Source organism: Pseudoalteromonas sp. NEC-BIFX-2020_002, assembly GCF_013002825.1.
Classification (GTDB): Bacteria; Pseudomonadota; Gammaproteobacteria; order Enterobacterales; family Alteromonadaceae; genus Pseudoalteromonas; species Pseudoalteromonas neustonica.
The window spans coordinates 1-57,671 of the sequence record NZ_JABEPJ010000009.1 but is presented as its reverse complement, the minus strand read 5'-3'; the positions used below and the strand labels follow the sequence as shown (position 1 = coordinate 57,671).

Below are 57,671 nucleotides of genomic sequence, written 5' to 3'. Positions count from 1 at the left end.
ATGGGGGGTGGTTACGTAGTTGTAATTTAACACGAACTCGGCTGGGTATAGTGGTTGATGAAGATAGAGATGGCGATAGGGAGCGTAATCACCCAAATGAAGAGGCATCTATTTTAGCCATGACGAGTACGTTTGTATCCAACGGGGACATTTTGAGTTGTGATACGCTCTTTCCAGGGGCTATTGCTACATACAATAATGGACAGATTCAACTTGTTCAAGGCGTTACGGTTACAGACAACAATGCGAATGTTTTAACAACAATGAATTACATTTCAACTGCGATTACTAATATTCCTTTATGCAATGGTCAGCCTTGTGCTGCAAAGGGAGAAAATTCGCTGACCGCAGGGCAAGCTTCACGGGTGCCTACAATAGCAAATGATGGCTCATCTGGAAGTGCCATACCAACGAGCTTAGCGGGTGATTACTTTTTTGATGAATTGCAAATAACGATGGTCGAACCTGAATACAGAGTAACAAAGCCCACCCGAATATTTGTGCAAAATTCAGACTCAATATTATCAACCGCTTTTTTAACGGTCGCTAATACGAATATAGTTATTGAAGATGGTGCGTATTTGGCTATCTACATTGATGGTGCTGTATCGATTGGAGCGAGTGTCGACTTTAACGCATTTTTAGTCGCAACGGGAGAGGTGCGTATTGCGCAAGAAGTGCAGTATACGGGTATGATTACCTCTGGCACTGAGATTATAGCAGAGCAAAGCTCTTCATTTACGGGAACACCAGTACCGAATAATATCCCCGGTTTTTGTGGAATTACACCACCAGTATTATTAGATCATTACCGCATATCCATGAGTGATAACAAGGGTTTAACGTGTCAGGCTAAAGAAATGACGCTTACAGCATGTGCGAATGATGCATGTGATGTACTTTATGCTGAAGAGTCTACACTCGATCTTTCGCCAAGTACTAGCGGGTCACAAAGCTGGGTTACAGGGGAGAACATAACATTTACAAGCATGACAGATATACGCTTTGCTAAGCGTACGGCTGGTCAAGTGCAATTTGGTTATAACTTAGCTGATCCATCAGCGCCGTTACGTTGTTATATTGGGGGGATTAATGTTGGCCTTGGTGGATGTAAAGTCACGTTCTCTGATGCAGGGTTTATTTTTAGAAATGACAGTGACAATAACACCTTAATACCTACTCAGTTATCAGGAAAACCTTCTGATACAGGCTTTAATGCTAAACAGTTAGCGATACAGGCTGTTAAAACCAACACAACAACAGGAGTCTGCGAAGCTGCTTTTCCTACCGATGGAGAAGTTGCAATTGATTTGGCTTATAGCTGTAGTTCGGGGTCTGTTTGTAGTGATGAGTTGGCGCTTGTGAATAACGGTAATACGCATGCAATTGGGCAAAGCTATCAAGCGGTACCACTAAAGTTTAGTAGTGAATCCAAAGCTGAGATTACCATTAATTACCCTGATGCAGGACAGGTAAGCTTAAATACTAGGTTAAACTTGATACTGGATCCTGCAACCAATCTATCAGTAAGCTTAGCGGGGAGTTCAAATGAATTTGTTGTTAAGCCATTTGGCCTTGCTATAAGCTTTCCTAATGACGGCAATAATGCATTTGCAAGTGATGCAAACGGCAGTTTATTAAAGCTCACTGGTGAGCCATTTTCATTGAAAATGAATGCGGTACAATGGCTTGTTGGACAAGATAACAACAATGATGGTTACCCAGATGATTATTCAGTAATAAACAGCAATGCAATCGCTAAACACTTTATTGGTGAGTCACCCAATGTGACACCTTCCACCTTATTACCTTCGGGCGGAGTATTAGGTAATCTAGACGTAGATACACTATCCGCGTTTACTGATTCGGGTAGCTTAAGTGAGTCCCTATCACAATATAATTATGATCAAGTCGGGATTATTGATTTAGCTGTGGGCTTGCAAGATGGCGATTACTTAGGTGCTGGAGATGTGCGAGGTGAGATCACCAATGTTGGCCGTTTTGCTCCATCTCAATATGTATTACAAGGTATTCAAGCCGCTGCTCAATGTACACGTTATGGCAGTAATCAAACCTACTTAAGTGAGCCATTTTCACTTGGGTTTACAGTACTCGCTCAAAATCATAAAAATCAAACAATGAAAAATTATGTGGGTGGGTTTATTAACTCAAATATCGTAGTTAATGCTGAAAACAGTGAGGCCGGTAATTATGTATCCGCACTTGATTTAACACCAAGGCTGCAGAACATAGACTCACCAGCATGGGGGAGTACACCTGCAGACGCTGGACAATGGCAATTAAATGACCTCGACACCATTTTGGCACGCCAAGGATTTAATGACCCAGATGGGCCTTTCGAAAGTGTAAACCTTATGGCAACACTAACAGGGCTTGAGGGGGCTGCTTTAATGGGCGCTAACGATAACCCAATAATTGCGGGGAGCTGTGTGGCAAATTGCGATAGCGTTAGACTTAATAGTGCACCAATTAGTTTTCGGTTTGGGCGTCTGGATTTGGGGAATAATGCAGGTTCTGACTTAGATGATTTACTCGTACCAATGGAGATGCAATATTATAATGGTACTGAGTTTGTTCGTAATTCCAATGATAACTGCAGTGTATTTACGCACCCTGAAATAAGTCAAATTTCACCGGCATTACCTGTTCTTAATTATGTTTACAGTACAGGCAATAGTGGTGTCTTTGAAAATGGTAGTTACCCAAATACTAACGGAATTTATGCGCAACCTCAGGGTATTGGTATTTTTATAATTGAATACGATACTGAAAATTGGCTTGAGTGGGATTGGCAAGCTGATGCTAGCCAATTAAATCCTAGAGGAATACTTCAATTTGGCAGTTTTAGAGGAAATGACAGAGTTATTTACTGGCGTGAAGTCCGATAATAGTAGTATGTCCAGTCAATCTCAAGATACAGAATTCAGTGTTTTACAGGGGATGGCTATCAAGGCGTGATTTGACAAAAATGGCAACGCCTGTGAAGCATCCTATAGAGAAGCTTAAAAGCAGATTTATACTGCGTTACTGTTATGAGAGACTAATTTTAATAAGGGAATAGCCATTATTTGCAATCAATGCCTTGTTTAAATCACTTTTAATTCCAACTGAAGCTCGCATCTTGAGGCTAATTAGGTATAAACTCAGATAATTTTTGAACAAAGCTTGTGTTTTGCCTTGCAAGTACATAGCATAAGAGTTTAATTATAAAAAATAAATAATGACCAAATAATTGCCGCTTTTTGGGAATGGAATATATGCGAATTGCTCCTTTATCTCTGTTAATTTCAGCAAGTTTGCTTGCATCAAGTGCGTTTGCACAAGATACAGCGACGGTAACTGGGATTGAATCTGAGATCAGTATTAAACAAGCTGAATACGATAACTCTACACAGATACTTGAAAAACATTTAAAAGAAGAAAGTCAGTTACAAAGCCAACTTGATTTATTGCGTACTCGTTCAACTGCACTCGATAAAGAAAAGAACCAAGCACTTGATGCAATGAACGAGATGTACCGTCGTTTAATTGATGATCCAACGCTTGATATCAGTACCGCACAAGCACGTTATCAACAAGCCGTGGTTGATCATAAACAAAATAAAGATGATATAGCGATGCAGTTGGCGGCAATTGCATCCCACCGCAAAGATATTGAACAAATTCGCGTAGCTAAACATACCCAGCTAAACACGCTTGAAAGCTTAAAAGAACAATTAACAACAGCACGAGTAGAGCGCTTGCGTAACGAGTTTACCCGCGAGGGAACGTTAGAAGTTAATCACACCATCAACTGTAAGCGTACAGAAACGCTAGCAGCGTGTGAGCAACGCGGTCAGCAAATGGGTTTACAAAAAGCAACAAAACGCTTCGTAGATCAAATATTTGCAAACCTAACTGAAGAGCGATTGGTTGAACCAAAACGCAATATGGCTGGTGCGCAAGTACAAATATTAAGTAGCCATGTAGTAAATAGTGCATTCAGTGGTCAAGGTAATTACAACGTAAATTTAAGTGTTACCATGCGCGGAGATGTTAATAGCAGCCGTTTATGTAACTTATTAAGTGTTGATAATCGCTATTGTTCTGAGTACGGCACACCACTGAGCACACCTTATCAAGCAAGTTACGGTACTAGCTACTCAGATAGTCAGTTAACATTCAGTGATAGTAAGGATAATGACGTAGTTTCAGTGTCGCGTTTAAATACGCAGTCGGTTCGAGACTACTCAGTAAAGCCAATGTTGATGCCAAAAGTTGATCCATTGGTTGTTGATAACAACAAAAATAGAATGGTTGAACTAACACTGCGATCAAATGTATTTGATGATGAAGTGTTTATTGATGGTGTGAGTTTTGGCTCAACACGCTTAGCGACGACTTTGCCAAGTGGCGTACATGATGTTGAAGTACGAAAACAAGGTTACCAATCATATCGTGTGCGTGTTGATTTGCGTAAACCGCAAACCATTCATGCCAAGTTGGTAAAAAAGCCTGAGTCGATTGCTGCACCGACATACACTCGAGAGCAACGAAATACAGCATCTACGACTACAGCGGTTGGCAATGCAGCCGGTGCGGCTGTGGTTGTTATTCCAGCAGGCACGTTTGAAATGGGTGATATCAATGGCAACGGACTTGCTAATGAGCGTCCTGTTGTTGAGAAAACCATAGCCAACTCATTTGCAATGCAAAGCAAAGAAGTATCAGTCGGTGCGTATAAGCAGTTTGTTACCAATAGCGGTTATAAAACAGAAGCTGAACGCAATCGTGGCTGTGCGTATTATTTAAATGGTGAGCCAGTTTGGGAAGCTAATTTAAATTGGCGTAACCCTGGCTTTGAGCAAGGCAATGATTATCCAGCTGTATGCTTAACCTATAATGATGCTAAAGCATATGCTGATTGGTTATCAGGTCAAACAGGCCAACAATATCGCTTACCGAATGAGGTTGAGTGGGAATATGCAGCTCGAGCGGGTACTAAAACCGAATACCCATGGGGTAATGAAATCGGTAAAAATTTAGCCAATTGTGGCTGGTGTGGTAGTGAATGGTCAAACAAAAGTGCATCACCGACAGGTGCTTTTGCGCCAAACGCATTTGGTCTCTACGACACCGTAGGAAATGTATGGGAATGGACTCATAAGTCAGCTCAGCAATCGGATGTAACAGTTCGAGGTGGTGCATGGAATTTTGCACCGAGTTTAGCTCGCGCTTCAACTCGTTTGATTTTAGCGCCGGACTTTCGTGCAAATTATATCGGTTTTCGCTTAGTACGCGAGCGATAAAAATAATTTAAAAAGGAAGCAATGCTTCCTTTTTACCCAATTAACAAAGGTAGCTGCGCTTTGTATTACTGAAATAATTCAGTATGTTAAAGTAGAGTCAGCTAACATAAGAACGTTTTCAAAGGTCATCCAGCCTCATGTTTAAAAAGCTCCGTGGTATTTTTTCAAACGATCTATCGATCGACTTGGGTACAGCCAATACCCTTATTTATGTTAAAGACGAAGGCATTGTCCTTAATGAACCATCTGTTGTTGCGATCCGTCAAGAACGCGCTGGTGGCCCTAAAAGTGTTGCCTCAGTAGGCACCGAAGCAAAGCAAATGCTTGGTCGTACTCCAGGTAATATTAAAGCGATCCGCCCGATGAAGGATGGCGTAATTGCTGACTTTTATGTAACTGAAAAAATGTTACAGCATTTTATTAAGCAAGTTCATAACAACAATTTTATGCGTCCTAGCCCACGTGTACTTATATGTGTGCCATGTGGTGCAACTCAGGTAGAAAAGCGTGCAATACGTGAATCTGCAATGGGGGCGGGTGCGCGTGAAGTATATTTAATTGAAGAGCCTATGGCGGCTGCAATTGGTGCGGGTTTGCCTGTGTCAGAAGCAACGGGTTCAATGGTTGTTGATATCGGTGGCGGTACAACTGAAGTCGCAATTATCTCACTTAACGGCGTAGTGTATTCATCATCAGTGCGTATTGGTGGCGATAAGTTTGATGAAGCAATCATTAATTATGTACGTCGTAATTTTGGTAGCTTGATTGGTGAAGCGACAGCTGAAAACATTAAGCATCAAATAGGGTCAGCTTTTAAAACTGATGAACCGATTGAAATTGAAGTGCGTGGTCGTAACCTTGCTGAAGGTGTACCGCGCTCATTTACGCTTAACTCGCACGAAATTTTAGAAGCACTGCAAGAGCCATTAATGGGTATTGTAAGCGCTGTGATGGTGGCTCTTGAGCAGTCACCACCAGAGCTTGCGTCAGATATCTCAGCTAAAGGTATGGTACTAACAGGCGGTGGTGCACTGCTTAAAGACTTAGATCGTTTATTAATGGAAGAAACAGGTATTCCGGTAGTGGTTGCTGATGATCCATTAACGTGTGTAGCACGTGGTGGCGGTAAGGCACTTGAGATGATAGATATGCATGGTGGTGACGTATTTAGCTACGACTAATGAAGTTAATGTTTGGGCGTGCCATCTCTTTGCAACTGCGACTTTTTGTCGCAGTGCTGTTGAGTATCATGCTGATCGTAGGCGATCGTTATACACAAGGCGGCACCACGGTTCGCACCAGTTTAAATACACTAGTCAGCCCATTATTGTATTTAGCTAATTTACCCTATGAAGTTTTTAGCCTTGGTGCTAAAAGCTTGCATACGCGTGATCAACTACTAACCGAAAACGAAGCATTAAAACAAAAGCAATTACTGCAAAGTGAACAACTTCAGCAATATCAATTTTTAGCCAAAGAAAATCAAAAACTGCGGGCATTACTTGGCTCTTCAGCTAAACAAGCTAACCGTAAAATCATTGCACAAGTACTGTCAGTTCATTCAAACCCATATAGTCACCAAGTGGTGATCAATCGGGGTGCGATTGATGGTGTTAGTGAAGGGCAAGCTGTGATTGACGAAATGGGCGTGGTAGGTCAACTTACAAAAGTGGGATCAACAACCTCTCGTGTACTTTTAATGACAGATACGACCCATGCAACACCGGTGCGCATTTTACGCAATGATGTGCGCACTGTCGTGGAAGGTGTAGGGAAAATAAACTCAGTAAAACTCTCCCATGTACCGCATAGCCTAGATGTACGTTATGGTGATGTATTGGTAACATCAGGTCTTGGTGGCACGTTTCCTGAAGGATATCCTGTTGCAGTTGTGACAGAGATAAACCGCGATGAAGGGCGTCCGTTTGCGCAAGTATACGCGGAGCCAATTGCTCAGCTAGACCGAATTCGCTTATTAGTGATCTTATGGCGTAGTCAACAGGAAATTATCAGCGATGAATAGCCGACACACATTACTTATCGGCTTTAGCATCTTTTTTGCATTGATTATGGCACTGATGCCGTTGCCGTTTTCATTTGAACCATTTCGTCCAGACTGGGTTCTACTCGTTTTAATGTACTGGTCATTGGCGGTTCCGCATCGTTTAAACATTGGTACTGCTTGGGTGGTGGGACTCTTAATTGATTTAGCATCAGGCTCGCCATTAGGTGTAAACTCACTCACTTACTCAATTTGTATTTTTGTTACTGCGAGTAATTTTCAAAAAATCCGTAACTTCTCGATTTGGCAGCAAGCAATATTGGTTGGGCTATTTTTAACGCTTTATCATTTAATGCAATTTTGGCTGAATCACTTTTTAATGGATGTGTATTTTAATCCGCAATACTTATGGCCAGTGGTTACTGGCATGCTAAGTTGGCCATGGATTTTCTTGCTGCTGCGTAAATACCGTCGTCATTTCAGGATCCGATAATGCAAACCGCCATTTATTTAGCGTCAGCTTCTCCAAGGCGCAAAGAATTGCTAACTCAGCTAGGCATTGAATTTTCGCAATTTAGTGTGGATGCCGACGAAAGCCAATTAAGCAACGAATCTCCACGTGAGCTGGTTGAACGTTTAGCGCGCTTAAAAGCTCAAACGGGCGTGACCATGGGTTACACCGATCGCCCTGTATTGGGCAGCGACACTGTCGTGGTTATCGACAATCAATCGCTAGGTAAACCACTGGATAAAGCGGACTTTATGGCAACGTTAAAGCGTTTGTCAGGGCGAGAGCATCAGGTGCTAACCGCAATAGCGTTTGCTACGCCAGAGCGAGTAATGAGTTGTGTGGTAACAACACAGGTCAACTTTAAAACATTATCAGATCAAGAGTTAGAGGATTACTGGCAAAGTGGCGAACCACAAGATAAAGCCGGTGGTTATGGTATTCAAGGGTTAGGTGGTCGATTTGTAACGCATATTTCAGGTAGCTATTTTGCAGTTGTAGGCTTACCTTTATATGAATGCGAAAAATTATTAAGCGAATTCTTAAGTAGGTAACATGAGTATAGAATTACTGATCAACGTCACTCCGAGTGAAAGTCGTGTTGCTTTGATAGAAAATGGCGTATTACAAGAGATCCAACTAGAGCGAATTGGTAACTTAGGGATTGTTGGTAATATTTACTTAGGTAAAATTAGTCGCGTATTGCCGGGTATGCAAGCCGCATTTGTTGATATTGGTTTAGACAAGGCTGCATTTCTACATGCATCAGATATCGTTAATAGTGCTTCAATTGTAGAAGGCGTTGACGATCAACCAATAAAAAAAGTGCAAGACATCCGTGAGCTAGTTCGTCAAGGACAGTACATTATGGTGCAAGTGGTAAAAGATCCACTGGGTACTAAAGGTGCGCGTTTAACCACAGACATTACAATTCCTTCGCGTTATTTAGTTTTTATGCCGGATGCAACTCACGTGGGTGTGAGTCAGCGCATAGAAACAGAAGAGGAACGCGCGCGATTAAAAAATATTGTTGCTGATTATTCCGATGAAAATGGCAGCTTTATTGTTCGCACAGCAGCGGAGGGTGCAAACGAAGCTGAACTGCGCCACGACGCACAGTTTTTAAAAAAATTGTGGGAAAAAGTAGTCGCAAAACGCAAAAAAACCAGCAAAGAAAGCATCCTTCATGAAGACTTAACTCTCGCATTTAGAACCTTACGTGATTATGTAGGTGAGGACATGGAGCGCATTAGAGTTGATTCAAAGTTAACATATGAAGAACTAAAAGCCTTCACTGCTGAATTTGTACCGATACTCTCAGAGGTGCTTGAATACTACCCAGGCGAGCGCCCGATTTTTGATTTATTCGATGTTGAAAACGAAATTCAAAAAGCACTACATCGTAAAGTGGAACTTAAATCAGGTGGGTATTTAATTATCGACCAAACTGAAGCAATGACCACGGTTGATGTAAATACAGGTGCCTTTGTTGGTCACAGGAATTTAGAAGAAACCATTTTTAATACTAATGTTGAAGCTACTTCGGCAATAGCTCGTCAGCTTAGGTTACGAAATTTAGGTGGCATAATCATCATCGATTTTATTGATATGATTAGTGAAGATCACAAACGCCGCGTATTACATTCACTGGAGTCGGCACTGGGTAAAGATCGTGCTAAATCAAACATTAATGGCTTATCTGCGCTTGGTTTAGTTGAAATGACACGAAAACGAACGCGAGAAAGCTTAGAGCATATTTTATGTGATGTGTGTCCCGCGTGTTCAGGACGAGGTTCGCAAAAAACAGTAGAAACCGTTTGCTATGAAATACTGCGTGAAATTGTACGTGTGAACAGAGCATATGCAGCAGACAAATTTATGGTTTATGCAGCACCAGCTGTGAGTGAGGCCTTGATTAATGATGAATATCATAACCTTGCAGAGCTTGAATTATTTATTGGCAAGCAAGTAAGCATTCAAACCGAAAGCCTCTATAGTCAAGAGCAGTTTGATGTGGTCATGATGTAATGAAAGCAAAGACGGCCTGTTTTTTTTGTATCCGTAAGTTATGGCAAGCCTGTGCTATAACATTGGTGCTGCTGGCCGTTATTGTGTCCGTATTAAAATATACACTCCCGTACGCTAATGATTATAAAGGTGACTTAGAAAATTACCTTTATGAAAAGTTTGCCGTTAATCTGTCAATTGGCGCTATCTCAGCGAGTTGGCATGGCAAAGGACCCTCTATTGTATTGGAAGAAATTTCCTTTGAAGATAATCAAACATCACCTATAGCATTGACGATTGCCAAAGCAAGCTTTGAGTTAAATGTATGGGAAACCATCAAAACGCAGCAATTAAAATCCAGCTACTTTGTAATTAACGGCTTTCATGCCAATGTTAATATACCGAGCATGTTGGATTCAAAAAGTACGGATGTATCTTTTGAGCAAAAAGAACTAATTGAAGGTTTATTCCTAGGTGAAACCGGGCATTTTGCTGTAGAGAATAGCAGTCTTAATTTTATGCTGGGAGATGGTAAAGACCGCCGTTTAATTCTTGAAAATATTGTTTGGCAGAACGAACCTGAACAGCATCTAGGAAGTGGTACTTTGGCGTTGCCGGGGATTTCGGTTGGCACGTTTGATGCGCGTTTATCGCTCGTTGGCACTACTTTAGAAAGCATGGCTGGTGATGTTTATATACAAGCTGGTAATGTTGATGTTTCTAAGTGGCTTGCGCAATATATTAATGCTAGTAAAGAGCAGCTCAATTCAGATATTAATTTAGAGTCTTGGGTGAGTATTGAAAAAGGCTTAATTAAAGATGTCACCGTTAAATGGCTACCCAGCTATATTAATTGGCAGCAAGATACAAAAAATCACCAATTTAGCTTAAGTGAAGGGGGGTTTCACCTTTATCCATTTCAGCAAGGTTGGCGTTTAAAAAGTACGGGTTTAGGCATTAAAAATGATCAGCAATATTGGCCTGATTTTCAATTTGAAGCGCAGCTAGATAAAAAACAAAAGCAGTTTTGGATACAGCAACTTGATTTTGACTTGGTTTCAAAACTGGCTCAATTAAGCAACTTTGCAGTCCTTGATCAACTTATCAACCTTCAACCAAGTGGGCAGGTTGATTACGCTTACTTTCAATATTCGTCTCCTGAGCAATGGCAATTATGGTTTGAGGCGCAGCGGCTAGGCTGGCTTGCTAAGCAAGGTATTCCAGGCGCGCAAGATTTACGTATTGATGGATTGTTAAATCAAGACTATGGGCGCATTAACTTATTTGGCGAGCATAACCAATTACTCACCGGCGATACGTTTAGTCATCCAATAAAATATAATCAGCTCAATATGCAAATTGATTTGGCTAGCAGTGAGCAAGGCTGGCAGATAAGCAGTGATAATATTTGGCTTGATAATGATGAGGCAACAATTGCCGCTGAAATGAAGCTTAGCTTAGGGGGGCAACCTAGGCTTGATTTATACGCCGAAGCATTCGTTCCTAACGCGAGTATTGTAAGTCATTACTTCCCACTCCCAGTTATGACCAATAGTTTAGTTGATTATTTAACTGGTGCGATTAAAGGGGGCGAAATACCACAAGCGCAAGTGTTGTTTTCAGGGCCATTAACAGGTTTCCCGTTTGCTGATAATTCAGGGCAGTTTGAAGTGTTAGCCCAAGTTGAACAAGCACATTATCAATTTGCGCCTAATTGGCCTGCAGTGACAAAAGGTAGCGCAAAGCTGCATTTTGAAAATGAACGTATGGATATTTACTCTCAACAAGGTGAACTTGTTAATTTGGCCGTGGGTGATGCAGTGCATGTGAGTATTGCAGATCTAATGGATGCAGACATTCTTAATGTTAAAATTAACAAGCAAGCAGATGTAAAAAAACTATTACCTTTTTTTAAAGCCACCCCCATTGCAGATCCTCTGGCAAATGTATTTGAAGTGATCCAAGGCCAAGGTGAAGCGAGTGCGGATATAGAGTTGTTGGTTGATTTAAATGACCTGAATGTAAATGCCAAAGGGGTTGTTAACTTAAGCAAACTCCCCGTTTATTTAGCGCAACCAGGCGTACAATTAGAGCAAGTAACAGGCAAACTGTATTTTAATGATGACCATATAAGCTTAAAAAATGCCGAAGCAACGTGGTTAGGTATGCCGCTTAAGGTTAACTTTGATGGTAAAAGTATCAAAGATAGCTACCGTGGTGATGTGGACATTAAAGCACAATTAAACGCACACACCTTGATTAAGCACGGGCAAGGTCTTTTAAAAGACTATTTAAGTGGCGAAAGTGAAGTTGCTATAAATATAGGGCTTAATTTTTTAGCTGATGGTTTTAATTATCATGCCAACGTGAGCTCTCAACTGAAAGGGCTCAAAAGTGAATTACCTGCGCCTTATACCAAAAATGCAGAGCAAGTTTGGCCACTTAGCGCCGTTATTCAAGGCGATAATATTTCAAACTTGATCACTGCTAATATCAATAAAAACGTGTACTTTAATGGGATTTTAGCCAACGACACTGGCCAATTCAGCAATGCTCATTTAATTTTAGGGGCACAAGATTTAGGTTTGAACCGTGAAAACTTAACGGTAGCGATCAATTTAGATCAAACCGATCTGCTGCCATGGCTTGGTTTAATTAAACAAATAGTGAGCATTAACCAAACAGCATCTGATGCTCAAGGAGTACTTCCTCCCCTCAGCGAAGTGGTTGGCAAGGTGCAGCAATTAACGATCGCGGATATTGCATTTAATGATTTCGAAATGCGTTTAGCGCCTGTTGATAACGACTTAAGTTTAAAGCTGAACGCCAAAGAATTACGCTCGCAGGTGTTTATTCCTTTAGGGCAATTAAGTCGTCCTATCCATATTGCTACTGATTATTTAAGAGTTAACTTTACGCCTTCAAATGACAACTCCAATATACCAACAATTCCTGAAAACTATACATGGTTGAACGATTTACCCGCAATAGAATTTGAGTGCGCAGACTGTAAAGTGGCAAGCTATCAACTAGATAAAGTGAGCGCATCGTTTTATGGTGATGGGCAAAAACTAACGGTATCAGAATTAGTTGTTGATAAAAGTAAGCATATTTTACGCGCAAAAGGCGAATGGAAAAATGGCCTCACACAGTTTAATGGCAATATGCAAAGTACTGACATAGGTGAATTATTTGATGAATTTGATATAACCACCACAGTTAAAGACTCAACCGCAGATATTAAATTTGATTTAGCGTGGCAAGATGCGCCTTATCAATTTGATATACCCAGTTTATCAGGGAATTTAGATTGGCAATTAGGCGAAGGCCATTTAGCTGAAGTAAGTGATGGTGGAGCGCGGGTGTTTTCATTACTGAGCCTAGATTCATTGGTGCGTAAGCTTAAGCTCGACTTTAGAGATGTTTTTTCAAAGGGATTTTTCTATAACAGCATGCAAGGCACTATGCAGTTGGACAAAGGCATTGCTTATACACAAGACACTAAAATGGATGGTGTACCCGCAGATTTAACCATTAAGGGCCACACTAACCTTAATACCATGGAAATTGATTACGACCTAGCGGTTGCCCCGCAAGTAACCTCAAGTATTCCCGTGATAGTTGCGTGGATGGTAAACCCTGTTACCGGTTTAGCTGCGTTGGCGATTGACAAAGTACTTCATTCTGCGCGGGTTATCTCGGAAATAAATTTTAAAGTTAGCGGCAGTATGAGCGATCCTGTTGTACAGGAAGTTGATCGTAAAAGTCGCGAAGTAACTATTCCGCAAGCTGCACAAAATCAGCCACAAGCAGCGCAAAAGTCTCATGAGTTAACACTCAAAGACGCCGCAGTGACAGCCACTCAATGAGAGTTTTATTATGCAACCAATGATAGTTGCTATGCAGATGTGCTCAGGCGTGTGTGCAGATGAGAATATCAATCAACTTAAACAACTACTTTTAAAGCTCCCTAAAACACGGCCATTACTGGTGTGTTTACCTGAGAGCTTTTTAGTGTTTGGCAAAAGTGGCCAAGATGCATTAGCCGTAGCAAAGCAAAGTGATTATTATCAACAGCAATTAAGTGCTTTGTGTCGTTTACATGATATTTGGTTAGCAGCAGGCACATTACCGATCAGTGCTAAAAATGATCGCTATTTTGCAGCATCGCTACTATTTAATAGCAGTGGCGAGGTGTTAGCGCAGTACAACAAAATTCATTTATTTGATGTTGATGTGGCCGATGGCACGGGTTCATACCGAGAATCAAACTTCACACAAGCAGGTGAAAACGTGGTCGTGGTTGATTCTCCATTTGGTAAAATCGGCCTCACAGTATGTTATGATCTTAGATTCAGTGGTTTATTTAGTGCATTGCAACGTCAAGGGGCTGAAGTTATTTTAGTGCCTAGTGCATTTACTACGGTCACTGGCGAAGCGCATTGGCAACCTTTATTAAAGGCCAGAGCGATTGAAACACAAAGTTATGTAATTGCCGCTGCACAAGCAGGGCAACATGAAAATGGCCGCGCAACATACGGCCACAGCATTATTATTTCTCCTTGGGGCGACGTCCTCAGTGAGCTTGCAAATGGCATAGGGTTTATTGGCTGCCAGCCAGATTTAAACCAATTACATGCCATTCGTCGAGATATGCCCGTGCAATCTCACCAACGATTTAGAGAGCATTTATTATGAATACGGTTGAACAGCATTTATTACACGACAGCCAGCTAAATCGAGAAGAACTCGAAAAAACGCTTGGTTTTATTCATCAGCATAATGTTGATTACGCTGATCTTTATTTTCAATCTAGTCACCATGAATCATGGGTACTGGAAGATGGCTTAGTTAAAGAAGGCTCATACAATGTTGAGCGCGGTGTCGGTGTGCGCGCTGTAAGTGGTGAAAAAACAGGCTTTTCGTACTCAGATGCAATCAATCTTGAGGCGCTTAACAAAGCCGCTACAGCTGCGCGTAGTATCGCCGAGGCGGGTGAGAGTAAAGCAATTCAAGTCTTTAGTGATGTAAAAGCCAAGCAGCAGTTTGCACCATTACAGCCAATTCAAAGTATGAGCGATAACGACAAAGTAAGTTTGTTACGTGAGCTTGAAAATTATATTCGCGAACTAGCCCCAGATGCAGAGCAAGTGATTAGCTCAATGTCAGCCGTCTATGAAGAGATATTGATTGCCGCAAGCGATGGTACATTTGCTACTGATATTCGCCCATTGATCCGCTTAAACTGCTCAGTACTACTTGAAAAAGAGGGTCGACGTGAACGCGGTGGCGCAGGTGGCGGCGCACGTTTAGATTATGGTTATTTTAAAGAGTTAGTTGATGGCAAACCACGTTGGATGGAATACGCAGAAGAAGCTGTTCGCCAAGCAAAAGTAAACCTAGAAGCCATTGATGCACCCGCTGGTAGTATGGAAGTGGTACTTGGTGCAGGCTGGCCTGGCGTATTACTACACGAAGCTGTTGGCCATGGTTTAGAAGGTGATTTTAACCGTAAAGGTGCATCAGCATTTAGCGGTAAAGTAGGTGAGAAAGTCGCATCTGAGTTATGTACTGTGGTAGATGATGGCACTATAGCCGATCGCCGTGGTTCACTTAACGTAGATGATGAAGGCACACCAGCGGCTTACAATGTGCTGATTGAAAACGGTATTTTAAAAGGGTATATGCAAGACAAGCTAAATGCACGTTTGATGGGAGTAAACCCAACAGGCAATGCGCGCCGTGAATCATACGCCCATTTACCTATGCCACGTATGACCAACACCTACATGTTAGGCGGCGAGCACAGCCAAGCAGATATAATTAGTACTGTTAAAAAGGGTATCTTTGCACCAAACTTCGGTGGCGGCCAAGTAGATATTACTTCAGGTAAGTTTGTATTTAGTGCCTCAGAAGCGTACTTGATCGAAAATGGCAAAATCACACAACCAATTAAAGGCGCAACTTTAATTGGTAACGGCCCAGAGGTAATGCAACAAATCTCGATGGTAGGTAACGATTTAGCGCTAGATAAAGGCGTAGGCGTATGTGGTAAAGACGGTCAAAGTGTTCCTGTTGGCGTGGGTCAGCCAAGCCTTAAAATTGATAACCTAACGGTTGGTGGTACAGCATAATAAGAAATATCAGGCTAGGCTGGTTTATTGATTATCCAGCTTAGTCAAACCACGGTTTAATATTTCGAGATACTTCAAGCTGCTAGGGTGAACTTTAGAAAAAGCCACAAAAATTTCTATTGAATCGCCAGGAGGCCCCTTGATGAGCTTATTTTCTAAGTTGTTTGTAGTGACGAGCTCTCCTGCAATGTCGTCAAAAAGGATGAGTGCATCTAGTCGGTGAGAGGAAAGCTTTTTAAGGTTTTGCTCATGGTTTTTAACTCGTTCAATTTTAAGCCCAACTTCATTCTTATCAATAAAGTCACCGTAGTCATAACCAATAATAGCTCCAATGCGAGTGTTTTTATTTAACTCTTCTTTAGTACCTACAATAAGCGGTTTATTATGCCAATAGTAAAAGTGCGATTTAACGGTATATAAAGGTGATTTGTGAAATAAAAATTGCTCTTTGGTCTCATCAGTCTTAGCTACGTTTACGCCTAAAATAGCATTGCCAGTTTTTAATAAATTAAGAATTCTAGCGAAAGGCAGCACTTTAATGTTTACCTTTACGCCTTCAAGCGCAAAAGCTTCTATAACTTTTTGATTGCTTATCCCTGATCCGTCAGCGTATGAGTATGGAGGCCAGCCATCTTCTGCGTATAACGTGATGCCTGCATCATTCGCTAGTAAGTTCATACTACACACTATAGTAAATAAAGCTGAGATTTTAAAAAATAATGCTTTCATATTTTTTGTAATCCGAAAAATAAACTAAAGTTGTATAAAAGAGTAGCAGAGAGAATGTGTATATGCCGCAATTTGCAGCATTAAAGTCTGATTTAATTTTTCAATTTAAGCACAGTAATTTATCCAAAAAATTACTGTCCTATATATTACTTTTTAGCTCATTGTTTGCTGCTTTGGCAACGGTTTTACAAATTACGTGGGATTTTAATAATCGAGTTGAACAAATAAATAGCTCGCTTAGTTATATTGATATCAGCTTCACTAAGCCGCTTGCACAAAGTTTATGGAATTTTGACGAAGAGCAATTAACTATTTTGATCCACGGCGTTGAAGATATCCCCGATATTGATTCATTAAAAATAGAGCAGATCATTCAAGGTGAGCGGATGACTTTTTATGATTCTGGAATTGATGATTCAGGTTCAGTTCTCGCTGCAAGTTTCACTTTATATTATGAAGAGACACTCGTTGGTGAGCTGCATGTTTCGGCATCATTAACGAAGGTTTATGGTGAGTTATTAAGAAAGTCGGTATTAATTTTATTTATTCAGTTTATTAAAACGATTATTGTTTCTGCTTGTGTGTTACTTGTTATGTACTATCTGCTTATCAGACACTTAAACTTTATTGTTAATTTTTTAAGAAGTACACCATTTGTCCCAGGTTCCGTACCGGAGTTACGTTTACCTGGGCGCGAAAAATGCCAGCACGATAAAGCCGATGAGCTAGATGAGCTAGATGAGTTAGCTAGTGCTTTTAATCGTTTACATCAAGAAATAAGCTCAACAATGAATGAACGACAAAAAATTATTGAACTACTTCAAGATGAGCAAGATTTTTCTGAAACAGTAATTGAAACAATGTCTTCATTATTGGTGTGTACCGATGAGAATTTTGTAATCCAACGTTTTAACAAAGCTGTTGAGCAAGTGCTCGCGATGGAAAATACTCAAATTAAAGGGCAGCTGTGGCAACAGCTTTTTACACAAAATAGAGATTTTAAAAATGTTAGTGATAAATTTTTATCATCAAGAAAACAGCATGTAATACGGCTTAAAATAAGCACCGCCAATAACAATGAAGAGATCATAGAGTGGCAATGCGCACCCATATACCATAAAGGTAAACTAGCAGCCTATATTTTTAATGGTCACGTAATTACTCCTCTTATTCAAGCTGAGATAGCTTTAACCGATCTAAATCAGCAGCTTGAAGAGAAGGTGATACAAAGGACAGAGAAATTAAACGAAAGTAATCAAATGCTTAAAAATACGCTGGATGAACTTAAATTTACACAGTCGCACTTGCTTGAATCAGAAAAAATGGCCTCATTAGGTGGTTTAGTAGCAGGTGTTGCCCATGAAATAAATACTCCTTTAGGCGTGAGTATTACTACTGCAAGCTATGCTAAAGAACAAGTTAAAAATATGACAGATAAGTATACTCAGGGGAAAGTGTCTAAAAGTGATTTTGGTTGTTTTTTAGATAACATGGCCCAGTCAACCCAATTAATTGAACATAATCTTCATCGTGCAGCGGAATTAGTTTCAAGCTTTAAACAAGTTGCTGTCGATCAGGTTTCAGAGCAAAGTTACCGCTTTAATATACGCACAAATTTAGAGCAGATCATTCAATCACTTTCACATGAAATAAAGCAATCTAATTGTACCGTGAAGATTAACTGCCCAGAAAGCATAGAGATTGATAGTTATCCAAGTCATTTTATTCAAATTTACACCAATTTAATCTGCAACTCTATTATTCATGGATTCAAAGATTGGGGCGCAGAAAAGGTAATATCTATTAATGTCAGTCAAGAGCAGCAAAAAATAAAAATCATATACCAAGATACTGGCTGTGGCTTAACGCCAGAGATGAAAAATAAGATATTTGATCCTTTTGTAACCTCAAAAAGAGGATCGGGTTGTTGCGGCTTAGGCACACATATTGTTTATAACTTAGTAACTCAGCTGTTTGCAGGGACAATTACATGCCATTCAGAACTGAATAAAGGGATAGATTTTATTATTGAGTTACCTATTAGAGAGCAAAATGTAGAAGTACAGCCTTGTTAGGTAGGGCTTGTTTATTTACAGGGAACTTCTGAGTTTATTGATATGGCCCTAAAGAAGGAATAGTATGCTTGCATATTCAAATGAAAACAGATGTTATTTTTTATGATTAAAAAATGTGTTTTTAGCCTAGCCCTTATTACTCTTAGCGGCTGTACGAGCCTATCGCAAGAAGAGTGCGCATACGCGAATTGGCAGCAGCTTGGCTATGATCATGGCCAATCAGGAAAAACTTACAGCCAAGGTGTTGATACCGTAACAGCCTGTCAGGAGTTTGGTATTTCACCTGACGTTGCACAGTATAAAGAAGGTTATGACAATGGCTTGCGATATTATTGTAAACCTGAAAACGGCTTTGCAGTGGGTATTCGTGGTGAGTCATTTAATGGTGTATGCAACAGCAAACAATTTCGAAAGGCGTGGGAAGAGGGCAATGATCGTTACCAAGTCGAAGTAAGAAAAACCGAAATAAAAAATCGGCTAGACACAATAAACAGACGACTTGAAGTAATCAGAAGCGAATTAAGCGCTGCAAATATATCGAGTAACGAACGTGCAGTACTAATTAACGAGCGAAGAGATCTTGATGATGAGCGCAATGATTTAAGAAGGGAGCGTGCGCTTATTCCACTGTTAAATAAGCTACCGTCAGTTCATATTGACTATGAACTATAAAAACCTTGGTACACACCAAGTTTAAAAGCGATGTGTACCAAGTGTATTATTTTAAGGCCTAAATTCAAGAGAATATTAAGCTCTACTTTGGCTGAAAAATAAACATGCCGCTGCAAATATTACTTCGCAAAGATTTACAGAGGCTAGCCTCGAGTCTCTTGTTTTTTTGCCTCGTTATACCACAGCGTCATAAAGCACTCTGTTAGTTTATGCTCTATTTGAAGCGCCTTGTCTGTTGGGCAAAATAGCGTAAAGCTTGCTTTAAACTCACCTATTTCAGTGGTGCCAAAATGAATTTCAGGCGCGGGGCCTGAAATTTTAGCATCCAGCTTTCTCTCAATAATTGAATTATAACGGCTTGCTACTTCTTCAAATTCTTCACAATGGCGTTTGGCTTCATCCATTAAATTTTCATAAATTGGATAAGGGTTAAAGCTTTCTTTACGGATAATAGTAAAGTGGTGTGTTGCAAAGCGTTTTACAAAGTTTAAATTTTTAATTGGGCTGGTGATCAGTTTATTATTTGGTATATATATGGTTTTTCTGGAAAATTGATAGGTGTGCATATCAATTTCATGCATAGTAGTTTTGATCCAATCAGTTTCAGCCACTTCACCATAATACTCACCAACTTGGATCCAATCGCCTATTCTAAATGGCCGTGTTGTTACCAAGTAGAAAAAGCCAATCACACATTGAATAAACTCTCGCGTAGCAAGTACAATCGCAACAGCAAATGCAGCAATAGACAGCGCAAAGTTTTGTATTTCAGTTGACCAAACAAACAGTAGTGATAACACCATCACAAAATTAATAAAATGCTTAATGTTGTGTGCAATGTAGCGAATGTCTTTTTCTTTTTTCTCAGCACGATTTCGCGCTAACTTATCAACAAGCATTTTTAGGATGAATGCAATTGTTAGCATTATCAATGAAATAAGAAATGGATGTAGTAGTATATCTTTGATCATAACTTCCTAATAGGCTGAATAAATTTAGCATTATCATAGTGGGCGCTTTATGAAACACAATGAAAGCATCGCACTTTTTACAATGGCTGTAATTTAACATTAATAACAACAAAAAACCCCTTAGAAAATTAATCCTAAGGGGTTTTTTGTTGTTAATAAGCGCAGGGCTTATCTCATCGTCACAAATTCCTCTGAGCCCGTTGGATGTAGTGCTACAACGGCGTCAAAATCAGCTTTGGTAGCGCCCATTTTCATAGCAACCGCAAAGCCTTGAATCATTTCATCAACAGCAAAACCTAAGCCGTGTAAGCCAACCACTTTCTCGTCAGGGCCTGCACACACTAGCATCATGTTACATGCTTGGCGGTGCTGGGTAACTGCAGTGTACATAGCTGCAAAGCTTGATTTGTACACTTTTACGTTTTCTTCACCGTACTGTGAGACTGCCTCTTGCTCAGTTAAACCTATCGTTCCAATCGGCGGGTGACTAAATACCACGGTAGGCACTAAGCTGTAATCCATTTTCAGATCATCTGGCATGTCTTTATTAAACAACCGCTCTGACAGTGTACGCCCTGCTTTTACTGCAACGGGTGTCAGCTCAATGCCGCCTTCGATGATATCGCCTACAGCATAAACATTTTTTGCTGTGGTATTTTGGTATTCATCAACTTTAACAAAACCGCTTTCGTTTACTTCAACACCAGCAGCTGCAAGGTTAATTTTATCGGTTGTTGGCTGGCGGCCAATTGCCCAAATTACTTGGTCAACGTTTTGGCTATAACCGTTTTCAAAGTGAATGGTTAAGCTACCATCGCTTTCTTTAACCACTTCTTTTGGTGAACATTCGGTATGCAGCGTAGGGCCTTCTTTAGCCATAATATCAACCAGTGTGTCGATGATGTATGGGTCAAAGGTGCGCAGTGGTTTACTTTTACGAACAAATAAATGAGTTTCAGTGCCTAGGCTATGTAGTACGCCTGCGATCTCAACGGCAATATAACCAGCGCCCACAACAGCAACGCGTTTTGGTTGCTCGTTCAGCTCAAAAAAGCCATTTGAATCAATGCCGTGTTCAGCACCTGGAATATTTGGAATGCTAGGGCGACCGCCTACGGCAATTAAAATATGATCAGCTGTGTATAGTTCGCCATCTACTTCAACGGTTTTACTATCAATAAATTTAGCAAAACCTTTTATTACAGTAACCCCGTTTTTCGCTAGGCCATTATCATACCCTTTGTGAATACGACCAATATAAGCTTCGCGACTTTCAACTAATTTACTCCAGTTAAAATCTTTTACTTCAACATTAAAACCGTAATCAGGAGCATATAAATTAATTGCTTCAGCAATTTGAGCGCCATGCCACATTACTTTTTTTGGTACACAGCCTACGTTTACGCAGGTGCCACCCATATGTTTTGCTTCAATTAATGCAACGTTTGCGCCGCGCATTGCCGCACGGTTAGCTGAACCGATCCCGCCGCTTCCGCCGCCAATTGCAATGTAGTCAAAATGCTGAGCCATAGTTAGTCCTCAAAGATGAAATGATCATATTAACGTGATGATAGCACAAGGAAGACCTGTTAAAAGCCCCTTGTATTTCATCAGTTCGCCCCAACTTCAAAATGATATTCGCAATGATTTGAGAGCTAACATGACCGATTTAACAAATAACCCACTCGTAGGCCTTGAAGGCTTACCGCCATTTTCAAAAATTAAACCTGAGCATGTTGTCCCAGCGCTAAAACACGCAATAGAACAATGCCGTACAAAAATAGACGACGTGTTAGCTAATAAATCATTTACATGGAATGACTTGGTACTGCCACTAGAAGAAGTTGATGACAAACTGTCACGTGTTTTTTCACCGGTATCACACCTAAATTCAGTATTAAACAGCGATGCACTTCGCGAAGCGTATGAGCAATGTTTACCGATTATTTCAGAGTATTCAACCTTTGTGGGCCAGCATCAAGGCCTCTATGAGGCATATAATGCATTGCACAATAGCGATGAATTTAAAAGCTTAACGACAGCTCAACAAAAATCGATCACTAATGCACTGCGCGACTTTGAGTTATCAGGTATTGCATTAGCGCCAGAGCAGCAAAAGCGTTACGGCGAAATCAGTGCGCGTTTATCTGAATTAGCAGCAAAATTTGGCAATAACGTTATGGACGCCACACTTGCTTGGCAAAAGCACATAACAGATGAAAGCGAATTAGCTGGTTTACCAGAGTCAGCATTAGCGTTGGCAGCAGAAACTGCAAAAAATAAAGAATTAGACGGTTGGGTGTTTACTTTAGATTTCCCATCTTACCTACCTATTATGATGTACGCCGATAATCGTGAGCTTCGTGAAGAAGCGTATACGGCATTTGTAACGCGCGCATCTGACCAAGGTCCGAATGCTGAGGAGTTTGATAACTCAGCGATTATGAGTGAAGAGCTAGCGCTACGTCATGAAATATCGCAGTTGTTAGGTTTTGCAAGTTATGCTGAAAAATCACTGGCAACAAAAATGGCTGAAACACCAGAGCAAGTATTCTCATTTTTAGAAGACTTAGCGGTTAAATCTAAGCCACAAGCAAAACAAGAGTTGGCTGAGCTACAAACATTCGCAAAAGAAAAACACGCTATAGAGCAGTTATCGGCATGGGATTACGCTTATTATGGTGAAAAACTAAAACAAGAAAAATACGCAATTTCAGACGAAGTACTGCGCCCTTATTTCCCAGCAGATAAAGTGCTAGGTGGCTTATTTGAAACAGTAAACCGTTTATTTGGTATTACTGTAAAAGAGCTGAATGACATTGATACTTATCACAAAGATGTACGCTTTTTTGAAGTTTACGACAGTAGCAATACGTTACGTGGCCGTTTTTACTTAGATTTATACGCGCGTGATCATAAACGTGGTGGCGCTTGGATGGACGATTGCATGGGCCGTAAAATCCGTGCCAATGGCGAGCTACAAACACCGGTTGCCTACTTAGTGTGTAACTTTAATAAAGCAGTGGGTGATAAGCCTGCACTGTTTACGCATGACGAAGTAACAACCTTGTTCCATGAATTTGGTCACGGTATTCACCACATGCTAACCCAAATTGATGCCGCGCCTGTGGCAGGAATTAATGGTGTTGCATGGGATGCCGTTGAGCTACCAAGTCAGTTTTTAGAAAATTGGTGTTTTGAAGAACAAGCACTTAATTTTATTTCAGGCCATTTTGAAACAGGTGAGCCATTACCAAAAGAGTTACTTGATAAGCTGCTTGCGGCTAAAAACTATAACTCAGGCATGCAAATGCTGCGTCAGATAGAGCTTTCACTGTTTGATTTTAGAATCCACAATGATTATCAAGCAGGAGGTGAATGCCAAATTCAAGCATCTTTAGATAAAGTGCGAGATCATACTGCAGTTGTTAAACCACCCGCGTTTAATCGTTTTCAGCATGGCTTTAGTCACATATTTGCAGGTGGTTATAGCGCAGGTTATTACTCATATAAATGGGCCGAAGTATTGTCAGCTGATGCTTTTTCTAAGTTTGAAGAAGAGGGAATTTTTAACGCTGAAACAGGTAAAGCCTTTATGCAGCATATTTTAGAAAAAGGCGGCAGCGAAGAACCAATGGAATTATTTAAAAACTTCCGAGGCCGTGAGCCAAATATAGACGCATTATTGCGCCATAGCGGCATTACTGCATAGTCAGTTTTTAAGTAAAAAAGCGCCTTATGGCGCTTTTTTACTATTTAGAGTAATAAATTGTCGCAAAATAATCCCTCCGTACTATGCTTTTTTAAGTAACTCATTAAAAGGGAATGGAGCATGACAAAACTGGTATTAGCGATTGACGATGATAAATACGTTCACCATGTCATTGAAGAATCATTAGCAGGGTTTTGTAAATTAATTCATGCAAAAAATGGCGAGGAAGGATTAAGGTTAGCATTAAAATACAACCCAGATATTATTTTACTCGATGTTGAAATGCCTGGTAAATCAGGTTATCAAGTCTGTACTGAATTAAAAAATAGTGACCAAACCAAAGACACGCCCGTGATGTTTTTATCAGGAAAAAGTGAATTGCCCGAGCGTGTTAAAGGGTATAACGCCGGCGCTGCAGATTACATCGTCAAGCCTTTTAACGCACAAGAATTAATGGCCCGAATACAAGTGCTTTATGAGTATCGTCAGCATTCAAATAAGCTAAAAGATGATATTAAAAAAGCGGAGATCACTGCTGAAATAGCGATGACAGATTCAGGCGATATGGGGCGAATAATGCGCTATGTTGGGCAAAGTTATCATGCCCATGATATACAAACTTTATCTGAGTATTTTTTCGAATTTTTTAAACCCCTAGATCTTGAGGTTATTGTTGCTTTTTGGTATCAGGAAATAGGCGTTTTTTGTACTACAGATGGCTGTGTTTGCCCATTAGAGCAAGAGCTGCTAGAAAAGCATCGTTATGCTAACCGATTTGTTGATTTTAGCAGTTGTACAATTATTAATTTCCCTAAAGTATCTATTTTAATTAAAAATATGCCTTTGAGTGATGTTGCACTTTATGGCCGCTATAAGGATTTATTCCCGCACCTTTTAGAGGTTACTAACGCTAAAATTCAAGATATGGAAGTAAACGAAAAAGCACTTTCGCAAGCGCATAACGTAGGCAATGCCTTTTCAGAGCTATCAGAGTTAATGTTTGCAAACAGTGATACCCGAGAGCAGGCTGTGGATCAAATGACAGAGCAATTGTCAGAAATTCGTAAAACCATGCAGCAATATCCGGAGCTAGCCAATAATCAAGCGTTAGCCCTTAATGTTGAACAGTTAGAAAAAACACAGTTATTGTTTGCATCACTCAATGATGATTTAGGATTTGTAAAATATCAGCTTAATCACATTATTGACTCACGTACTGAATTAATTGATAGCTTAAGTAAAATAGCCACACCAGAGTTTACAGATAATATTACGTCACAAACTGATATTGAGCTATTTTAGTGCTATAGCGCTTTGCAGTTGATATACTTCGCGAGCTATTTACGGTCGGAGTTTATTTTGGTTATACAGTGTCCTTTTAAAGAATTACGTCATTATCTTACAGGTATTGAGCAGCGCTTTGGGCTTGAAAAATGGGCTGCAGAAACGTCTGGTTTTTCACTTCATTATGGTGAAGATGGTTTAACACTTCGTAAAACAGATGAGCCAAAGCTTGGCGCGATAAGCGTTGACTTTGTGACCGGAGCGGTTGCCCATAGGCGCAAGTTTGGGGGTGGTAAAGGTCAATCAATTGCTAAAGCGGTAGGGTTAAATAAAGGCGCCACACCAGTTGTACTTGATGCAACTGCAGGGCTTGGCCGCGATGGTTTTGTTTTAGCATCTTTAGGCTGTAAAGTGATTTTACATGAACGCCATCCAGTTGTTGCCGCATTACTTTATGATGGCTTAGAGCGTGCTTATAACGACATTGAAATAGGCCCATGGATGAAAGAAAACATGAGCTTAGTGTTTGGTTCAAGTCATACATTATTGGCCCAATGTGAAAGTATGCCCGACGTGGTTTACCTTGACCCTATGTTTCCGCATCGTGAAAAGTCTGCATTAGTAAAAAAAGAAATGCGGGTATTTCAAGACTTAGTAGGAGCAGACAACGATGCTGATGACTTACTTGAATTTGCATATCCTCTTGCCAGTAAGCGCGTTGTAGTTAAGCGTCCCGATTACGCGCCATTTTTGAACAACAAAACCCCCAGCATGCAAATTAAAACGAAAAAAAACCGCTTTGATGTTTATGTAAAAGCGGCAATGGTGTAAGCCTTTTTTCTTATTAAATGTTTTTGTCCCCATTAATTTATGTGTTTTAGTGGTTTTTCATTAAACTGTCATAAATAGTTAATAGTGTAAGCGCGCAGTCATTCAGAGGAATCAACTCATGCGCGTGTCATCATTTACTCGTTTATTAGCTATTTTGTTGGCGCTCGCCAGTTTACTTTTAGGCGGTACTTTGTATTGGGCAAGTCAAACCTTAGTTAAATTAGAGCACCAAGATCAATCATATAACCAGCTAAAAAATAGTATATTAATTGATCTTGAAAGCTCGTTAGAAGATTATTTAGACCAAGGTGATAGCCAATATTTGGGGCAAGCATCTGATTTAATTACAGAGTTAAAAAACACTCAACTCACCATTTTACCCACGATTTTAAAGCAGCAGTTAAACTCACAACTGAGCCAACTTGATACAGATATAAAAGGCAAATACCGCGCTCTTGGTAAACTTTCAGGTAATGAAACCGCATTGCTGGATAATGCCTTGAGGCAAATGGCTGGATCAGCATCTTCACTAATTAGTTATGCTAACAAGTCTGCACAGCAAAATACGAATACACACACTTATTACCAACTCGCCAGTGATTATTACAGCGAAGTCACAACCTTGTCGCTTTTTACTTATCAATTGATCCTTAATTTTGATCAAGACACCCAAAAAAACTTACAGCAAAGCGTAAACAACTTAAACCACTTAGCACAGCAAATTGAAAGCCTTGAAAATTTAGGTGTGATGAGTGACGTTGATGAAGACAGTTTATTTATAGATGAAGAAGCTGAAGATTTAGCTGATGAGATAAAAGCAGAGTTAAGTAGTTGGCCTAATCGTTATCCGCGTGATTTAGCTAATACCATAGAGCAGGCTCAGCAGCGTCAAGTTGGTATACATGCTTTACGTAAGCAAATCAGTACATTGTCTGGCACAGTCATAAATGCAGAGCAACAACTTAAAGCCGAGCAAGGTATTTTAAAGCAACAAGTATTAGTGGTGTTTTGTGTTGCGATAGGCATGTTAGTGATACTTGCAGTGGGTGTATACGTTGTGCAGCGTAACCAAGTATTAACGCCGTTACGCCAATTACGAGATGGGTTTGCATTTTTGATTGAAAGCAATGAATTAAAAAATATTGAAAGTAAAAATCCAAAAACCGAAGTCGGTGAAATCGCTAATTATTTTAACCAACTAATTGAACAGCAACGTATTGAAGCGCAAGAGCGGGCACAAATGCTCAAGGTTGTTAACGATTTTATGCAAGAAATGAGTGTGCATTTACACACGATTAGTCAGCAAACAGATGCTAGTCATCATCAAGTGGAGCAAAATCAAAGTTTACTGGCTGATATTCAACAAATAGGTGAGCAGGTAAATGCAATTAATGGTCAAGTTGCAGATAACGCCAAGCATACTTTCTCAGCAATGGATAAAAGCTTAGGGTTTGCAGAAAATATGCTAAGTGCAAGCTCGCATACACAAGAACGTGTAGGGCAAGGTTTACATAGCCTACAAGAGCTATTAAGTGGCGTACAAGATGTAGGCCAAATTATAGAGGTTATTCGGAACATTGCTGATCAAACTAATTTACTTGCACTTAATGCTGCCATTGAATCTGCACGAGCAGGGGAACATGGCCGGGGATTTGCGGTTGTGGCTGACGAAGTGCGTAAGTTAGCACGGCAAACACAAGGCTCATTGAGTGATATAAATAATCAGTTGAACCTATTAAGTGAAAATTCCACCATGGTCTCAACTCAAATTTCGGCGCTGGCAGATGATGCCCAATTGCAAACAAGTAATGCTCAAGATCTTAAACGCAACTCAGAAGGAGTGGCAAGCAGCGCACAAGATGCAAATAAAGTGGCATTTGATGCAATGGAATTAGCAAAGCAGCAAAACTCACTATTAGATAATTTTAGTCAATCAATGCAAAGCATGAAAGGGCAAGTGAGTGAATCAAGCAACTTAGTGAGCGACATTCACCAACGCTTGCAACAACAGATGCAAACAATCCGTGGTAGCTTGGGGTTATGATGGTAGGGTTGATTTTGCTTTTGTGATACTTTTAGTCGCAATGAATCCAGAGTCAATTTAAAAGGAAATACCATGATTTCTCAAAACCAAACATTACCAGCGGTTAGCCTTACACAATTAACCGAAGACGGCATGCAAACGCTGACCAACGAAACGTTGTTTGCGGGTAAAAAAGTAGTGTTATTTGCAGTGCCTGGCGCGTTTACACCCACGTGTTCAAATTCACATTTACCAGAGTTTATTACGCTTGCTGATAAAATCAAAGCCAACGGCGTGGATGCTATTTACTGCGTATCAGTGAACGATGCATTTGTAATGAAAGCATGGGGCGAAGCGCATAACGCACAAGAAATTGAAATGCTAGCTGATGGCGATGCCAGCTTTACAAAAGCACTTGGTTTAGATAAAGATACAGCCGGTTTTGGTGGTGTTAGATCAACGCGTTACGCAATGATTGTTGATGACCAAAAAGTGACAGGTCTATTTGTTGAGCAAGGTAAAGAGTTTGTAGTAAGTAGAGCTGAAGCGGTACTTGCTGAACTTTAAACTTGAAGAATAAAGCTAAACTAAAAAAGCCGAACTCTCGTTCGGCTAAAAATTACCAGGGGAACTGGCTAAGTTAGTAAGCGTGATTTTTACTCACGCTATACTTCATGGCTTGTACTGAGCGTCGATAGTAACACCTGAAAATGTACTATACGCATTAGCACTTAAATGCCATGTTCCAGCTTGTGGATTAGTAAAGGTACATGTTTCAGCGTTACCATTTTTGTACGGACGACAATCATAGCTAGACGTTGTTGGTCGGCTACCAGCTTTAACAAATAAATCCGCATCACCAGAACCACCAGACATAGTCACTGTAAAGCTTGCCATACCTGCTGGTACATCTAGCGTATAATGTTTCCATTGACCTGCACTTGCTGAAATGTCAGCAACAGTGCCGCCGCCAGCTTGTGGTGCACCCGTGCCACCGCCTGAAGTGGTTAGATTACCCACTAAACTAACAGCAGAGTAAGCAGAGTAACCGCGTAGCATTACATGATAAGTCCCAGCGGTAGGGTTATCGATAGAGCACTCTTCACTGTTGCCCCCTTTGTATGGGCGACAATCGTAAGTTGATGACGTTGGTTTGCTGCCTGCACGCACATACATATCAGCATCACCTGAACCACCGCTCATTGTAAAGGTCACGTTTGTAGCACCACTTGGTACAGTCATTGTGTAAAAAGTTTCGCTATTTGCAGCGCCGCTTAACCCCGTTTTTGCTTGGCCATCAGCAAGTTCATTACCACCTGGTGGTGGTGTAGTACCACCTGACGCAGCAGCAACGGCCGCAGCGGCATCAACAATACCTGTACCACAGTTATTACATGTTGCAGCAAATGAACGTGTTGTTGATTTTAAGATGCTTTCAATTTCATCAGGCGTTGCATTTGGTTTAGCTTGTTTGATAAGTGCAGCAACACCGGCAACGTGAGGTGCCGCCATTGATGTACCTTGTGAGTAATGATAGCTGTCACCCGTTGGGCTAGATGCACCTGAGTTATGCGTTGAAAGCACACCTTCAGAATCATTAGCAAAGCTTTGCGCGCCACCCGGTGCTGCAACATCAATGTTAGCACCATAGTTTGAATAGTAAGCACGGCCACCATTACGGCCAACCGATGCCACATTAACAACACCACTACAGTTACCAGGGTTATAGTTTGCAGAGTTATCGTTATCATTACCTGCTGCAATAACAATTACAGTACCATTGCCACGAGCTTGATTGATTGCAGACTGAGTTGTTGAACTACAAGAACCCTCGCCGCCTAAACTCATATTAATTACATCAGCTGGGTTTGCGTTACTCGGTACGCCGGATACAGAACCACCTGATGCCCAAATAATACCGTCGGCGATATCAGACGTTAAACCACCACACTTACCAAGTACACGTACAGGCACAACTTTAGAATCATACGCAACACCAGCAACACCTTCGCCATTATTAGTTACAGCGGCAACAGTACCCGCAACATGAGTTCCATGCCAGCTAGAGTTTTGGTTAGATGCTGGAACTGGTTGGCCCAATTGATTTGTGCCACATTCACCAGTATTAGTTGCATCACCCGGATCGCGTGCATCGCTATCACGTGCGCCACCATCGTTAGCTACAAACGTATCTGAGATCATGTCATAGCCAGGTAAAATATTGGCATTTAAATCAACATGTGGACGATAACCAGTATCAAGTACAGCAACGACTACACCGCTACCTGTTGCAGTATCCCATGCTGTTGGTAAGTTAAGACCACCCGCTTGCTCATAATAATGCCATTGATCGTTGTAACGCGGATCGTTAGGCGTAGCAAACGGCTGTAACATTTGGTCAATTTCGATGTATTCAACATTGCCAGATGCAATCATCTCTTGCATGAATTCTTGTGTTTCATCAGCGTTAAGGTTTTTGTCTACACGCATAACGTGATGATTACTTAATGCCATTGGGCGAACATATTGCGCCTTAACTTTAGCTTTCTTGCTTGTAAATGCACTCACAAAACCTTGCGCTTTTTGGTTCATCATTTGTGGGCTTGCGTCAGCAACCGAGAAAGTAGCCATATCATTACTGTTATTTTTATATTTAATGATAAAGCGAGTACCAAGTGCACTTTGCCCTTGAAGCTTAGCTGCTGTGTCAGCCATTGATGGCATGATTACCTGACTTGGATTAGCCATGCTTGATGATGCAGCGAAAAGTGTACCCAAAGTGAGGGCTACAGCGCATTTTTTAAATGTTGTACTTGTTGTCATAATTATCCCTAGATTGTTATTGGTTTCTTCGCAATGAGATGTCGCGAAGTGGTACAAAGGTAAATTATATGTTAAAAAGGTTAAAATAACGTTTTGTTATGTATGTCTCTACTTTGGTTATATGGAGATGTTTAAATGGCCAAGTTTACTTATCTAATTGATTTTTGGCCTAGTATTTAATTATAAAGTGCTGGTTTTTTATTTTTATAATATTGTATCAGTTACATTTGTTGCTGTTATAAAAACAATCAAAGTTCTCCGCTGAGGTGTGAAACTTGTTATAATTAGCCAAATTTTTTAATGAGATTAACAAATGACCCAAGTAGATGTAATTGTAATAGGCGCCGGTGCCGCAGGATTGATGTGTGCAGCACAAGCAGGTTACCGTGGCCGCAGTGTTACAGTACTTGATATGGGTAAAAAGCCCGGTCGTAAAATTCTCATTAGTGGTGGCGGGCGTTGTAACTTTACTAACGAAAACGCCAGCCCAGAAAACTACCTATGTGGTAACCCGCATTTTGTAAAATCGTGTTTAAGTCGTTATACCCAGAATGACTTTATTGAGCTGGTAGACCGTCACGGTTTAGCGTATCACCATAAAACCCTAGGCCAGTTATTTTGTGATAACAGCGCCCAAGACATTGTTAATATTTTATTGACCGAGTGCGAGTGGGCGGGTGTTAATGTTGCGTTGCGTAACGAAGTGCTGAACGTAGAAAAAACGGATAGCGGCTATCTCGTGATCACCGAGCAACAATCATATACGTGTGAATCGCTAGTGGTCGCCGCTGGTGGCTTAACCATGCCAAAGCTAGGTGCAACGCCAGTAGGGTATAAAATTGCTGAGCAATTTGGCTTAAATATTTTACCAACCATGGCAGCGTTAGTGCCATTTACGTTGCATCAACATGACAAAGATCGCTTTGAAGGGCTCTCAGGTATCAGTATTCCTTGTGTTGTGAGTAGTGAAGACGGCACTCGCTTTAAAGAAAATATCCTGTTTACTCACCGTGGTTTATCAGGCCCTGCTATTTTACAAATTAGCTCGTTTTGGCGTGCAGGGCAGGCGGTCACAATTAACTTATTACCAGAGCTTGATTTAAAAGAGCAATTAGCAACATGGCGAGAAACCCAAGCACAAAAATCATTAAAAAACAGCCTCGCGACTATTTTACCAAAGCGCTTTATTGAAATATTACATGAGAGTAAAGCGATCCCAGATTGTAACGTAAACCAGCTCACCCACAGCCAAATTGACGAGCTAGCTAATTACATTCATAACTGGCAAATTAAACCCAACGGCACCGAAGGCTACCGCACCGCCGAAGTGACCCTAGGCGGCGTAGACACCGACGAACTCAGCTCAAAAACCTTCGAAGCTAAAAAAGCCCAAGGCCTGTATTTTATAGGCGAAGTCACCGACGTAACAGGTTGGCTAGGCGGTTATAACTTCCAATACGCATGGAGCTGCGGCTTCGCAGCAGGGCAGTATTGTTAGGTGAATTAATTCAATTTAAATAGAGGGTTACATAGGTGGTGCTCTTTTTTAATTAAAAAAGAGCACCTTCGTTTATGGGGCTTTGTTACTTAGGTTGCTCCTCACCCGGTAATGCAGGTAACTTTAGCTCTTGTAAAAAAAGGTTATGTTTTTTGAGTGCAGCTTGAATATCTGATTCAAAGCCAATTAAATCCTTGTGTATTTTTTGCAAATCGATTTTAGCTTCTGCTTTGGCGGTGCTCACGTAACGAGAAATATTTAGGTTAAAGTCGTTTTTCTCAATCTCAGCCATCGACACGCGTCGTGAATAACGCTCTTCTTCACTGCGGTATTGATAGGTTTCAACGATTTTTTTAATGTCGTTAGGCTCATCGCCTTTGCCTTCACGTAAAGTGTTCTGGCGCTTGCCCTTTTCATAATGCTCACTGGCATTAATAAACAATACATCATCGTACTTTTTGCATTTTTTCAGCACAATAATACACACCGGAATACCCGTTGAAAAAAACAAGTTCGCAGGTAAGCCAATTACCGTATCTATGTGGCCATCGTTGAGCAGTTTAGTGCGAATACGCTGCTCTGCGCCGCCTCTAAACAGCACACCGTGGGGCAGAATAATTGCCATGGTGCCTTCATCGCTTAAAAAGTGAAAGCCGTGCAGTAAAAAGGCAAAGTCAGCAGCGGATTTTGGCGCAAGGCCGTGGCTTTTAAAGCGAAAATCTTCGCCCTGCGCTTCACTCGGATCCCAGCGGTAACTAAAGGGCGGGTTGGCTACTACGGCATCGCATTTGAGTTTTTTCGCCGGGTTCATCTCACTGAGCATGTCCCAGTCGTTTAATAAGGTATCGCCGTGGTGAATGTCAAACTCGGTGTCTTTTACCCCGTGCAGTAACATGTTCATTCGGGCAAGGTTAAAGGTAGTGATGTTTTTTTCTTGGCCGTAAATTTTACCGACGCTGCCGCCTGCATCAACAATATGCTTACGTACATTGAGCAATAACGAGCCAGAGCCACAGGCAAAGTCTAATACCTTGTTGAGCTTTTTCTTTTTGCCAGTTTTTGGTTCTTGGCTGTCGAGGGTGACAATTTCTGACAAAATCGTTGAAATAGGCTGTGGGGTATAAAACTCACCGGCTTTTTTCCCTGAGCCTGCGGCAAATTCACCAATTAAATATTCGTACGCATCGCCCAAAATATCGCTGTCGGTAGAAAACCCAGCAATGCCTTCAGATATTTTTTGAATAATACTACAGAGCTTTTTATTACGCTCGGCAGGGGTTTTGCCTAATTTTTCAGAGTTTAAGTTAATCTCAGAGAACAAGCCTTTAAAGTTACTGTCAAAGCTTTGCTCTTCAATATATTTAAAGCCCGCCTCTAAGGTTTGCAATAATTCGCTGTTTTGAGTACGTGCCAGTTCGGCAATGCTGGTCCACAAATGGCGCGGTTCAATCACATAATGCAGTTTACGGCGCATTTGTTTTTCAAATTCGCAGATATCTTCACTATTGTCTGTATACCACAGGCTCAGTGGGGCGGTTTTATCGTCCGCTGTCAGGCTCGGGTAATCACGGCCAAGCTCTTTTTGTGCCGCTGTTTCGTAGTTATCTGATAAATAGCGTAAAAATAAAAACGACAACATATAGTCACGAAAGTCATCGGCGTTCATCGCACCGCGTAAGCTGTCGGCTATATCCCACAGGGTTTTGCCTAAATCTTTAAGTTGTTCTTGGGTCATAATATCTAAATTCTTATAAGTTATGGAAGTTCGATTTCAAATCGTTCTAAATAATTCTTTAATATTGTTTCAAAGAGCCGCTTATTATCATCGAGCATGGGGCTTGGTTGCCAAATAGAATAGGCGTCTCTATGACTGAAAATATTGAGGGCGCGCGCATGCAGCGCTTCGTCCTCAGTATCTAAACAATATGAGATGTCGCCATTTCCAAAAAAATTCGATGTTTTTTCAAATATGGTTCTTAAAGCATTAAAGTGATAGGTAAATAAATCGCCTGTTTCAGCAGCTTTATTTAACTCGCTTAAAGTCGCAATGTGATGATAAAAAGGAGTATCATCAGTAGCTTGCAGGGTATAGCTATTGTCAGCCTTGTTAAGAAGATAGGTTTTGTGTTTGGTCTTTTTTAATTCATTGCACATAATATTAAAAAAGAGACCGTGATGTGAAGAAATAACCGTTTTGATTGTATATTTCTCATCTTCACCTTTTGCTCTTCTTAACAATTTAGCCAAATCGGTTGCGACTTTTATGGTGTTATTGTCATCTAATGATGAAACAGGGTCATCAATGTAGAAAAATTTAACCCAATTATAAGTTTCTGCCCCATCCAGTGTTACTTCGCAAATAGAAAGAAAAAAGCACCAAATAAATATATTTTCTTCGCCACGAGAAATTTTAATATTATCTTGAACTATCTTTTCAGGTTCATCCGAACCGACTCTAAATTTAGGGTTTGCAACTTCTTTTTTGAATGTGATTTTCCATTTTTGATAGTTAATATCAAAAGAGAATGTCGTATAACGTGAAAGGTATTTCTCAATTCTTACCTCTAATGCTAGGTTGTCTAATCCTTTAAAAAATTCTGAATTTTCATTAAACATTAATGCTCTATCTGAGTCACCTATTAAGTCATTATCCCAAATGAACAAATCTTCAGTAAAAGCATTAAAGTAAAGAGTGTCTCTAGCTATGCCTTTTTTACGTTTGCCAACGTCTTTAAATTCCATAGAAAGGCGGGTTTTACCTGTGCCGTTGTAGGCATAAAGTAAAACAAAATCACTCCCGCCATTATCAGAATCACGAAGATCATCGCGAAGACGAGTAACAGCATTACGCAGTGATTTATATTTATTGATTTTGGGTTTATTGCTCATACACTGACCTCATTAACCACAGGAAACAGTTGCTGCATTAAGCCTTGTTTGTGTGTTTTAAGTGCGTCGATTTTTTGGCTTTGCGCAGTGATTAATTCATCAATAGATGATAAGCCGTCGGCAATTTTTTTCTGCTCTTCAACGTTTGGCGGGATCGGGATTGAAAACGAGCGAATCTGAGCAAAATTAAGCCCTTCCCTATTCCCTCCTGCCTGAAAGCTATCAATTTGTAACTGTCCATTTGGAGATAGAATAAATTGGCTGAGATAAACTGGGTGAAGTTCTTTGAGTTTTGTTCTGATAATACAGACATGCTGATTTACGTTACCACCGGTGACGCGCTGATCCGCAATAGCAGTTCGGCCTATTGATGCACCTGTAATATTCAGAAGTACGTCACTTTCTTTAATTTCTGTACCTGAAAAAGATTGATGCACCTCTTCCTCAATGTAAGCAATATTGTCAAGGAGCAAACTGCCCCATCCAATATTTTGACTCCGGACAAATGGCACTCCGGCTGATTTATAGTTCTTATCCCCACCTCTGGGTGTGATACCACTTCCCACTTTTTTAGCTTTACTACCTAGGTCATCAAAACACCAATCACCATCACCTCTAAACTCAGGAAATCTGAGTTTCGGAACTGTTTCACCTTCGGCGGGGAAGAGTTGTTGCATTAGGCCTTTTTTATGGGCTTTTAAAGCGTCCAGTTTTTGGTTGTGCGCGATCAGCAGCTCATCGAGGGATGAAAGGCAATCGGCAATTTTTTGTTGTTCAGGCTGTTTTGGTACGTAAAATTCATACTTAATAAAGTGGCGACCATTAATTGAATTAATTGTTGCTCCTAAGTCAGCATCCACTTGTTTTTGATAGGCATTAGTTTGAAACAGTTGAAATACAAATTTAGCGAAAGGAGATCTAAATACTGTCATGAATGCACCATGGGTACATACAGGCATTCCTTCTGGAATTAATGCGTTTTTACCTATTAGTGCCTTTGAGCCATTCCTCACACATATTAAAATATCATTAGCTTTGGATAAGTTAGATCCCTTTACATTCGGAGTAACGTACACGTTATCTTCAAGGGTAATTACTCCATTTTGAACATTTGAAGACCTTAAAACTAAAAGACCTGAGTCTCTAACATCACTAGGACTATAAGTTAAACCAGATACAAGCTCTCCAAGTTTATTCAGTTGAGTTTTTCTCCACCTCCCCTTAAAGTCAGGAAATCTCAACTCAGGCACTAGGTCTTTTTCAGCTGATTTATTCATTGTCTTCTCCTTGCCTTGGCACGGGTTCAGCCATGTGCTGACTCGCTAATTCGTCTTGCGCTGGCAGGTCTTGTAATAGCTGATGCAGCTTGGCTTGCAGCAGCTGTTTGTCGGGCAGTTGACATTGGTATTGCGCAACTAAGGTGGGGGATAAGTTACGCGATAGCGCGTATTCGACCACTTCATCGTCTTTATCGCGGCACAGTAATACGCCAATGCTGGGGTTTTCGTGGGGCTTTTTCACGTCGCGATCGAGTGCTTCGAGGTAAAAGTCGAGCTGGCCTAAATGCTGCGGGCTAAATTTACCAATTTTTAGCTCAAAGGCGACCAGTGCGGCAAGGCCACGGTGAAAAAACAGTAAGTCTATATAAAAATCTTGGTTGCCTACTTGCAAGCGGTATTCTTCGCCAATAAAAATAAAGTCTTTACCGAGTTCTAAAATAAAGGTTTTTAGGTTTTTTATAATGGCCTGTTGCAGGTCGCTTTCGCTGTGGCTGCTGGGCAGGCCTAAAAACTCTAAGGTGTAGTTGTCTTTAAATATAGTATTGGCGCTGGGGTGTGATTGTCTCAGCACTGCTGAGAGTTTTGGTTGCTCGCTTAGGCTGCGCTCAAAATGGGCGGCGTTTATTTGGCGCTCTAGCTCGCGGCTGCTGAGCTTTTCATTTTGCACTAGGATTAAATAATATTCGCGCTCAGCTCTGCTTTTACAGCGCGAAAATATAATGGTGTTGTGTGTCCACGGTAATGCTCTCACCAGTGGTGCGAGTGTTGTATCGTGTTGATAGGTTTCGTAAAACTGCTTCATGCGCCAGAGGTTTTTATCGCTAAAGCCTTTTATGTCAGGGTCTTGTTGGGCAATGTAGGCGGCGAGTTGCTTTACCACGCCTTTGCCCCAACTTTGCGATGCGACTTTTTCGCTAATGGTTTGCCCTACAGACCAATACAGCTCAATTAATGCGGTATTTACTTGGGCAAATACCTGCTGGCGGGTTTGTTGAATATGCGCCAGCACATGAGCGAAAATTTGTGTATCAACTAGCTCTTGCGGCTGTTTATTTTGCTTATTTGTAGGCTGGTTAGTTGGCTTATTCATACGCTGCAAGCCCTGATATTTCACGCCCTTGGGCAAGTTTATGTAAATAAGGAATTAAGTCTTCCATTAGCGCGAGCTCTTTTTGGGTGCGGGCTTTCCAGCCTAAATCAAGCGGGGCAAGTAAATCGCTGAGTTGTTCGCCATCAAAAATCATGTGCTGCATTATGCTATCAACAAAGTCTTGTAAACTTTGCGGCGTGAGGTCGTGGTTTATGGCCAGTTGATTTAATTCGTTAGCGGCTTTAGCGGCCTTAAACTTTTGGAAGCCAATTTTAATTTGCTCTACATTCAATGCTACACCCGTTGGCAGGTTTTCGATGTAGGCAATAATGTCGTCGCGGTCGTCCATTAAATTAGCTTGTGCGCTGATCAAATCAATCAACTCTTGGCGAGTCATTTTGTGTTTGCTAGTACCTTGCCCTGTTGCTTGGGTCGATTGCGCAATTAAGCCCATGATGTAGTCGTAATCAATTAAGGCTGAGGCAAACAAAACAAATTCAAATTCGAGCTGCTCTATGGCTTCGTCGAGTTCGCCGTTGTTTTTGTCTTGCTTAAGCTTTAAGCCTTTGGCCGTTTCAAGGTAAACCCCTTTAAAGCTTCTGAGGTTGTCGACGGGCATGGCGGCTTCAATGCTTTGCTGTTGTGCTTGGTCGAGTTCGGTGTATTGATCTATTTGGGTTTTGAGCTTTTGCACTTCTTTAAAGTGGTTAATAAATTCGGCTTTGGCGGTGTCGCCATTGAGGTTCGCCACTTCTGATGGTGTGCAATCAAGCCCTTTGCTTTGCATAAAGGTTTGCAGTTTAGTGATGGCTTGTTGGTATTTTTCAACCACGACTGGCGCGGGCTCGACTAGCCAAATTTCTTTAGCGCGATCTTTTGCAGCACCAGAGAACAGCTCTATGGCTTGGTTTACTTGTTTTTCTTGGCCGCGAAAATCAAGAATATTGCCCCAAGGTTTACTGTCGTTTAATACGCGGTTGGTACGTGAAAATGCTTGAATTAAACCATGATATTTAAGGTTTTTGTCAACATACAGGGTGTTGAGGTATTTGGAGTCAAACCCTGTGAGCAGCATATCGACCACAATGACGATGTCGATTTTATTTTTATGGGGGTAGTCGGCATTGTTGTATTTTTGGTCTTTAATACGCTGCTGTACATCTTGGTAGTAAAGATCAAATTCATTAATGCTGTGGTTGGTGCCAAATTGCTGGTTGTAGCTGTTGATAATGGCAATCAGCGCGGCTTTTTTTTGTTCAGGCTCTTGTTGATTATCGAGCTTTTCTTGCGGCAGGTCTTCTTGCAGCTGTTTTATGTCTTTAACATTTTTGTCGGCATTGTGCGCTTGGCTGTCATCGGTATTTTTGGGTGGCTGTGCAGGTGGCGAAAATACACAGGCAATATTAAGTGGAATAAAATTTTCGTCTTCGGCTTGTTTTTGCGCTTGTTGAATTTTGAATTGCTCAACGTATTCAATGGCATCGTTAATTTTGGCTGTGGCGAGCACGGCATTAAATAACCGGTTGTTAGTTGCTGCGTTATGCTTGACTAAAATTTCTTTTACGACGGCTTCTGGCGGTGGTGTTACCGTGTCTACTTTACCGGTATTGTCTGGACTTATACTGTTTTTGCCAAAAAAATCAATGTGAAAACTCAGTACGTTTTTATCATCAATGGCGTTGGTGATGGTGTACGCGTGTAGTTCGTTTTCGAAAATATCTTTGGTGGTTTTAAATGAGCCTACCGTGCCGTCGATTTGAGTGTAATTTGAGTTGTCGTCAAAAATGGGCGTGCCTGTAAAACCAAATAACTGTGAATTTGGAAAAAAGTTTTTAATGGCTTTGTGATTTTCGCCAAATTGTGAGCGATGACATTCGTCAAAAATAAACACCACACGCTTATCGCGCAGTGGTTCTAGGCGTTCTTTAAAAGTTTGTTGGCCATCTTTGATTTTGCTTTGATTGCGTTTGCTGTTTTCATCCAGCGCTAAGCCGAGCTTTTGAATAGTAGTGACGATGACTTTGTCGGCATAATCTTCTGACAACATGCGTCGTACTAGGGTTTCAGTATTGGTGTTTTCTTCTACGCAGCCGTCTTGAAATTTGTTAAATTCTTCACGAGTTTGGCGGTCTAAGTCTTTACGGTCAACCACAAACAGGCATTTATCTACATCTGGGTTGTCTTTAAGCAGCGTAGAAGCTTTAAAAGAAGTTAAAGTTTTACCTGAGCCTGTGGTGTGCCAAATATAACCATTGCCACGGTTTTCGTGAATGCAGTCGATAATGGCTTGCACGGCATAAATTTGATATGGGCGCATCATCAGCAGTTTTTGCTCTGATTGCACTAATACCATGTAGCGGCTGATCATTTGTCCTAACGTGCATTTAGCTAAAAAATAGTCAGAAAAGTCGTGTAGATGGGCAATTTTTCTGTTGTTATCATTGGCTAATTGATAAATCGGCAAAAAGCGCTCATCGGCATTAAAGCTAAAGTGTTCGTTACGGTTGTTAGCAAAATAATAGGTTTGATTTTCATTGCTGACAATAAATAGCTGCATAAAGCACATTAGGGTATTGCCATAGCCGTTACCTGCATCGTTTTTATAGTTAACGATTTGCTCCATAGCACGGCGGGTTACAATTTGATGATTTTTTAGCTCTATTTGCACCACAGGCACGCCGTTGATCAGCAAGATCACGTCGTAGCGATGATGGCTGTCATCGTGGTTAATGCGTAGCTGATTGATTACTTCAAATTCGTTTTTACACCAGTCTTTTATGTTCACTAAGGTGTAGTGCAGAGGCGTGCCATCTTCACGTTGGAAATAACCGCGCTCTCGCAAGGTTTTAGCGGCACTAAACACATCATTGGTGATTATTTCTTGTAGTAAACGCTTGAATTCTTTATCGGTTAAATTAACACGATTTAGGGCTTCGAATTTTTCACGAAAATTTTGCTCAATGGCACCCTGACTGCGAATGTCGGCTCGGTAAGTGTATTTCAGATCTTGAAGCTTTAAAATGAGTGCGTCTTCAATTTGTTGTTCTTTAATCATTATGTGATCCGATTTTTCGCTGAAGTGATTTTTGGTTTTCTATCCATGTATTTAAATCAGATTCTTTAAAACGCCAGCTGCCGCCAACTTTAAAGCCTGGAAGCTTACCTTCATTTACCAAGCGATAAGCAGTTTTTTCGTTTAATTTTAGGTAAATAGCAACATCTTGAATGGTTAATATTTCATCGGCCATGGCGAAATCTCTGAAGGTGAATATGTGTAGGGTATGAGAAAATTACGGAAATAACAAGAAAGTATTTAACAACTCTGTTTATGTGTATTTATTATCAAAAATAGCTAAACACTGATTTTTATTGGGCTTTAAATGTTAGTTTTCGAGTTCTATAAGATTGTTTAGCCAAACGCAAACATAAAATAAATTTATGTTTGCTTTACACTTAAAAACTGATTACTATGCGCTCGTTCAATTATTCAGCACTTATCCTAAGTGTTGGGTTCATCAACTAACTGTAAGGGAGAAAATACTATGACATTTACATCAACATCCTTTGCAGGTCTTATCCGATAAGAAACCGGTTACTTAGCTACGTATTTATATATTAAGTACATTTAGGTAAACATTGCGTTTAAACGCGTTCCTTTCGTTTGATTTCAAAATAGATCCAGACCTGCCAATTCGAATTTCGTTTTAATCCTATTTTTCTAATAAAGAAAAAGGAATTGGTATTATGGGCAAATCCGTCCAAAAAATTTCTGAACATGTGAGCCTTATTGCGTCTAAAAATACGTGGATTGAAGGGCTGGCAATACAGCAACTGATCAAAACATCAGAGCTAAATGGTATGCAACGCGTTGCGGGCATGCCTGATTTACACCCCGGGAGAGGTTATCCTATCGGGGCTGCATTTTTTACAACAAACAAAATTTACCCTGCGCTGGTTGGTAACGATATAGGCTGTGGCATGTCACTGTGGCAAACGTCAGCAAAAGTAGCAAAAGTAAATTTAGATAAACTCGCCAAAAAATTTGAACATGTTGAGTTGCCACTTGATGACAGTTGGCTTGCGATTATTCAAAGCCGAAAAGCGGCAAAAAACATAACTGTTAATGGTCATGATCGTACTTTAGGCACCATTGGTGGCGGTAATCACTTTGCTGAATTTCAGGCGATTGATGAAATTTATAATCAAGCCGCTTTAGATGAGTTGGGGTTGAATAAAAAACATCTTCAGCTTCTTGTTCATTCGGGCTCTAGAGGGCTGGGGCAATCAATATTGGTGGATCATATTGCAAAATATAATCACGATGGGCTATGTGAAAGCGATCTAGGTTTCAACGATTACATGAATAAACATGATGAAGCCGTGCGCTTTGCAGAGCTGAATCGTGAGTTGATAGCAATGCGGTTTTTAGAAGCAATACGCGCCAATGGTGAGTGTAGCTTGGACATTAACCACAATTTAGTCTCGCCTAAAAACATTGATGGCCGTGATGGTTGGTTACATAGAAAAGGCGCAACACCAAGTGATAAAGGCTATGTGGTTATTCCGGGCTCTCGGGGGGATTATAGTTACCTTGTAAAACCCATATTAGCAGAGCTAAACGATGATAACTCAGCCATGCTTGAAAACATCAACATCAGTTTATTTTCATTAGCGCATGGCGCCGGGCGAAAGTGGCAGCGTGGTGAATGTCATGGCAGATTAGGTCATAAATATAAGCGTGAAGACTTATACCGAACAGCGTTAGGTAGCCGCGTAGTGTGTGGTAATAAAGAGCTGCTATACGACGAAGCACCCCAAGCATATAAAAAGTGCGAAACGGTTATAAGTGACATGGTTGATGCAGGGTTAATTGAAATTGTGGCTAAGTTACGCCCGATACTAACCTTTAAAACAAATGGAGATTGTTCATCATGATATTACTACAACTATCTGCTGGGCAAGGCCCTGTCGAGTGTTGCAAAGCTGTTGGTTTGGCGCTGAAAACGATTGAAAAACAATGTCGAGAAAAGGGCATCAAGCTCGATATTGTTGAAACCGTTGCGACTAAAGAACAGGACTGTTTTAAATCGGTACTATTACAAGTTGGTTCAGGGCAACTCGATTCAACAACAGCTTATTCAGAAAAGGAAAGCCAAGTTAAGCAATTGGCTCAGTTATGGCAAGGCGCTATGTTGTGGGTATGCCAAAGTGAGTATCGGCCTAAGCATAAACGTAAAAACTGGTTTTTTAGCGGCCAAGTGTACGTTATTGATGAAAGTAAGCTTGATAACAGTGTGACTTTTCAAACCTGCCGCGCGTCGGGTGCTGGTGGTCAGCATGTTAATACCACCGACTCAGCAGTTCGAGCCACGCATACAGAAACAGGTATTTCAGTGCGCGTTGAGAGTGAACGAAGTCAACATGCCAATAAGCGCTTGGCAAGAGCCTTATTGTTTCAAAAGCTCGAAGCAACAAAATTGGACACAATGACGCAACAAGAAAAAGCACGTTGGCAACAACACTGGGAGGTAGAGCGCGGTAACCCAGTAAAAATATTTAACGGTAAAAAGTTTATTTTAAGCCAAGAGCGCTCAGTTAATAAGGGGGACTTATTTAATGAAGGAACATAAAGTCATAAAAGTGCTATTTATTTGTAGCCGTAACCAATGGCGAAGCCCAACGGGCGAGCAAGTATGGAAAAATCATCCCGCGTTAGCTGTTAAGTCTGCGGGTACAAGCCCTAATGCTAATAGAACGGTAAATGCTAAAACTATTCAATGGGCTGATGTGATTTTCGTCATGCAAGAAAAACATAAAAGCCGCTTAAAGGCACAGTTTACTCGACTGTTAGATTACAAAGATATTCATGTATTAGATATTCCTGACGAATACCAATACATGGATAACGCATTAGTCGAAATTATGAAGCAATCAGTGGGCAGCTATTTAGGTCTCACTTAAAGAATATTGATAGATATACGAAAGCGACCCTAAATTACAAGGGCGCTTTTTATTTTAGAATAATGTGGAGCCTGCAATTTTCCGGAGTGCAAATTTACCGCGTTCAGCAACGGGAGAAGCGTGATCCAATGATAGTTGTTCAGCAAGTTGTATTGATTCATCGCCTAAACTATCTAATTCTCTAATTAACACTTCAGCAGCTACGCGCCTCACGATTGAAGATCGATCGCTGGCTGCGGATTTAAGCAGCGGAACAAGTGGTACTTGAATTGTCAAATACCGCTGTGCAATAACTGGCACTTCACGACCCTTTGACTCATACCGAAAGTAATATTGCCAATACTGAATAAAGGATAAATTCATTTTAATTTAGCTAGGTGCTAAAGAGAGCTTTTTAAGATAAAACAATTTACCATTTAACTTTTTATTATCAATAGAAATTACGATTTAGATATTGCTAGGGCGTGTCGACCTTTCATTATTGATTTTGCAGTAGTATGTTTGGTATCTAGGCAAGGCAGAGCCTATGTAGTGTGGTTGTTCCCCATAAATAGGCGATAACGCAGTATAAATGCCAAACATGCGCTGCCCAAAAGGTTCTTCCTAGATTGAACAAATTTCAATCCATAAAGGTCAACACGTCCTAGGTTTTTCTATGGGCCCGTTTATATTTAGCTTGATATTCGCGGCGCTGCTTTGTGATTTCATAAAGGACTATGCCGGTAGTCGTTGCTAAATTTAGGCTCTCAATCATACCGAACATGGGAATTGAAATGCAAAACTCACTGTTATCTACAACTGTATCACTTACACCTCGTGATTCGTTACCAAACCATACAGCTAATTTCGGTTGAGTATAATCCGCCTCATGGAGGACATGGTTTTTCATTCCCTTGATATGAGGTGAAGTTATTACAGATACAAACCGATTGTTTTGCAGATGCGCTAAGCATTCTTCAGTACTATTAAAGCGCTTAACAAAAGTCCATTTTGAAGCTGAGACAGATATTCTGGATAGTGACTTTCGCCCTCTTAATTCTTCCCAATCATCAGGCAAAGAATGCCGAGAATCAACGACATAAATCTTTTCAACACCAAGCGCATTTGCATTACGAATGACTGCGCCTATATTTTTAATATCCATAGGGTTTTCTAGAACAGCGATTAAGTTTTTACATTGATATGCTTTAATTTCATCTGCTCTTTGGCGAATAGTACTCTTTGAATCATTCATATCTCAGCTTTCCCAAACGAGTTTAATGTTTATTTAATTTAAGTAATATTTAGTTGGACTCAAGCACTTCAACAAAAAGTTGGTTTAATTCTTCAAAATCAACAGATCTTTTTTCAAATTTTGATGTGTAGTTTTCGTGTCTGGCTAGTTCTGATTCAATGAACTCATTAATTACAGGCACGCTTTTAATATACTCCTTTTCTAAACTGACGCGTTTTGATGCTAAAAGCGCTGATATTGCATTATTAAGCGGGGTATCGTCGGCTACTAATTTACGTAAAGTATCGAATTCGATGGGTGCTGGCTCGTTATATTTTTCAAGCCACATAATTGCAAGCAAAGGCCTTAAAACATAAAAGTACTTTTTCAGAGGTATTTGCTCTTTTTTAAGGTATTCGCGGAAATTGCCTTTAGCCATGTGTAAATAGTGATAAATCCCTCGTGTTGATGATGCGATAAGTGGCATCAATTCGCGCGCTTTTGTTGCAAAATGGTCGTCATCTACATAAACAATGGGTGATTGTAGCCACTCAATAAACGCGGGGTTAGATTTATAAAATAACTTTAAGGCTTTACGAATATCCCAGCCGTTTATATCGATTTCATCGACGATTGGGTATTCAATCACATCGCGTTTATCTTCGAGGTTTACTGCTAAATACCAGTCTGTTGGGTGGGCGTAAATAAATCGCACGTCGTAATCGCTGTTAGGGGATGCGAATCCCCACGCTCGGCTGCCTGATTCTATCGCGTAAAGTACCTTAACATCATGCTCTAGTTCTGCGGCTTTTATTCTGCGCATTATTTCGGCGTGAATATCTTTGTCGATGTGTTTATGTACCGTATTCTCTTTTTTAGTTATTTTCATGGTTTGGTTCTTTATTTTCATTATTCTTAAATTCAGTTAGGTAGTCACGTAAACAGTTTATTTCCGCTTCGCGCATCGCGGTGCCAATATGTGGGCCGCTTTTACCTTGTGAAATAGCACGTTGTACTATGGCTTTTTTATCGAGTTGATTTAGTGCGTTTAATAGCGACTGTGCAAATTGTAATTGCGGATAGTCTTTATTTACAAAAGTCTCACCTCTGCCTTGTGCATCACACAAACAAGCTTGAAGAAACTGTAAAAAACGGTGTGGATGGACTATTGCATTCATTTTTTCAACAATGAGTTTGTGTACTTTTTTAGGTGTTAGCTCAAATAACGTGTGACAGCGGGTGTGGTTATCACTTGTTAAAACTGCCAGTGCTTTGAATTTATTAGGTACTTTTAAGCGTTCGCAAAATTCATTAATTATTTTAATGCCTATTTGCTCATGGCCGCGTAAATTCCCATATTGCTGATGGCAATAGGCTTTGCCAAAGTCGTGGGTGAGGGCAGCAAAGCGTGTTTCAACATCAAACCCTAAGTCAGCAGCTCGCTTTAGTACCAGCATAGTATGAATGTAAACATCACCTTCAGGGTGGTGCTTTTCAGGTTGAGGGATGCCTTGCATAGATTCGATTTCAGGAAATAGCGCTAAGCCATTAAGCGCTTGAAAAAATAACTGGGGGTGTTTCTCGCTCAATGCCTTTTCGGTTTCATTCCATACACGTTCGGGCACTAAATGCGCAAGTTCGCCGCTTTCTTTTAGTTGCTTCATAAGTGCTTGAGTGTCTGGGTGGATTGACCATTGCTCACCAAAACGGGCAAGAAAACGCGCAATGCGCAATACGCGCACGGGGTCCTCTGCAAAGGCGTCGGTGGTGTGCCTGAGTATTTTATTTTTTAAATCAGTTTGGCCATTAAAAGGGTCGATAATGCTGCCTTTAGCATCCATTGCCATTGAATTGATGGTTAAATCGCGGCGGGCTAAATCTTCTTCTAACGTTACGGATGTGCTGGCATCCACTGTAAAGCCGCAATAACCTTTGCCGCTTTTTCGCTCGGTGCGGGCTAGGGCGTATTCGTCTTTAGTTTTTGGGTGCAAAAAAACGGGAAAATCACTGCCAACAGGCTGATAACCTAATGCGATTAAAGTGGCAGGTGTTTCGCCTACTACAACATAGTCTTTGTCTTTTGATTGCCGGCCAAGTAATGAGTCTCTCACTGCGCCGCCCACTAAGTAAACTTTGTTTAATTTATTATTCATTACCTTACCGTTGTATTTATTATCCGAATTTAGGTCGTTTAAGTCTTTTGTAATAGCGAAACATGCCACAGGGACTCTGTTAGTTGCTTTAACTTTATCTCCTTTCCTAATATATGTTTAATAACATTTATATTGGTTAGTGTATGTAGGCTTGGTTTCGTTGTTGTAAAACTGCCGCTGCCCGCCAATGCAATAGGAAGTAACAGTTGATCGGCTAAATGTTCTTCAACGGCGGCCTGGGATTGAATAAATGCATTTACTCTTCCTGCTGCGCGTTTTGCTACATTTTGGGCTGATAATCCTTTTTCACCCGTCACTTCAAACACAGTACGATGCGTTTCACTATCAATACCTAATTGAAAGCTGTTACCCGGTCCTGGGGTGATCACGTTTTGCACATGGCTTGGTGCATCTTGCCAATTGAGTACTTTTTTAGCCGTGTTTATTTCGCGCTGCCCTATGCTCGAGGGGAGTGAACTTACTAGTGCCGTTAGTGAGCAGTTACTGATGTTTTTAGCAAGGTCAGAACCGGCATCAGTTAATTGAATGGGCGTAAAATTAGTTGCTGGTTGAATGCTAATTTGCCATTTTCCGCCGCCCGCAGGGTAAAATCCAAGTGCTGTTGTTTTAACGTGGCAGTTAATGCCCATACGTTTGAGTATGGGTAAAAATGACTGCTCTAAAAAACTCAAAGAAGGTGACATGCCGTTATGTGTGCCCCCTTCAAACGTCACGGTTGAGCTGCTTTGCGCCAGTGCCAACACGGGTAAAATAGTCTGGCATACTAGTACCGTGCTGCCTGCACTCCCAATAGCAAAATGAAAGTTACCTGCTTTTATTTTGCCCGGCGAAAAGCGAATATGCGTTGAACTAAGTTCAACGCCTTCTACGCTGGCATCGCATATTTCTTGTGCGGCCAAAACAGATGTAAGGTGTTGGCGTAATAAGCCTGTTTTGTTTCTGCCGGCTCTAATACTGCAAAGCTCAATATTTTGCCGGGTTAGAATCGAGAGTGTTAGGGCAGTTCTTAATACTTGGCCGCCGCCTTCACCTTGTGAGCCATCTATTTTTATAAATTGTGTGGTCATATTTATCCTTTTACACAGACAATTTGTTTTAAGGTATATACCACCTCAACCAAGTCTTTTTGTGCTTCCATTACTTTTTCAATATCTTTGTAGGCATGAGGAATTTCATCAATGACTGATGCATCTTTTCTGCACTCTACACCTTGTGTGGCGGCTATTTGATCTTCAACGTTGTACACCTTTTTGGCTTTTGTTCTAGACATAACACGCCCAGCACCATGGCTGCAGCTGTTAAAGCTTTCAGGGTTACCTAAACCTCTAACAATAAAAGAGCGTGCGCCCATATTGCCAGGAATAATGCCCATTTCGCCTTTTTCTGCTCTTACGGCGCCTTTGCGTGTTACAAAACAGTCTTTACCAAAGTGATGCTCACGCGAAATATAATTATGGTGGCAATTAACCGCGAGCTCATGGGTTGAGAACACAACAGGTATTTGTTTACGTAATGCGGCTATGGCATTAAACATCATAATTTCACGGTTTTTGGCAGCAAAATCTTGCGCCCACTCAACGGCTTCAACGTAGTCATCAAAAAAGTCACTGCCTTCTTCAAGGTAGGCTAAGTCCATATCGGGTAAGTTAATTTGATGACGCTGCATTTCTTTTTTAGCTAACTCAATAAAATACGTACCAATGCGGTTACCTACGCCACGGCTGCCAGAGTGGAGCATGATCCATACGGCATCATGTTCGTCTAAACACAGCTCTAAAAAGTGATTACCCGTACCCATAGTGCCTAAATGGTTAACGTTGTTGCTCTTTTTTATTGCAGGGTGTTTTTCACAAATACGTTCAAACCGTGCTTGTAGCTTTTGCCATTCACCCGCAACTATATCGGGAATGTTATGCCATGCACCTCTGTCAGCTTTGCTTCTATTGCTGGTTCTACCATGGGGAACTGCTGACTCAAAAGCATGCCTAATCGCCAGTAAATTATCAGGTAGTTGGCTTGCGGTTAAGGTGGTTTTAGTGGCCACCATACCACAGCCAATATCAACACCAACTGCTGCTGGAATAACCGCATTAACAGAGGGGATAACACTGCCAATGGTTGCGCCTTTACCTAAGTGTACGTCTGGCATTACGGCAATATGCGAGTGTACTAAGGGCATACGTGCAATATTGTTGAGTTGCTGTTGGGCTTGCTCTTCAAACGGCACGCCTTTGGTCCACGCTTTAATTGGTACGCTGCCTTGGTTTTCGATAACGTTATAATTTTTACACATTTGTTTTTCCTTGATTCTTTTTATTGTTGTTTTTATTGAGAATAGCGCTAGCTGGTTAGGCTATTTTTACTACACCATTCATTAACCCTTCTAAACCGCCATACACGGTTAGGTTGTTTATTCGCTCAGCTACTTTTTCTAACGCTTCCAGTTCTTTTAAGCGCATTAGTGTTGGGTTGTTTTCAATCACCTTGGCCGTGTTGTGCAAGCTTCTGGTGGCTGATGTTTCTTCGCGTCTTTTTATTACATTGGCCTCAGCTGCTTTTTGCGCTTCAACCACTTGGTTTAGTATTGTTTTCATCTCGCCTGGCAAAATAATGTCTTTTACACCAACGTTCGCAAGGGTGATGCCAATGTCTGTTAAAGACTGTGCAACTAGCTCTTTTACTGTTTCATTTACGTACAATTTATCCAACAGGATATCATCGAGCGATTTTGTGCCAACGGCTTCACGTAATGCTAACTGCAAAGCTTTGTAGACAAAGTCATTCACATTATCAACGCTTCGCGCTGCAAGCTGAGCGTCATGTACTTTAATGTTGGCACTTAAATTAATGCGCAAGCTTACGCGGTCTTTACTTAGGATCTCTTGCCCTGAGATCTCGAGTAACTGGGTTCTGCAATCAAACGTTTTTAATTCAATCTCGTGGTTAAATTGCCAAAAACCATAATGACCAGGTGTGAGTTGTTTTAATAGTTGGCCATCTACATACAGTAAACCAACGTGTTCTTTTGCTACGTGTAAATCAGCAATTGGTTTAATCGCAACGGTACGCTCACTTTTAATTAAACGTGACGCTGTGTTTGCACCAGCTCGGTTAATTAAAAAAAGCACTTTATCGTCTAAGGTTATCTCTTCATCGATTGATATTTTCTCTAGGCGAATATCACCAGCATCTTGCCATAGGTATAATTGCTCGCTGGGTGCCACTATGCCTTCAAGTAAATCGTTAATGTACAGCAAGCCCACTTCGGTGTTATTTAACTTGCAGTGGAAAATATGCTCGCTTAATTGCGGACTATTTCGGTATAGCCTTTCGGCATTTTTCTCTGAAAAATAAAGGGCGTTTATATCAAAATAATCAAATGATAATTCATTCTTAAAATCCCAAAACGTATGTTTGCCAGCTGTGAGCACATTAATGAGCTGTTGATTTTTGTACACTAGCACTCTTTGGTTTTCAGTGATCTCTACTATTTTTTTAAATAATTTTTTGCTTAACATTTTAAATTCCTTATTGTTTTTACTCCCCTTAAATTAAGGGGTTAGTAAGGGTTAAATACTTTTTTGATAAAAGCTCAAAACGAGATTGCGATGGGGAGCATCCGGCTTGCCAAGGCTTATTCGTGTTAGGCGTTTATCAAGCAGTGGTACTAACTACTTACTAACGTATTTATATTTATGTTTAGGGTGGGATTTGAACCCACAACAAGCGGTATACCGCTGTTTATCCAATTGAATTACCTTAAAAGGGTATTATTAAGGAAGGATTCGAACCTTCGCACACGGCACTGAGCCGTTGCTCTACCTCTGAGCTACTTTAATAGATGTTTGATTAGGAATACGCGGCAACAGTGTTGAGCGCACCAGAGTGACTTTTTGAATCACATCCAATTAATCAGACTCCTATGTAGTTACAAGTCACGTGCCAAGTGTATTTAAATGTTTGCTTTTATTTTTAAGTTGTTGTTTTAATGAATTTAAATTATTTACATCACCGTTTTTGATTATTAAGCTTGATTGGTTTTTTGTTGTTATGTATTGTTTTTAGATATTAAGGTTATCTATATGGATATAAAGTGAAAGACACCGTTGTCGTTAGTTTAATTGGTACACAGTTAGATTATGTAGGTAAAAGATCTGATAGATGGGCCAAGTGGCGGCCCAACGTAAGTTTGTGCAGTCAAGATGATCTAATCGTTAACCAGCTGCATATGCTGCATGATAATCACAGTCACCGCCTTGCTAATAATGTTGCAGTGGATATTGAGTCTATCTCGCCTGAGACGAATGTTAAGTTGCATCAACTTAATTTTAGTGATCCTTGGGATTTTGAAGAAGTGTATGCAAAGCTGTTTGATTGGTGCCAGCACTATACTTTTGATACCGATAAAAATGATTACTTATTTCATATCACAACAGGTACGCATGTTGTGCAAATATGCAGCTACTTGCTTACAGAAAGCCGCCATTTCCCAGGGCGTTTGATTCAAACATCACCGGATCACAATAACAATAATAAATCGATAGGACGTATACAGGTCATCGATCTGGATTTATCCAAGTATGATCAATTAGCAACTCGGTTTGATGTAGAGCATCAGCAAGGTAAAGAGTTTTTAAAAGGCGGGATAGAAACTAAAAACGTCTTTTTTAATCAGCTGATCACGCAAATAGAAAAAGTAGCAATTCGCTCGCACGACCCAATGCTTTTAACCGGGCCGACTGGGGCGGGTAAAAGCCAGCTGGCAACCCGTATATTTCAATTAAAGAAAAAACGTTCTATGTTAAAAGGCACGTTGGTATCAGTAAATTGCGCCACGTTAAAAGGTGAAAATGCGATGGCTGCGCTCTTTGGCCACACAAAAGGGGCATTCACTGGCGCGCAACAAGCAAGAGATGGCTTTTTACTGACAGCCCATGACGGCGTGTTATTTTTAGACGAAATAGGTGAGCTCGGTTTAGAAGAACAGGCAATGTTACTCCATGCAATTGAAAATAAAACTTTTCATCCTGTTGGCAGTGATACACCCATACAAAGTAATTTTCAATTAATTGCAGGTACAAATCGTAATTTGAAGCAAGAGATAGCCAAAGGCCATTTTAGAGCTGATTTATTTGCCCGTATTAATTTGTGGACATACGAGTTACCGGCACTTAAAGATCGAAAAGAAGATATTCCTGCAAATATCGATTACGAAGTCGATCTCTATGCTAAAAAAATGGGGCGCCGTGTACAATTTAACAAAGAAGCTAAAAGTACCTTCATTAATTTTGCCACATCAAACGAGGCTCTATGGACTGGCAACTTTCGCGATTTGAGCTCTACAATTACAAGGTTGTGTACTTTGGCGGATTCTTCTCGGATCACGGTGGAAGATGTTAACGATGAAATAAAGCGCTTAAAGCAAGCGTGGTATCCTTACAATCAGCAATCATCTTCGAATGTGCTTTTACATTATCTCGAAAAAACTCAGGTCGATACATTAGATGATTTTGATATTAATCAGCTTGGCTATGTGCTTACTATTTGCCAGCAGCACAATAGTATGGCCTCTGCGGGGAGGGAGTTATTTAACGTAAGCCGCACGCTTAAGTCTCAAATAAACGATTCAAGTAGGTTACAAAAGTATTTGAGTAAATTTGGTTTAAAATGGAGTGATATCTCTTCTAAATCAAAGTAACGGTAGTTTAAAGCTATGTAATTTACCCCGATGCTTAATTATTATTTAGCTTAACCAAGGTCAAAAGATAGATTAAGCATTACTAGTTGCGGTTTTAATGTGCAATTAAGTGTTTTGCGATTACTATTTAAGCAGTTGGCTTATTCATTGTTAAAATAAAGGTTTTTGCTAGTGACAAGGCGGTAAAAACTTTTTATACTGCAACCCGCTTTAACCGCTCTTGTGGTTAAACGCTTCAAAATTTAGCGTTAGTTAACTAACATATGCTAATACAAAATGGCCCCTTAGCTCAGTTGGTTAGAGCACACGACTCATAATCGTTAGGTCCCCAGTTCGAGTCTGGGAGGGGCCACCACTTTTAAAGACTTCCAATAAAAATAATTAACAACTCTAAATGCTGTCATTAGGCGCGATGGTTAAACAATAAACCTGAGCTAGTATTCCCTGCTGATGAAAATAAATTCCCCATCAATGTTGATACGCTCTTTTTAACACTTATCTGTATTGAAATAAGCTCGCTGTCTAATTCTTGTTGTAACTCTGCAAGTTTAGTTTGTTGCTCAGTTTTAGACAGGCTTTTGTCAGTTTCAAGGCTCTGCATTTTATTTTGTAGATCTTTAATATTTTTAATCATTTGTTGTTGTGCGGTTTCAGCTGTTTCGTCACTGTCAGTTTTATTTTGAGTTGCTTCATCATCAATGTTTTTAGCCGTTTTAGTCGAAGTTGTTTGTTCTTCCGTGTTATTTGCTTGCTGGGTGTTTGCTTGTGATTGTTTTAAATAATTTGGATCTGTGAGCAGTGATGAGGGTGTTGTTGTTAAGTTCATTGTGCGTCCCGTGCGGCTAAAAATTGACATGTTTTTTATAGTCAAAAGTTAATGCATTAACCGTTCCATATTTAGGGATCGTAGTTGAGGGCGTTCCTGTATCGTGAAAAATACAATACAGGAATAAACTAAATTATGGTGAGGGTACTTCGGCCGTTTGTGGTAATGCTAAAGAAAGTAAGGCGGCTAACGCAATAAACGCGCTTGAGATCCATAAACACGCTTCAAGCCCATATTGCTGATATACCCAACCAGATAAAACAGTGCCTATTAATCTTCCCATGGCATTGGCCATATAGTAAAAGCCCACATCAAGTGACACGCCATCACTATCAGCAAGGCTGACAATTAAATAGCTGTGTAATGATGAGTTAATAGCAAACACAACACCAAATATCAGTAAGCCGATAATAATTGCTGCTTGTATATAAAAATCATAATGCAGCGCTAAGGCTATCAGTGCAGGAATGATGGTTAAGTAGCTAGCCCATAAAAATGCACTACGGCCATTGGGTACTTGCCCTGACTTTTTACCAGTAAAAGCAGGTGCAAATGATTGCACTATGCCATAACCAATTACCCAGCTTGCCATAAAGCCGCCAACCCACCAGTGATCCCAGCCAAATGTTGCAGCCAAGAATACTGGCAGCGCCACTACAAACCAGACATCTCTGGCGCCGAATAAAAATAACCGCGCCGCGGAGAGTACATTAATCGCTTTGCTCTTTGAAAATAACTCACTAAATTTAGCTTTGTTTTTAGCTTTGCCTAAGTCTTCTTTTAACGCGAATAAGCTAAATAGCCATACTGCTGTAAGCATGCAAATCATGGCAAGTATTGCACCATGAAATTCAAGTAGGGTAAGTAGTAAACCACCTAAAAAGAAACCCACTCCTTTTAGGGTGTTTTTTGAGCCGGTAAGTAATGCTACCCATTTGTATAGTTGGCTTTGTTCATCACTGGGAACGAGTAATTTAATGGCACTTTTTGCACTCATTTTATTGAGATCTTTTGCGATCCCAGAAAGTGCTTGTGCTGCCATTACATATAAAATACTTAGCATAGATGTTGGGGCTAATAACATTGCCAAGGCAACAATTTGTAATGCAAGACCAATGTTCATGGTTCTATTTAAACCAAAGCGAGCGCCTAACCAACCGCCGACAAGGTTTGTAATTACGCCAAAGATCTCATAAAACAAAAATAGCATAGCAATACTTAATGGATCATAACCTAATTGATGAAAATACAGCACGATCAACATACGCAGTGCACCATCAGTCAGGGTGAATGCCCAATAATTGCCTGTAATCACCAAATATTGTTTTATTTGCGGTGATAATGACGTAATTAGCCCCATGTTGGTTATTCCTTATCTGCCAAGCCAACTTTTAAAACGAGCTCTGCGGTGCGGTTTGCATAGCCCCATTCATTGTCATACCAGACGTAGAGTTTTACTTGTGTATTGTTAATGACCATGGTCGATAAGGCATCAATAATGCTTGAGCGAGGATCTGTTTTATAATCAACAGAGACTAACGGGCGCTCTTCATAACCCATGATATTTTTAAGTTCATTTTCAGAGGCTTGTTTTAGCAAGCTGTTAACCTCTTCAACCGTGGTATCGCGGTTAAGTTCAAATACACAATCAGTAATTGATGCATTTGTTAAAGGTACACGAATTGCGTGGCCGTTTAATTTGCCTTGTAACTCCGGAAATATATGAGTGATAGCCGTTGCTGAACCTGTTGTTGTAGGGATCAAACTAGTGCCACATGAACGCGCACGACGTAAATCTTTATGCGGCGCATCTATAATAGTTTGTGTGTTAGTTATGTCATGAATCGTAGTGATTGATCCATGTTTAATACCTATTTGCTCTTGGAGCACTTTAACAACAGGTGCGATACAATTAGTTGTACACGATGCCGCAGTAACAATTGGGTAAGTGTCTTTATTATAAAGGTGGTCGTTTACCCCCATTACAACATTTAAAATACCATTTTCTTTTACTGGTGCGGTTACTACAACGCGTTTTACACCTTGATCAAGATAGGCTTGTAATAAGGCTTTGGTTTTAATTTTACCCGAAGCTTCAATAACAACATCACAGTTAGACCAGTCAGTGTCTTGAGTTTTGGTATTTTGTGTAAAGCCAATAGCTTTACCATTAATAACTATTGTATTGTCAGTATGCTCTGCTTCGTGGTGCCATTTACCGTGCACTGAATCAAACGTCATTAAATGCGCAAATGTTTCAGCATTACCTGCGGGGTCGTTAATATGAACAATTTCAATATCGGCCCAATCATACGCTGCGCGCATTGTTAAACGTCCCATACGGCCAAAACCGTTAATACCCACTTTTATAGCCATTGTTAAATCCTTACTTGGTTGTGTATGTGTTTAAGTTTAATTTTAAATGAAACTCTTATTAATAGTCGTTAGCGGCAAAAGCTGACTTTATCTGGGCGGTCATGCATTACAGCTAATCTTTTTAAGTCGTCAATTATTAAAGCAATGTTACTTTCAGTCGTTTGGTTAATGATTGCTTTAGCCCAATCAGGTAAAAACGGGTTGATTTGATAAAATACCCATTGGCCATTCTTTCTATCAGTGATTATGTTTGCTTTCTTTAGTACAGCTAAATTACGGGATACCTTAGGTTGGCTTTGTTCATTTAGCGCTATCATTAATTCACATACGCATAGTTCGCCATGGTAATTGGCAAGCATAAGTGTTTTTAAGCGTATCTCATCCGTTAGGCATTTATAAAAAACAATGGGATCAAAATGCACTGGCTGCGCTTGTTCATTTATAAAAGTATTTTTGGTGAGTTCATCGTGTGTGGTTTGCTCGGTATTGTTTATTACCTTAAGAAACATAATTAAACGATTATTCAATTCATTAATAGTCATTAAAAATGGGTTTAAGCCTGAGCGTGTTTTGGGATCTGGAAGATCCCATGCAAGTTGATTTACTGCATATGGATAAGCACGGCATTCTTGATTAGCTTGATCGCATAACGTAATAACGTAATCAAATTGCCTACTTTCAAAATACTTAATACTTTTTGCAAGTAGTGATGATGTTGGAATAGCAAATGTCTCTAAAGCCAAAAGCGTTCGTGGGTCGATAATGCTTGGTGTAGTACCCGCACTATATACTTCAAACCGCTCATTTGCTTTATGGCGTAGTAGAGCCTCAGCAATTTGTGAACGTGCTGAGTTTTCAGTACATATAAACAGCACGGTTATTTTTGGTTTACAACTGTTAGGCATAAAGAGTGTATCAATCAGGTGTTTTTCAATATTGTATATATGAAATTTCATATATGCAAATGGTTTTGCTGTTTTTTTGTCCGATGTAGTGACTTGTTCAAGTGCACCTTGCTCTAATTACTAAATACTGGCTTAGTTTAGATGTGTTTTCGAACGTTTCGTTTGATATTTGCTCGAACAGTACTTTATTTCAAGTTTTCTTCAAATAACGCTTGCGTAAAATCCGCCGCGCCCTATAATGCGACCCCACTGAGAAGGCAGACAGCAACGCTTAGCGGGGCAAGAGTTAATCAGTGAGTCGAGTAAAACTTGGGTTTGAATTTTTATAAAGTTTAAATTTAAGTGTTGACAAAAAAAATGGAAAGCGTAATATGCGCAGCCCTAGCGAGATAAAGTTTAACTTTAATCGCAACGTTCTTTAACAATATAAAGCAATCATCTGTGTGGGCACTCGTACAGATTGAGTTCTAACAGCCAAGCTACTTCGGTAGTGAGGCAAAAAATTTAGAGTCTCAATGTGATTTCTCGAAAGAGAAACTGAGTGACCAACAGAGTAGTTATTTTTAATAATTATTCGGCACAGTCAATTCAATATCGAAAGATATTAAATAAATTCAGAATTCATTGAGCAGGTTCTTCATTCTTTATTGGATGAGAACAGAAAAAACTTTTAATTGAAGA

43 protein-coding genes and 2 tRNA genes (1 of these 45 running past the window's edge) are annotated in these 57,671 nt (G+C 40.4%); 23 read left to right on the top strand and 22 right to left on the bottom strand.

Translation table 11 applies throughout. The features are described 5' to 3' along the window. The 10 genes from HJP15_RS11590 to tldD all read left to right on the top strand — a co-directional run. A protein-coding gene (locus HJP15_RS11590) for an H-type lectin domain-containing protein (protein WP_170173839.1) crosses the window boundary here: on the top strand, positions 1-2,909 show its 3' portion. It extends 835 nt beyond the left edge of the window; the window shows 2,909 of its 3,744 coding nt (coding positions 836-3,744); its start codon lies beyond the left edge, outside the window; the stop codon is at positions 2,907-2,909. A 369-nt stretch (positions 2,910-3,278) separates the two neighbouring features. After that, the gene (locus HJP15_RS11585; protein ID WP_054204838.1) at positions 3,279-5,309 is read left to right on the top strand and encodes an SUMF1/EgtB/PvdO family nonheme iron enzyme; all 2,031 of its coding nucleotides are present in this window, start codon (positions 3,279-3,281) and stop codon (positions 5,307-5,309) included. 137 nt (positions 5,310-5,446) lie between these two features. Beyond that, positions 5,447-6,490 carry a rod shape-determining protein gene (locus tag HJP15_RS11580; protein ID WP_016709506.1) on the top strand — a complete coding sequence of 348 codons (1,044 nt, stop codon included), beginning with the start codon at positions 5,447-5,449 and terminating at the stop codon, positions 6,488-6,490. Further along, a complete protein-coding gene (gene mreC, locus HJP15_RS11575) occupies positions 6,490-7,332 on the top strand; it encodes a rod shape-determining protein MreC (RefSeq protein ID WP_170173838.1) in 843 nt (280 codons plus the stop codon). The genes HJP15_RS11580 and mreC overlap by 1 nt, the downstream gene beginning before the upstream one ends. Further along, the gene (gene mreD / locus HJP15_RS11570) at positions 7,325-7,804 is read left to right on the top strand and encodes a rod shape-determining protein MreD (RefSeq protein WP_054204837.1); all 480 of its coding nucleotides are present in this window, start codon (positions 7,325-7,327) and stop codon (positions 7,802-7,804) included. Before mreC ends, mreD begins: the two co-directional genes overlap by 8 nt. Further along, entirely contained in the window at positions 7,804-8,373 is a 570-nt protein-coding gene (locus tag HJP15_RS11565) for a Maf family protein (RefSeq protein ID WP_169326875.1), read from the top strand. The genes mreD and HJP15_RS11565 overlap by 1 nt, the downstream gene beginning before the upstream one ends. A 1-nt stretch (position 8,374) precedes the next feature. Next, positions 8,375-9,847: a ribonuclease G gene (rng, locus tag HJP15_RS11560; protein WP_170173837.1), complete on the top strand. Its 1,473-nt coding sequence runs from the start codon at positions 8,375-8,377 to the stop codon at positions 9,845-9,847. Next, positions 9,847-13,695 (top strand): YhdP family protein, encoded by a 3,849-nt coding sequence (locus HJP15_RS11555; RefSeq protein WP_170173836.1) that lies wholly within the window; start codon positions 9,847-9,849, stop codon positions 13,693-13,695. The genes rng and HJP15_RS11555 overlap by 1 nt, the downstream gene beginning before the upstream one ends. A gap of 10 nt (positions 13,696-13,705) precedes the next feature. Further along, a complete protein-coding gene (locus HJP15_RS11550) occupies positions 13,706-14,524 on the top strand; it encodes a carbon-nitrogen hydrolase family protein (protein ID WP_502706982.1) in 819 nt (272 codons plus the stop codon). Next, complete coding sequence (tldD, locus tag HJP15_RS11545; protein WP_054204833.1) at positions 14,521-15,960, top strand: metalloprotease TldD; 1,440 nt, start codon at positions 14,521-14,523, stop codon at positions 15,958-15,960. Before HJP15_RS11550 ends, tldD begins: the two co-directional genes overlap by 4 nt. A gap of 24 nt (positions 15,961-15,984) precedes the next feature. Here the strand turns inward: tldD and HJP15_RS11540 are convergent, their stop codons facing one another. After that, positions 15,985-16,638, bottom strand: coding sequence for a substrate-binding periplasmic protein (locus tag HJP15_RS11540; RefSeq protein WP_170173835.1), 654 nt, complete (start codon positions 16,636-16,638; stop codon positions 15,985-15,987). Positions 16,639-16,751: 113 nt separating this feature from the next. On the opposite strand from HJP15_RS11540, the gene HJP15_RS11535 reads away from it, so the two are divergent. After that, on the top strand, positions 16,752-18,764 hold the full coding sequence (locus HJP15_RS11535; protein WP_170173834.1) for a PAS domain-containing sensor histidine kinase: 2,013 nt from the start codon (positions 16,752-16,754) through the stop codon (positions 18,762-18,764). Positions 18,765-18,854: 90 nt separating this feature from the next. Beyond that, a complete protein-coding gene (locus HJP15_RS11530) occupies positions 18,855-19,436 on the top strand; it encodes a DUF2799 domain-containing protein (RefSeq protein WP_249365853.1) in 582 nt (193 codons plus the stop codon). A gap of 143 nt (positions 19,437-19,579) precedes the next feature. Here the strand turns inward: HJP15_RS11530 and HJP15_RS11525 are convergent, their stop codons facing one another. Both HJP15_RS11525 and gorA read right to left on the bottom strand, forming a co-directional pair. Continuing rightward, entirely contained in the window at positions 19,580-20,407 is an 828-nt protein-coding gene (locus HJP15_RS11525; RefSeq protein WP_054204828.1) for a mechanosensitive ion channel family protein, read from the bottom strand. 168 nt (positions 20,408-20,575) lie between these two features. Continuing rightward, complete coding sequence (gorA, locus tag HJP15_RS11520; RefSeq protein ID WP_054204827.1) at positions 20,576-21,937, bottom strand: glutathione-disulfide reductase; 1,362 nt, start codon at positions 21,935-21,937, stop codon at positions 20,576-20,578. Between the two features lie 130 nt (positions 21,938-22,067). Here gorA and prlC point away from each other — a divergent pair, with 130 nt between their 5' ends. The 5 genes from prlC to HJP15_RS11495 all read left to right on the top strand — a co-directional run bounded on the left by prlC (position 22,068) and on the right by HJP15_RS11495 (position 28,824). Further along, the gene (prlC, locus tag HJP15_RS11515) at positions 22,068-24,119 is read left to right on the top strand and encodes an oligopeptidase A (RefSeq protein ID WP_054204826.1); all 2,052 of its coding nucleotides are present in this window, start codon (positions 22,068-22,070) and stop codon (positions 24,117-24,119) included. A 120-nt stretch (positions 24,120-24,239) separates the two neighbouring features. Then, positions 24,240-25,421 carry a response regulator gene (locus HJP15_RS11510; RefSeq protein ID WP_054204825.1) on the top strand — a complete coding sequence of 394 codons (1,182 nt, stop codon included), beginning with the start codon at positions 24,240-24,242 and terminating at the stop codon, positions 25,419-25,421. A 57-nt stretch (positions 25,422-25,478) separates the two neighbouring features. Continuing rightward, positions 25,479-26,234, top strand: coding sequence for a class I SAM-dependent methyltransferase (locus HJP15_RS11505; protein ID WP_054204824.1), 756 nt, complete (start codon positions 25,479-25,481; stop codon positions 26,232-26,234). A 118-nt stretch (positions 26,235-26,352) separates the two neighbouring features. After that, a complete protein-coding gene (locus HJP15_RS11500) occupies positions 26,353-28,278 on the top strand; it encodes a methyl-accepting chemotaxis protein (RefSeq protein WP_054204823.1) in 1,926 nt (641 codons plus the stop codon). 72 nt (positions 28,279-28,350) lie between these two features. Then, positions 28,351-28,824, top strand: coding sequence for a peroxiredoxin (locus HJP15_RS11495; RefSeq protein ID WP_170173833.1), 474 nt, complete (start codon positions 28,351-28,353; stop codon positions 28,822-28,824). Positions 28,825-28,929: 105 nt separating this feature from the next. Here HJP15_RS11495 and HJP15_RS11490 read toward each other — a convergent pair whose 3' ends face one another. Then, positions 28,930-31,080 carry a S8 family peptidase gene (locus HJP15_RS11490; RefSeq protein ID WP_170173832.1) on the bottom strand — a complete coding sequence of 717 codons (2,151 nt, stop codon included), beginning with the start codon at positions 31,078-31,080 and terminating at the stop codon, positions 28,930-28,932. 313 nt (positions 31,081-31,393) lie between these two features. Between HJP15_RS11490 and HJP15_RS11485 the strand changes: the two genes are divergently transcribed. Continuing rightward, complete coding sequence (locus HJP15_RS11485; protein ID WP_170173831.1) at positions 31,394-32,578, top strand: BaiN/RdsA family NAD(P)/FAD-dependent oxidoreductase; 1,185 nt, start codon at positions 31,394-31,396, stop codon at positions 32,576-32,578. 85 nt (positions 32,579-32,663) lie between these two features. On the opposite strand, the gene HJP15_RS11480 is transcribed toward HJP15_RS11485, so the two are convergent. Genes HJP15_RS11480 through HJP15_RS11455 form a run of 6 tightly spaced genes read right to left on the bottom strand, consistent with a single transcriptional unit; the run spans position 32,664 to position 41,085 of the window. Beyond that, a complete protein-coding gene (locus HJP15_RS11480; RefSeq protein ID WP_170173830.1) occupies positions 32,664-34,313 on the bottom strand; it encodes a type I restriction-modification system subunit M in 1,650 nt (549 codons plus the stop codon). 20 nt (positions 34,314-34,333) lie between these two features. Beyond that, positions 34,334-35,467 carry an AAA family ATPase gene (locus HJP15_RS11475; RefSeq protein WP_170173829.1) on the bottom strand — a complete coding sequence of 378 codons (1,134 nt, stop codon included), beginning with the start codon at positions 35,465-35,467 and terminating at the stop codon, positions 34,334-34,336. Beyond that, positions 35,464-36,744 carry a restriction endonuclease subunit S gene (locus HJP15_RS11470; protein WP_170173828.1) on the bottom strand — a complete coding sequence of 427 codons (1,281 nt, stop codon included), beginning with the start codon at positions 36,742-36,744 and terminating at the stop codon, positions 35,464-35,466. The genes HJP15_RS11475 and HJP15_RS11470 overlap by 4 nt, the downstream gene beginning before the upstream one ends. Beyond that, on the bottom strand, positions 36,737-37,837 hold the full coding sequence (locus tag HJP15_RS11465; protein ID WP_170173827.1) for a PDDEXK nuclease domain-containing protein: 1,101 nt from the start codon (positions 37,835-37,837) through the stop codon (positions 36,737-36,739). Before HJP15_RS11465 ends, HJP15_RS11470 begins: the two co-directional genes overlap by 8 nt. Next, positions 37,830-40,892, bottom strand: a complete 3,063-nt coding sequence (locus tag HJP15_RS11460; RefSeq protein WP_170173826.1) for a type I restriction endonuclease subunit R — start codon at positions 40,890-40,892, stop codon at positions 37,830-37,832. Before HJP15_RS11460 ends, HJP15_RS11465 begins: the two co-directional genes overlap by 8 nt. Beyond that, complete coding sequence (locus HJP15_RS11455) at positions 40,885-41,085, bottom strand: helix-turn-helix domain-containing protein (RefSeq protein WP_170173825.1); 201 nt, start codon at positions 41,083-41,085, stop codon at positions 40,885-40,887. The genes HJP15_RS11460 and HJP15_RS11455 overlap by 8 nt, the downstream gene beginning before the upstream one ends. 496 nt (positions 41,086-41,581) lie before the next feature. Between HJP15_RS11455 and HJP15_RS11450 the strand changes: the two genes are divergently transcribed. From HJP15_RS11450 to HJP15_RS11440, 3 genes are read left to right on the top strand one after another with little or no spacing between them, the layout of a single operon-like run. After that, complete coding sequence (locus HJP15_RS11450; protein ID WP_170173824.1) at positions 41,582-42,772, top strand: RNA ligase RtcB family protein; 1,191 nt, start codon at positions 41,582-41,584, stop codon at positions 42,770-42,772. Then, complete coding sequence (gene prfH / locus HJP15_RS11445) at positions 42,769-43,467, top strand: peptide chain release factor H (RefSeq protein ID WP_170173823.1); 699 nt, start codon at positions 42,769-42,771, stop codon at positions 43,465-43,467. Before HJP15_RS11450 ends, prfH begins: the two co-directional genes overlap by 4 nt. Then, positions 43,454-43,798 (top strand): low molecular weight protein tyrosine phosphatase family protein, encoded by a 345-nt coding sequence (locus HJP15_RS11440; protein ID WP_197279067.1) that lies wholly within the window; start codon positions 43,454-43,456, stop codon positions 43,796-43,798. Before prfH ends, HJP15_RS11440 begins: the two co-directional genes overlap by 14 nt. Positions 43,799-43,852: 54 nt before the next feature. Here HJP15_RS11440 and HJP15_RS11435 read toward each other — a convergent pair whose 3' ends face one another. From HJP15_RS11435 to HJP15_RS11400, 8 genes are all read right to left on the bottom strand, one after another. Next, entirely contained in the window at positions 43,853-44,161 is a 309-nt protein-coding gene (locus HJP15_RS11435; RefSeq protein WP_170173822.1) for a hypothetical protein, read from the bottom strand. 280 nt (positions 44,162-44,441) lie between these two features. Beyond that, positions 44,442-45,032: a TrmH family RNA methyltransferase gene (locus HJP15_RS11430; RefSeq protein WP_170173821.1), complete on the bottom strand. Its 591-nt coding sequence runs from the start codon at positions 45,030-45,032 to the stop codon at positions 44,442-44,444. Between the two features lie 49 nt (positions 45,033-45,081). Beyond that, positions 45,082-45,900 (bottom strand): nucleotidyltransferase domain-containing protein, encoded by an 819-nt coding sequence (locus tag HJP15_RS11425; protein WP_170173820.1) that lies wholly within the window; start codon positions 45,898-45,900, stop codon positions 45,082-45,084. Continuing rightward, positions 45,887-47,164 carry a multifunctional CCA addition/repair protein gene (locus HJP15_RS11420; RefSeq protein ID WP_170173819.1) on the bottom strand — a complete coding sequence of 426 codons (1,278 nt, stop codon included), beginning with the start codon at positions 47,162-47,164 and terminating at the stop codon, positions 45,887-45,889. The genes HJP15_RS11425 and HJP15_RS11420 overlap by 14 nt, the downstream gene beginning before the upstream one ends. 38 nt (positions 47,165-47,202) lie before the next feature. Continuing rightward, positions 47,203-48,252, bottom strand: a complete 1,050-nt coding sequence (gene rtcA / locus HJP15_RS11415; protein WP_170173818.1) for an RNA 3'-terminal phosphate cyclase — start codon at positions 48,250-48,252, stop codon at positions 47,203-47,205. Between the two features lie 2 nt (positions 48,253-48,254). Continuing rightward, entirely contained in the window at positions 48,255-49,478 is a 1,224-nt protein-coding gene (locus tag HJP15_RS11410) for an RtcB family protein (RefSeq protein WP_170173817.1), read from the bottom strand. Positions 49,479-49,533: 55 nt separating this feature from the next. Next, positions 49,534-50,703, bottom strand: coding sequence for a slipin family protein (locus tag HJP15_RS11405; RefSeq protein WP_170173816.1), 1,170 nt, complete (start codon positions 50,701-50,703; stop codon positions 49,534-49,536). Positions 50,704-50,955: 252 nt separating this feature from the next. Next, positions 50,956-51,025: transfer RNA gene (locus HJP15_RS11400), tRNA-Leu, on the bottom strand. A gap of 253 nt (positions 51,026-51,278) precedes the next feature. Here HJP15_RS11400 and rtcR point away from each other — a divergent pair. Both rtcR and HJP15_RS11390 read left to right on the top strand, forming a co-directional pair. Next, on the top strand, positions 51,279-52,883 hold the full coding sequence (gene rtcR, locus HJP15_RS11395; RefSeq protein ID WP_170173815.1) for an RNA repair transcriptional activator RtcR: 1,605 nt from the start codon (positions 51,279-51,281) through the stop codon (positions 52,881-52,883). A 278-nt stretch (positions 52,884-53,161) separates the two neighbouring features. Further along, positions 53,162-53,238 (top strand) — tRNA-Ile (locus HJP15_RS11390). Positions 53,239-53,286: 48 nt separating this feature from the next. On the opposite strand, the gene HJP15_RS11385 is transcribed toward HJP15_RS11390, so the two are convergent. The 4 genes from HJP15_RS11385 to HJP15_RS11370 form a co-directional block, all read right to left on the bottom strand. Beyond that, positions 53,287-53,709, bottom strand: coding sequence for a hypothetical protein (locus HJP15_RS11385; protein WP_170173814.1), 423 nt, complete (start codon positions 53,707-53,709; stop codon positions 53,287-53,289). 133 nt (positions 53,710-53,842) lie between these two features. Further along, positions 53,843-55,069 carry an organoarsenical effux MFS transporter ArsJ gene (gene arsJ, locus HJP15_RS11380; RefSeq protein WP_054204809.1) on the bottom strand — a complete coding sequence of 409 codons (1,227 nt, stop codon included), beginning with the start codon at positions 55,067-55,069 and terminating at the stop codon, positions 53,843-53,845. Positions 55,070-55,074: 5 nt separating this feature from the next. After that, positions 55,075-56,085 carry an ArsJ-associated glyceraldehyde-3-phosphate dehydrogenase gene (locus tag HJP15_RS11375; protein ID WP_054204808.1) on the bottom strand — a complete coding sequence of 337 codons (1,011 nt, stop codon included), beginning with the start codon at positions 56,083-56,085 and terminating at the stop codon, positions 55,075-55,077. A gap of 68 nt (positions 56,086-56,153) precedes the next feature. Then, a complete protein-coding gene (locus tag HJP15_RS11370) occupies positions 56,154-57,041 on the bottom strand; it encodes a metalloregulator ArsR/SmtB family transcription factor (protein WP_231659011.1) in 888 nt (295 codons plus the stop codon). Between the last annotated feature and the right edge of the window lie 630 nt (positions 57,042-57,671).

Excerpts from the sequence above, each read along its gene's own strand:
- HJP15_RS11450 (WP_170173824.1), top strand. The coding sequence starts at position 41,582 with ATGGGCAAATCCGTCCAAAAAATTTCTGAACATGTGAGCCTTATTGCG.
- HJP15_RS11540 (WP_170173835.1), bottom strand. The coding sequence starts at position 16,638 with ATGAACTTACTAGCGAATGATGCAGGCATCACGTTATACGCAGAAGAT.
- tldD (WP_054204833.1), top strand. The coding sequence starts at position 14,521 with ATGAATACGGTTGAACAGCATTTATTACACGACAGCCAGCTAAATCGA.
- HJP15_RS11565 (WP_169326875.1), top strand. The coding sequence starts at position 7,804 with ATGCAAACCGCCATTTATTTAGCGTCAGCTTCTCCAAGGCGCAAAGAA.
- mreD (WP_054204837.1), top strand. The coding sequence starts at position 7,325 with ATGAATAGCCGACACACATTACTTATCGGCTTTAGCATCTTTTTTGCA.
- HJP15_RS11530 (WP_249365853.1), top strand. The coding sequence starts at position 18,855 with ATGTTATTTTTTATGATTAAAAAATGTGTTTTTAGCCTAGCCCTTATT.
- mreC (WP_170173838.1), top strand. The coding sequence starts at position 6,490 with ATGAAGTTAATGTTTGGGCGTGCCATCTCTTTGCAACTGCGACTTTTT.
- gorA (WP_054204827.1), bottom strand. The coding sequence starts at position 21,937 with ATGGCTCAGCATTTTGACTACATTGCAATTGGCGGCGGAAGCGGCGGG.
- HJP15_RS11585 (WP_054204838.1), top strand. The coding sequence starts at position 3,279 with ATGCGAATTGCTCCTTTATCTCTGTTAATTTCAGCAAGTTTGCTTGCA.
- HJP15_RS11375 (WP_054204808.1), bottom strand. The coding sequence starts at position 56,085 with ATGGCTATAAAAGTGGGTATTAACGGTTTTGGCCGTATGGGACGTTTA.
- HJP15_RS11475 (WP_170173829.1), bottom strand. The coding sequence starts at position 35,467 with ATGAGCAATAAACCCAAAATCAATAAATATAAATCACTGCGTAATGCT.
- prlC (WP_054204826.1), top strand. The coding sequence starts at position 22,068 with ATGACCGATTTAACAAATAACCCACTCGTAGGCCTTGAAGGCTTACCG.
- HJP15_RS11470 (WP_170173828.1), bottom strand. The coding sequence starts at position 36,744 with ATGAATAAATCAGCTGAAAAAGACCTAGTGCCTGAGTTGAGATTTCCT.
- HJP15_RS11460 (WP_170173826.1), bottom strand. The coding sequence starts at position 40,892 with ATGATTAAAGAACAACAAATTGAAGACGCACTCATTTTAAAGCTTCAA.
- HJP15_RS11370 (WP_231659011.1), bottom strand. The coding sequence starts at position 57,041 with ATGAAATTTCATATATACAATATTGAAAAACACCTGATTGATACACTC.
- HJP15_RS11435 (WP_170173822.1), bottom strand. The coding sequence starts at position 44,161 with ATGAATTTATCCTTTATTCAGTATTGGCAATATTACTTTCGGTATGAG.
- rtcA (WP_170173818.1), bottom strand. The coding sequence starts at position 48,252 with ATGACCACACAATTTATAAAAATAGATGGCTCACAAGGTGAAGGCGGC.
- HJP15_RS11485 (WP_170173831.1), top strand. The coding sequence starts at position 31,394 with ATGACCCAAGTAGATGTAATTGTAATAGGCGCCGGTGCCGCAGGATTG.
- HJP15_RS11535 (WP_170173834.1), top strand. The coding sequence starts at position 16,752 with ATGCCGCAATTTGCAGCATTAAAGTCTGATTTAATTTTTCAATTTAAG.
- HJP15_RS11440 (WP_197279067.1), top strand. The coding sequence starts at position 43,454 with ATGAAGGAACATAAAGTCATAAAAGTGCTATTTATTTGTAGCCGTAAC.
- HJP15_RS11465 (WP_170173827.1), bottom strand. The coding sequence starts at position 37,837 with ATGAATAAGCCAACTAACCAGCCTACAAATAAGCAAAATAAACAGCCG.
- HJP15_RS11480 (WP_170173830.1), bottom strand. The coding sequence starts at position 34,313 with ATGACCCAAGAACAACTTAAAGATTTAGGCAAAACCCTGTGGGATATA.
- HJP15_RS11510 (WP_054204825.1), top strand. The coding sequence starts at position 24,240 with ATGACAAAACTGGTATTAGCGATTGACGATGATAAATACGTTCACCAT.
- HJP15_RS11555 (WP_170173836.1), top strand. The coding sequence starts at position 9,847 with ATGAAAGCAAAGACGGCCTGTTTTTTTTGTATCCGTAAGTTATGGCAA.
- HJP15_RS11490 (WP_170173832.1), bottom strand. The coding sequence starts at position 31,080 with ATGACAACAAGTACAACATTTAAAAAATGCGCTGTAGCCCTCACTTTG.
- HJP15_RS11580 (WP_016709506.1), top strand. The coding sequence starts at position 5,447 with ATGTTTAAAAAGCTCCGTGGTATTTTTTCAAACGATCTATCGATCGAC.
- HJP15_RS11455 (WP_170173825.1), bottom strand. The coding sequence starts at position 41,085 with ATGGCCGATGAAATATTAACCATTCAAGATGTTGCTATTTACCTAAAA.
- HJP15_RS11385 (WP_170173814.1), bottom strand. The coding sequence starts at position 53,709 with ATGAACTTAACAACAACACCCTCATCACTGCTCACAGATCCAAATTAT.
- HJP15_RS11405 (WP_170173816.1), bottom strand. The coding sequence starts at position 50,703 with ATGTTAAGCAAAAAATTATTTAAAAAAATAGTAGAGATCACTGAAAAC.
- rng (WP_170173837.1), top strand. The coding sequence starts at position 8,375 with ATGAGTATAGAATTACTGATCAACGTCACTCCGAGTGAAAGTCGTGTT.
- HJP15_RS11550 (WP_502706982.1), top strand. The coding sequence starts at position 13,706 with ATGCAACCAATGATAGTTGCTATGCAGATGTGCTCAGGCGTGTGTGCA.
- HJP15_RS11495 (WP_170173833.1), top strand. The coding sequence starts at position 28,351 with ATGATTTCTCAAAACCAAACATTACCAGCGGTTAGCCTTACACAATTA.
- prfH (WP_170173823.1), top strand. The coding sequence starts at position 42,769 with ATGATATTACTACAACTATCTGCTGGGCAAGGCCCTGTCGAGTGTTGC.
- HJP15_RS11410 (WP_170173817.1), bottom strand. The coding sequence starts at position 49,478 with ATGTGTAAAAATTATAACGTTATCGAAAACCAAGGCAGCGTACCAATT.
- HJP15_RS11425 (WP_170173820.1), bottom strand. The coding sequence starts at position 45,900 with ATGAAAATAACTAAAAAAGAGAATACGGTACATAAACACATCGACAAA.
- HJP15_RS11525 (WP_054204828.1), bottom strand. The coding sequence starts at position 20,407 with ATGATCAAAGATATACTACTACATCCATTTCTTATTTCATTGATAATG.
- HJP15_RS11430 (WP_170173821.1), bottom strand. The coding sequence starts at position 45,032 with ATGAATGATTCAAAGAGTACTATTCGCCAAAGAGCAGATGAAATTAAA.
- arsJ (WP_054204809.1), bottom strand. The coding sequence starts at position 55,069 with ATGGGGCTAATTACGTCATTATCACCGCAAATAAAACAATATTTGGTG.
- HJP15_RS11420 (WP_170173819.1), bottom strand. The coding sequence starts at position 47,164 with ATGAATAATAAATTAAACAAAGTTTACTTAGTGGGCGGCGCAGTGAGA.
- HJP15_RS11500 (WP_054204823.1), top strand. The coding sequence starts at position 26,353 with ATGCGCGTGTCATCATTTACTCGTTTATTAGCTATTTTGTTGGCGCTC.